The organism is Rhodococcus sp. IEGM 27, assembly GCF_033142305.1.
Taxonomy (GTDB): Bacteria; Actinomycetota; Actinomycetes; order Mycobacteriales; family Mycobacteriaceae; genus Rhodococcus_F; species Rhodococcus_F oxybenzonivorans.
In genome coordinates this window covers 688490-744957 of sequence record NZ_JAWLSG010000003.1, presented here as the reverse complement: position 1 = coordinate 744957, position 56468 = coordinate 688490, and the positions used below count along the sequence as shown (strand labels likewise).

The following is a 56468-nucleotide window of genomic DNA, read 5'->3' as shown; positions in this document are numbered from 1 at the left end:
CATGCGCATCGTGGTCGGGATGTCCGCCGAACAGACCGCACGGGTACTCGACACCACCCCCGGGGCCATTCGCGTCGCCCAGCACCGCGCGCTCGCCCACCTGCGGTCCCGGATCCACGCGTCGCATTCTCTCGCCAGCTGACCTGGCCATCGAGGTGCGATCGCACCATTGCCATTCGCCGGACCGAGTGGTCCGATGTAACGATGAGCGCAGCCGACACAGTTTTGCTCGCGATCGGAACCAAGAAGGGCCTCTGGCTGGCCACCAGCCGAAACCGCACCGCGTGGTCGTTTTCGGGCCCACATTTCTTGATGCACGAAATCCCCAGCATCGGCATCGACACCCGCGCGGGCCGCACCCGCATTCTCGTGGGGGTCCGGTCGGAGCACTGGGGACCGACCGTCGCGCACTCCGACGACCTGGGCGCCACATGGGTCGAACCCGACCACGGGGCGATCCGATTCGGTGACACCGACGACGCCGCGCTCGAGCGAATCTGGCAACTCCAACCGGACAGCGAAGACCGGCCCGGTGTCGTATGGGCGGGCTGTGAACCGATTTCGGTGTGGCGATCCCTGGACAACGGCGAGCACTTCGAACTCGAGCGCGCACTGTGGGACCACCCGCACCGGTCGCAGTGGGGTGCCGGGTTCGGCGGCGCTGCAGCTCATTCCGTGGTTCCGCATCCCCGCGACCCGGAGACGGTGCACGTCGCCATGAGCACGGGCGGCGTCTACCGCACCACTGACGGCGGCCGCACCTGGCAGCCGCGGAATGCGGGCATCTCGGCGGGCTTCCTGCCGGATCCGAATCCGGAGTTCGGGCAATGCGTCCACAAGATCGCCCGTGACGCGGTGTCCGAGAATCGGCTGTATGCGCAGAACCATCACGGCGTGTACCGATCCGACGACAACGGCGACACGTGGAAGTCGATTGCCGACGGGTTGCCGTCGGACTTCGGTTTCGTCATGCTCACCCACCCGTCTCGCGAGGGCACGGTGTGGGTGGTGCCGATCGAGGCGGACGCCGAACGGATCCCACCGGACGGCCGCCTCGCCGTGTACCGCAGCGAGGATGCCGGCAATACCTGGACCCGGCTCGACCGTGGCTTACCGGAACGCGAGTACAACGTGGTGCTGCGTGACGCCGCGTCCGTCGACACCGCCGACCCCGTGGGAGTGTATTTCGGTACGCGCGGCGGTGCCGTGTACGCGAGCGCCGATGAGGGCGCCACGTTCACCGAGGTGGTCGGACACCTGCCCGACGTCCTCTGTGTGCGCGCGGCGGTGGTGGCCGCGCCGTGACCGGGGCCGTGTCCGTTCGGGTTCCGCGCGCCCTCGCCTCGATCGTGGGCGGTGAACGCACCGTCGACGTGGCTCTCGACTCCGTGGCGACAGTGGCCGCCGTCCTCGACGTTCTCGCCGAGAGGTACCCGGTGCTCGGCAGGCGCATTCGCGACGAGACGGGCGCCCTGCGCCGGTACGTCAACGTCTACGTGGACGGCGAGGACGTTCGCCTACTGGGCGGCGTGAGCACCGAAGTGGCACCGGGCCAGGAAATACAGATTCTGCAGTCGGTCGCCGGAGGCTGAGACTCAGCGCGCGTGCACGTCGTTCTGGCCCGCCATCGACATCAGTACCCGAGGTCGAGCGCCACCGCACGGGTGGGGGCGCCGTCCGAGCCCTCGATGGTGATCGGCAACAGGCTGACGAGGGGGTCGGGGAAGTCGATGAGGTCGAGGCGGCACAGGTTCTCGCCGATCACTCCCCCGGCAGCGGCGATCAGGTGGTGCACCGGATATCCGTTGTCGGCCCCCTCGTCGGCGGGCGTCTCGTCGACACTCGGTGCGTCGACGCAGAATGTCCGCACCCCCCGATCGAGCAGTAGTTCGCAGGCATCGGGATCGAGATAGGGGTGCGTGTAATAGGCGTCGCTGCCGTAATAACGCGACCATCCGGTATGGAACAGGGCGATGTCGCCGGGCCGTACGCGTTCAGCCGCGGCTCGGATCGCATCAACGGTAATACGTTCGCGCGCACCGAGATCGCGGACGTCGAACAACACTCCGCGGCCGACGAACAGCTCGGGCGGCAGGGCGTCGACGGTGGCGCCGGTTGCGTCCATGTGGGCAGGCGCATCTACATGGGTGCCGGATTGGGAGCCGAAGCGGACCCCCAAGACGTTGTAGCCATCGCGTTCGATCGTGCGGTGCGGCGTCAGCATCGGCACCGGATCGCCGGGATAGACCGGCATTCCGGGACCGATCGTGTGGGAAAGGTCCACGATTCTCCGCACGTGTGGCATCGTTCGATTGTCCACGGTTCGCGGGCATGTGCACGCTGTGGCGGCGGCACGGCACTGCGCGCCACGATATGCTCGACGGCGAGCAAAGAGGTGGTTGCATGCCCGCGCGGTTGCTGACGCCACAACGTCAGGTCGAGGCCGACGATGGCCGAATTTGATCCGCTCGCGACTCAGCGTGGCGCTGCTCCCACGCTCGCAGCCGAACTCTCCGCAGTCGGGCTCGAGGATGCCGTAGAAATCGGCCGCGGCGGATTCGGAGTGGTCTACCGCTGCGTGCAACCCCAGCTCGACCGGACCGTCGCCGTGAAGGTGCTCACCGCGGAACTCGACGCAGAAAACCTCGAACGATTTTTGCGGGAACAACGCGCGATGGGCAGATTGAGCGGACACCCACACATCGTCAACATCATGCAGGTCGGCGCTACGGACAGCGGCAAACCATTCATCGTGATGCAATTTCATCCCCACGACTCGCTCGACATGCAGATCCGCAGAAGGGGTCCCGTGCCGTGGAGCGAGGCGCTCCGAATCGGCGTCAAACTCGCCGGCGCCCTGGAGACCGCCCACCGGGTGGGAATACTCCACCGCGACGTGAAACCCGGCAACATCCTCCTCACCGAATACGGCGAGCCGCAGCTCACCGACTTCGGCATCGCACGGATGTCCGGGGCATTCGAGACCTCGGCCGGCACAGTCACCGGATCACCGGCGTTCACCTCCCCCGAAGTGCTGTCGGGGCGGGCACCGACCGCGGCGTCCGACGTGTACAGCCTGGGCGCCACGCTGTTCAGCGCAATCACCGGTCATGCCGCGTTCGAGCGGCACCACGGCGAGGAGGTGATCGCCCAGTTCCTGCGGATCACCACCCAGCCCGTGCCCGATCTGCGCCAGGAAGGCTTTCCCGCCGACGTGAGCGATGTGATTCAACGGGCGATGTCCGGTAACCCGGAGGAGCGTCCGGCCTCCGCCGCCGCGTTCGGAGACGAACTTCGCGACATCGAACGCCGTCACGGACTGCCCGTCGACGAGATGGCGATGCCCGTCGACAAAGGCATCGTCGTCGTCCATCCCGCCGATGCCGCGCCGTCCGGCACCGGCACCGGTGACACCCCTCGTTCCACCACCGGCAGGCGACGGGACACCTCGACGCCTCCGCCGACGCCGGCTACCCGGTTCCGGCCGCCCGTGCCCACCCGGCGACTGGTGGAGCGTGCACGCCTCATCGACTTGTTGCGGGCCGGCCGTCGCCGGCTACTCACAGTCATCCACGGCCCGACCGGTTTCGGGAAGAGCACCCTGGCTGTGCAGTGGCGTGATGTCCTGACCGCGGACGGTGTGGCCGTCGCATGGTTGACCGTCGACAACGACGACGACAACGTGGTCTGGTTCGTCGCGCACCTCATCGAGGCGATCCGGCACGTGCGGCCGAGTTTGGCCGAGGAACTCGGTCAGGTTCTCGAGGAGCACGACAACGAGGCCGAGCGGTACGTACTCACCTCCCTCGTCAACCAGATCCACTCGAGCGGTGAACGCGTCGCGCTGATCATCGACGACTGGCAACGGGTGTCCGATCCGGCGACGATCGCCGCCCTGGAGTTCCTCCTCGACAACGGGTGTCACCACCTGCAGGTGATCGTCGCGAGCCGAACCCGGGCGGGCCTGCCGATGAGCCGAATGAGAGTCAAGGACGAACTGGTCGAAATCGATTATGCCGAGCTCCGTTTCGACAACGGTGAAGCGCGAGAGTTCCTCGTCGACCTCGGTGGCCTGCCCCTCGAGAACGACGACGTCACCGAACTCCGAGATTCCACCGACGGCTGGGTGGCGGCGCTGCAACTGGCCTCGTTGTCGTTGCGGGGCCGATCCGATCCCGGGGAACTCATCGCCGGGCTGTCGGGACGGCATCATGCGATCGGCGAATTTCTCGCCGAGAACGTCCTCGACACCCTCGAACCGGCGATGCTCGACTTTCTGCTCGCCACGTCGATCACCGACCGCATCTGTGGACGCCTCGCCTGCACCCTCGCGGACACGGCACGTGGGCAGGCCATGCTCGAGGAGGCGGAGGACCGGGATCTGTTCCTCCGTCACATCGACGACGAGCGGACTTGGTTTCGCTACCACACCCTCTTCGCCGAATTTCTCCGCAGGAGGCTCGAACGCGATCAGCCCGAACGTCTTCGGGAACTTCATCGGGCAGCGTCGGATTGGTTCTGCAACCACGGACTGCTCCGGGAGGCTGTCGAACATGCTCTCTCGGCCGGTGACGAACAACGGGCCGTGGAGTTGGTGGAGGCCGACGGGTTGTCGCTCTTCGAGCATTCGCAGACCGCGACGCTGCTCTCCCTCGTCGGCAAGCTCCCGCCGCGGTTGGTGCAGCGCAGCGCCCGACTGCAGATCACCGTGGCATGGGCAGACATGATGTTGAGCCGCATGGAACCGGCGCGGCGGGCGCTCGAACTGGCTGAGCGTGCCCTTGAACACAGCGCACTCGCCCCGGGGGACATCGCGGATCTCCGCGCCGAGATCGGTGCGGTTCGCGGGGTCGGGGAGCTGCGCGCCGACCGGATCGACGATATCGACGAACTCGTCGCCGAGAGCCTCGCCCAGCCGGAATCATTGCACCCCTGGGTGGTGTCGGCCGCTTCCAACGTCGCCACCTTCGCCGCAGTGTATCGATTCGACTTCGCCGAAGCGCGACGGCTCCAGGAACGAGCGCAACCCTATTACCAACGGAACAAGGGACCGCACAACATGGTTCACGGTGAGTGCTACGTGGGCATCTGCGCGCAGGAAGAACTCGACGTCGACGAGGCGGAGAAGCGCTTCCGCAAGGCAAGGGGTGGCGCGCGGAAAGCCGGCGGAGTGCACGCGCCCTCGGGCCGGCTCGCGGGTTCCCTTCTCGGCGAGCTCCTCTACGAGCGGGGCGAACTCGACGAGGCGGAGCAGCTACTCGACGACGGGTACCGCCTCGGCGCGGAAAGCGGCGGCGTGGACTTCAAGATCGCCCGGTACGTCACAGGGGCCCACATCAAGGCACTCCGCAACGACCGCGACGAAGCCGCCCGCCGGTTGCACGAAGGCTACGAAATCGCCACTGCGCATCGACTTCCGCGCCTGAAGGCCCGGGTGGAGAACGAACGCCGAAGATTGGGAATCTCCGCCCATCCCGCACTCGGAGCAGCCACACCGATCACCTATGCAGAGCGGCGCCGGCCGGTGCACGGGCTGAACTCGATCACAGCGCAGGTAGAAGAAGCCACCGCCATCCGTCTCCTCCTCGCCACCCGTTCCCGAGAGAACATCGAGCTGGCCTGCACATGGGCGCACGAGTGGACCGGCAGGCTGGAGGGCAGCGGACGCCGACGGGCGCTGCTCCTGGCCGATCGACTGCTGGTGGCGTGCCTTGCCGCGGCGGGCCGCGAAGACGAGGCCAAGAAAGTACTCGCTTCCGTGGCGTCCATCTGCGCCGTCCGGGGCCTTCGCCGCATTCTCCCCGACGGTGGACCGCTCGTCGTCGCCCTCTGCGCGGATCTGCGGGCAGATCAACTGGCCGGTGACTGGCAGCCGGAGTGGCCTGCCGTCCCACCCGAATTCCTCGAACAGATCCAGGCGTCGACTGCCCCGTACACCTTGTGACGATGGATTAGCGTGAGCGGATGACGAACCCCGGCACGCCCCTCCTTCTCGATGTCCTGCGCACCGAAGGGCAGCGCATCGCGTCGATGCCGGCCGACGCTCTAGCCGCGCCGGTACCGTCGTGCCCGGGTTGGACGCTCGAACACGTGGTCCGGCACACCGGCAAAGTCCACCTATGGGTGACCGCCGTGATGCAGGCAGGCCCCGGAGCCACCCTCGACCAGGCTCGACCGGCGCGGCAGATGCCGCGGGGACCGGAGTGTCTCGACGCGTACCGTTCGGCTCACGAGTCGATGATGACCGAGTTCGAGCAGCGAGACCTCGACGAGCCCGCACCCACCTTCGTCGGACCGGCAACCGCGCGGTGGTGGGTTCGCCGACAGGCCCACGAGGCGACGGTCCATCGTTTCGACGCCGCCGATGCCGTCCACACGGCCGGTGGGCCACTGCCCGAACCCGCAGACCCCACCGCAGCGGCCGACGGCGTCGACGAGTGGATCCAGGCCATGGCCTCACGATTCCTTGGTGCAGGGCAGGTGCCCGAAAGCCTGCTCGGCCGCACCGTACACCTGCACGGCACCGACACCGGTGACGCCGAGTGGCTGCTGGCCTTCACCGACGACGGCATGGCCGTCACCACCGAACACACGAAAGCCGACGTCGCGTTGCGCGGCTCCGCGCAACAGCTACTCCTCGCCGTGTGGCGGCGGCGGCCGCTCGACAGCCTCCAACTCTTCGGCGACGCAGCCGTTGCCGAAGCCCTCCTCGACACCGTGCAGGTCTGAGGCGTTTCACCCGGGCACGGGAGCGAGTCAGCTCGATCCCATGTCTGCCGATCGCCAGTGCTCGGGCCGGAGGTAGATCGCAACCTGCTCGCCGAGTTGAGCCTTGGCGAAGTGGAGGTAGGCGTCGACCTTCTCCGGCGCGAGATAACGCTGAGCCATCTCCCGCATCATGTCGTCCGTTCCCGGGGCGGTTCGCGTCACCGCGCCCTCGACGGAGACGTATCGGACGGTGGGTTCCACTCGTTCGACCATCAACGTGAATCGCCCGGCCGCCTCGATGAGGCGCGCCTTCTCCGACCCGGGACCGGTGAGCACCCATATTTCGCCACCGGGGTGGTACTGGTACCAGATCGGGACTGTCAGGGGTCCGCGGTGCTCGCCCGCGGACACCGACAGCGCCGCGATGTGCGGCTCGGCCAGGAACTGTTCGCGCTCGTGCGCAGAGAGTGGCATGTCGCCGACGGTAGACGCACCCACCGACATCGTGTTCCGTCAAGGATTGCGGTCCCGAGTCGACGGATTCAGCCGAGGGTGTTGAATGGGACCCGTCGGTCGGTGCAGCGTCGTTGTCGAGATGATCGGAGGCCGTGATGCCGGGTCCAGTGCCGAGATTGGCTGCGCAAGCCGTTCTCACACCACCTAGTGCGGCGTCGCTCTTCCTCGTCGTGGTGGCGGGTGAGTCGCGCGAGGACGCGCTGACGGTCCGCGACGTCGTCGCCGACCTCGAAAGTCTTCTCAAGGCCGTGGGTTTCCGGGAACTGGCGGGTTCGCTGTCGTGTGTGGTGGGCATCGGGTCCGAGTTCTGGGACCGAATGAGCCCCGCCGCCAAACCGGCTCTCCTGCACCGCTTCCTCCCCCTGTCCGGACCCGTCCACAGCGCCCCGTCCACTCCTGGTGACGTTCTGTTCCACATCAAGGCTGCCCGCGCCGACCTCTGTTTCGAGCTGGGCCGCTTGCTCGTCGCAGCGCTCGGGTCCGCTGCCACCGTTGTCGACGAGGTGTCCGGCTTCCGGTATTTCGACGCCCGCGATCTCCTAGGATTCGTCGACGGCACCGAAAACCCCACCGACGCCGAGGCCGACGAGGCCGCCCTCATCGGAGACGAGGATCCGGATTTCCGTGGTGGCAGCTACGTGATCGTGCAGAAGTATCTGCACGACATGAGCGCCTGGACGTCGCTCAGCGTCACCGAGCAGGAACGCGTCATCGGGCGTACCAAGCTCGAGAATGTCGAGTTGGACGAGGACGCACAGCCCGGCAACTCTCACGTCGCCCTCAACACGATCGTCGACGATGACGGTGTCGAACACCAGATCCTCCGCGACAACATGCCGTTCGGCAGCCTGGCGGCCGGTGAGTTCGGCACCTACTTCATCGGTTACGCCAGGGATCCGGGCGTCACCGAACTGATGCTGCGACGCATGTTCCTCGGCGAACCGCCCGGCAATTACGACCGCATCCTCGATTTTTCTACGGCCGTCACGGGCACGCTGTTCTTCGTTCCGAGCCGGGACGTTCTCGAGTCCCTCGCCGATGAGCCGGAGAGCGCCGAGGCGCCATCGAATGCCATCGGCGAAGCCGAGCAGCCGGACCCGTACGACCTGTCCTTGAACATCGGTGGTCTCAAAGGAGTATCGCAATGAGTGATTCGAGCAATCTGCACCGCAACCTCGCCCCGGTGACGGACGCAGCGTGGCAGCAGATCAGCGAGGAGGCGGCTCGTACGTTCAAGCGCCATGTCGCCGGGCGACGGGTCGTCGACGTCGCGGGGCCGTTCGGTTACTCCTACTCCGCCCACAACATCGGGCGGGTCACCCCGATCAGTACCTCCGACAGCCGAATTCGGGCACAATTGCGCCAGGTCCATCCCCTCGTCGAACTGCGTTTCCCGTTCACGCTCAGTCGCGCTGAGGTCGACGACGTGGCCCGGGGCTCTCTCGACTCCGACTGGCAGCCCGTCAAGGACGCCGCGAAGGCCATCGCGTTCGCCGAGGACCAGTCGATCTTCGACGGCTTCGAGCAGGCCGGGATTCGCGGCATCGGCGCGTCCAGCGACAATCCCGTCCTGAGCCTGCCCGAAGATCCGCTTCTCGTTCCCGACGCCGTGGCCTCGGCATTGTCGGCGTTGCGTCTCGCCGGTGTCGAGGGACCGTACTCGGTGGTGCTCGACGCCGACACGTACACGGCAGTCAGCGAGACCCGCGACGCCGGGCACCCGGTGTTCCACCACCTCGACGCCCTGGTCACCGGCGACATCATCTGGGCCCCGGCGATCCGCGGCGGGTACGTGCTCTCCAGCCGTGGCGGTGACAACCAACTGACCCTCGGCGCCGACCTGTCCATCGGCTACGACAGCCACACCGCGACCGACGTGACGCTGTACCTCGAAGAGACGTTCACGTTCTCCTCGCTCACCGCCGAGGCCGCCGTCGTTCTCCAACGCTGACACTCTCCACGCCGAGCGTGCGCTTCAGCCGCCGAACAGCAGGTACAGCCCACCGAAGGTGTACGTGACCATGGTGAGCAGCAGTGCCAGCTGTCCGGTGAGCTGATGCCCCCGCGGCAGGATCCGCACCGATGCGTCGTGTGCCGCAACCACGCCCAGGACGTGCCCGATCAGCACACAGAGCACCTTGATCGACGCGGTCGCGGACGGGTGTTCGGACAGTATGTACGCCACCTCGGCGTTGCCCAGTCCGAGCAGATTCCATCCGCGTCCCAGCGGATCGGCCAGCAGGATCACCGCCGCCTGACCCTTCTCCACCAGGTACGTCAGGTAATGGGCGAACACGTAGCCGATGATGATCGGGATCAGCGAGTGCGAGAGCAATCCGGGGAGGGCGGCGCGCTGCTCGCGACGTAGGCCGCCCGTCGCCCTGGTGGCCGCCCAGAACGACATACCCACGAAGCCGATGAAGACAAGCAGTCCGGCCGTGCGCGCCAGCGTCTCCGCTACTGGCCCGCCGGCTGCGTCGAGGGTTCGCTGCCACCATGGAAAGGCGGAGAAGCTGTCGAACGCCGTCGACCCCAGCAGGGTCGCCATCAATGCCACCGACCCGGCGCGCACGGGCATCGACCCCAGATGGTCGAGCGGATTGCGTAAGGCGATCCGGCCGTCACCGCGATTGCGGCTCAGCGGCGACAACCGGGATGCGAGGGTGCTGTAGACCTCGAAGGGATCACCTCGCTCGCACCAGCGCTCCCCCGCGACAACAGCGCCGGCCAACGTCACGACGAGGTAGGCCACACACCAGGTACGCACGGCGGCAACCGAACCCGGATCCGAATACGCGAGTTCGAGCCACACGAAAGCGAACAGGCCCACCACCGCCGGCCGATATCCCCAGGAGTCGCCGTACCGCCGGTTCCGTTCTCCGGGTGAGCGCCCGAGCGCTGCGCACACCAATCGGTGCACTGTCCGTACCGGGGACAGCACCCGCCAGATCGGGCCGAACGCCAGCGACACCGCGACCAGGCCCACCCACAGCAGCACGTAGAACACACCGGGCAACGCATTATCCGCGGACGTGGACGGTCCGAAGAACGCGGCCAGAGCCACCCACACGGTGAGGACGAGCGCTACACCCGCCAGGACGTTCCGGGTGATGGGCGAGTCCGCAAACCGCGTGACCCAGTCGGGGAGGGCGCGGCCGGGCCGGTCGGGATCGAGTTTCGGGGTCTTCCACGCGAAGGCCAGAACGACGAACGACACGGTCAGCGCCCAGCTCGCGCCGATCAGGGCAAAGGTGAAGGGAATCGGAAGATCGGTGGACCCACCGAGCCCGTGTGCGAGCACAGCGGTCATGGACGCACGAGCAGGGTGGCCACCGTCTTGCCGGTCTCGTGCAGCTCCAAGGCGACCTGGCCCGGAACCGCGACCGAGAACTGGGTCTGCTGGCCCGTCCCCGGGTGAATTTCGAACGAGTGCTCCGGCACCGCATGTACGTGCAGTTCATCGTCGGCATCGCTGTCGACGCGCACGGTCACGGTCTGTCCTACCGCGACGTCGATGCGCTCGTTGGTGGGCGTCACCGTGCCTTGGCTGATCCGGACGTCGATCACGATACTGTCCTCGGGAGTACCGCTGCCAGGGGCTTCGGTTTCGGTACCGCACCCGGAAGCTCCGACGAGAACACCCGCGGACACCGCCACCACGGCGGTCAACCGCCTGATCACCTAGACGTCCTCCTCTTTCCGCTTCGTTGATTCGTCATCGGTGTTCTCGGCATTCTCGGCTGCCTCGGCTTTACGGTCCCGGACCGCCAGATAGACGATCAGACCGACGACGAGGAATGCCGGAACGAAGGCGGGAATCGCCAACAACACCGAGTGGTCCGCGAGATACACGACATTCGGGTCGCTCGCCGGACTCATGTCACGTTCACGTCCTCGCGGGTGTCGGCGGTCGCCTGCCCCCGGGTGTACTTGCCGATCCGTCCGGCGCCCCAGGCCAGGGCGGAGACGAGTGCGAGCGTGCAGGCCAACACGACCAGGGAGGCGGCGGCGAACAACCAACTGGGATGATCGAAGTTGCGCTCCCGCTGCAAGATGGTGATTTCCGGGACGAACTCACGGGTGAACGACGATTCCGCGGGCAGTTCCTCGGCGCCGATCCCCGGGTCGCTCGGCAGGAAGATCGGCACCGCCGTCATGGTGCGCCCGTCCTGCACGCGCAGCAAAGTCTTCCACGTTCCGTGCACCGGCACGGGCTCGTTGGTCCGGTAGGTTCCGGGCCCGGTGCGTTCGAGGTTGTCCACGGTGAAACCGTTGTCGAGGTCCGGCCCGCCCTGCCAGGACAGGATGGACACCCAGGCCGGATCGTCGCTCGCCAGATCGGGCGGATCGATGGTGACCTCGGCATTGACCATTCGGCCGCCGTCGGGTGCCGCGTCGGTGAGGACCACTGTGGCGGTCGCGTTCTCCGGGACGGTGGCAATCAGGCCGTTGGCGGTTGCACCGCCGATCACCAGAACGGTGGCGACCACGATGGTCCGGCTGAGCGCGGGACGCGGCAAACCCTCGGACCGCAGCACCCGGCCGAGCAGCGCACCACAGGCTCCTGCTGCGATACCGACGGGCACGGCCATCGCCAGTGCCTCCGGCCACATACTGGTGGGCCAGGGGTAGAGGTACATGGCGTCGATCCACAACGATTCGAGCCAGAGTCCCACCGTGGCGACGAGGAATCCGCCCACGGCGCCGAACGCCACCCGATTCTTGATCAGCGGGGTGAGGGCGAGCAGTTCGATGACCACGGCCGCGCCGAGGCACAATTCGAAGACGTTGGTCGGGGCCCCGAGTACCGGGCCCACCATCAACGCGGTCGCAGCGCGTACCACTCCGGCGACGGCGACCGCGACGAGTGCCGCGAAGGGACCGAGGACGATGCGCGCGGCAACCAGTGCGAATGCGGCAGCACCGGCGATCATCATCGGCTGCAGGACCAACCGGAACTGTTCGACACCGAAGTCGTACTCGATCTGGAAGACGGACAAGCCGATGATCAGTCCACCGAAAGTGCCGCACCGGAGGAACCAGATGAGCCGACTGTCGGCGGCCGTCTCACCCGTCTTGGCGGCGCGACCCTCGAAGTCGAGGAGGAGAACGCCGATCAGGGACAGTCCCGCTCCGCCGATCAGCATGAGGTGAGTGGGGCCCCACAACGTGACATCCTGACCGAAGATGCGGTGCCAGACGTCGTCGAGCGGAAAACCGATGAGGGCGTACAAGCCTGCCCCGGCAACCAGTACCCCGCCGACCGGGACGTACCAGGTGCGGGTGATCTTCAGCGCGGCCGGACCTGGCTTCTCGTCACGGGGCAGGATCATCGCCAGCATGCCGGTGATGAACAGCAGGAAGAGACCCACGAGGATGAAGTAGTGCGCCGGGTTCGCCAGCGGGCCGTCGTCACGCCCGCGTCCGATGTGCAGACTCACATCCCAGATGAAGCCGAAGAACGCGGTGAGAATGGTGCCCACGAAGGTGAACAGCGGGAGCGCCACCCACGCGGGGCGGTCCAGCTTGCGACCCGCGGCATCGGCAATCGACTGTAGCCACGTGATCTTCCGCGTACGGTGCAGGTACGCGATCCACAGCAGGCCGATCGTGATGACCGCCGTCGCCACCGTGATCCCGATGATCTGGTCGAACGCTGCGCCGCCACCCTCTCCGCCAGACTGCGCGAAGATGAGTGAACTCGAAGTAACAGTAACTTGGCTCACGTGGTGATTATGTGCGTCCCGCGCCGAAAATGCCAGCCCCTCGTCGGGGAGGTCACCGTTCCGTAGACGAATCTATGCCTTTCTGCGATCAGACGTAGATCTGCGTAGAAGCCGCTATCGCAGTCTTTACCAGGACTAATCGCCAACGTCCGCAACTGCAGCCCGTGTAGGACACCACCCCTGTACTCGTCAGATGTCGCGATACTTCCCGCCAGGCGTGCTCGTGCCGTTCACTCATGGCTCCAGCGTGATGTAATGGCATTGTGCATCTCAACCCTTACGGAGAGTATGCGGTGGAACTCGCCGCTGATCTGGCGAATCGCCGACCCCGGACCATCGACGAGCTGGTGGCCCGATGCATCGAGGCCGGAGTCGTGGTCGATTTCCCGGTCTCCGAGGACGACCTCGGCGACGTGCTCGCCGTGCTCGACCGGTGGGTGGTCATCGTGGACGCCGGAAACGAGCAGGACCGCGCAGAGCAAGTCAATCTCCTCCTCGCACAGGCGTCCGCCTACCCACGTCTGACCAACCACGCCGGCGACGGCTGGCATCTGCACTATCGCGACGACCAGCGTTCCCTCGCCGGAGTGCTCGAGGCACTCATTGCCGTCGGAACCGCATTGCATCTCGTCGGCCGAGGGATGAGCCGGCTCGGCCGGTGCGCGGTGGAGGAATGCACAGTGATCTATGCAGACACCTCGCGGAACGGGCGGCAACGCTACTGCTCGCCTCGCTGCGCCAACCGGGACGCCGTCCGCCGTCACCGGTCGCGCTGCTGATTGTCCTGGGGCGAGCTGACTGCTCTGGGATGATCAGTGCGGGAAATCTTCGCCCGTGAACTCGCGCTTCTCGACCAGCACCAGCCAGTTCCCCGAATTGTCGCGCATCACCGCCTCGACCCCGTAGGGGCGTTCGGCCGGAGGCTGCGTGAACTCGACTCCCTTCGCGCGCAACTCCTCGTAGGTCTTGCGGCAGTCGGTGGTGGTCAATCCGAACCCGCCCATCGTCCCACTCGCCAGTGCGCGCCGGATCGCCTCTGCCATGTCGGCGTCGAGCGGCGGTCCCGGCTTCATGAGGGTGACCTCGAGCTCGGAGTGGTCCGGGTGCATGATCGTCACCCAGCGGAACCCGTCACCCATCGTGACGTCGGTGCCCTCGACGAAGCCGAGCGTGTCGACATAGAACTTCTTCGCCTCGTCCTGATCCGTGACGTACAGCGTCACGAGGGATACGCCTGTAATCATGTGCTGCCCCTGCCTGTGTGGTGTTCTGCACCGAACCTACGTCGGGGCCGCTTCGTCGTGCTTCTCCGAAATTGCGACGTTCAGCGGCGATCACTCAGGCCGTGCATGAAGACGTAGCAGCCCGGGATGCGCGGGGCACCGTTCTCGGCGAACTTGGCCTGATACATCGACGGTGAGGTCCCGACAAGCTGCCGGAACTTGGCGCTGAACGACCCGACGCTCGTGTAACCGACGAGATGACAGACCTCCGTCACGGTGAGGTTGGTGGCCCGCAAGAGGTCCTGGGCTCGTTCGATACGCCGCTCGGCGAGATAGACCCCGGGTGTCTTCCCGTACACGGCGGCGAAGCACCGCAGGAAGTGGTACTTCGACACGGCAGCCGATGCCGCCAACTCCCCCAGCTCCAGCGGCTCCGCGTAATTGCGGTCGACGAGATCGCGGGCGCGGCGCAGGTGCCGGAGAAGCTCCTCGGGAACTCGAGCAGCCGCCGTCATGCTCCCAGTCTGGCAGGACCTACCGACGAGAGGACAGGAACGCCGTCGAGCCCGACAGGTCGCCCGGGCGGTGGCTGCGTGGCTGGACGAGCCCGCGACGCTCGAGAATGGGCCGCACGCCCTCTCCGAAGCGGTACGACTCCTCGAGGTGGGGATAACCGGACAGCACGAAATGGTCGAGTCCGAGTGCCGCGTATTCGGCGATGCGGTCGGCGACCTCCTCGTGCGAGCCGACCAGCGCAGTGCCGGCGCCACCCCGCACCAGTCCGACACCTGCCCACAGGTTGGGCGCCACCTCGAGACTCCGCGCGTCACCCGCCTGTGAATACGCGCTACCTCCGCCGTGCAGCTCACGCATCCGCCGCTGCCCCTCCGAGCCCGAGCGGGCGAGGCTCTGTTGCGCCTGTTCGACCGTGGCCGGATCGAGCGCTGCCAACAGCCGGTCGGCTTCGGCCCAGGCCTCCTCGGAGGTGTCGCGGCTGATCACGTGCAGTCTGATGCCGTAGTCGAGCGTGCGTCCCTGCACCTCGGCGAGGTCCCGGATCCACGCGATCTTCCCGGCGACGGCACTGGGCGGCTCACCCCAGGTGAGGTAGGTGTCGGCGAACTGGGACGCGACGGTACCGGCCCCAGGTGACGACCCGCCGAAGAAGATCGGCGGCACAGGATCGGGAATCCGCTGCAGCGAAGCGTTCTCGACCCGGATGTACTCGCCGGCATAGTCGACCGGACCGTTGCCCGACCACAGACGCCGGATGACGTCGAGGAACTCTCCGCACCGTGCGTATCGCTGATTCTTGTCGAGGTAATCGCCGTACGTCCGCTGCTCGTGGTCTTCTCCACCGGTCACCACATTGAGCAGCAGACGCCCCTGCGACTGCCACTGGAATGTCGACGCCATCTGGGCGGCGAGCGTCGGGCTGAGCAAGCCTGGCCGCAGTGCCACCAGGAACTTCAATGTTTCAGTTGTCTCCACCATCATCGCCGTCGTGAGCCACGCGTCCTCGCACCAGGCGCCGGTGGGGGTGAGAACCGATTCGAAACCGCTCGCCTCCGCGGCTGCCCCGATCTGGTTGAGGTATTTCAGCGTTGCGGGACGATCCCCCGCCATCGAGCTTCCGTGGCCGCCTGCCATCAAGTTGCGGGAGTCACCGTAGGTGGGCAGGAACCAGTGGAAATGCAGAGACACGCGGGATCCTTGTCGACGAAGATGGTCAGCGCTGCCCAGTTCATCAACCTGGCGGCCCCGGCGGGAGGGTTTCATTCACCGTGATTCGGAGGGTGAAGGCCGGCGACGGACACCGATAACGTCACCGGCCCATGACCACGCTCTCCCAACCCGCCTCCTCGCCGTCGACCGAGTCCGACCTCGAGCGGCGCACGCGGTTACGCACCGTCGTGGCAGCCAGCCTCCTGGGCACGACAGTGGAGTGGTACGACTTCTTCCTCTACGCAACTGCCGCCAGCCTGGTCTTCAACCAACTCTTCTTCCCCGACCAGACGTCCTTCGTCGGCACCATGCTGGCTTTCGCGACATTCGCAGTCGGTTTCGTGGTCCGCCCGATCGGTGGAGTCGTGTTCGGCCACATCGGCGACCGCATCGGGCGCAAGAAGACGCTCGCGCTGACCATGTTCATCATGGGCATCGCCACCGCCCTGATGGGCGTGCTGCCGACCGCCGAGCAGGTCGGTGTTCTCGCCCCCGTGCTGTTGCTCCTGCTCCGGATTCTGCAGGGGTTCGCCCTGGGTGGCGAATGGGCGGGCGCCGTGCTTCTCGCCGTCGAGCACAGCCCTGCGCGGCGACGCGGGCTGTTCGGAAGCATCCCGCAGATCGGCCTCGCCCTGGGTCTCGCACTGGGGACCGGAGTCTTCGCGGCCCTGCAGGTGATCTTCGACGACGCCCAATTCCTGTCGTACGGGTGGCGAATCGCGTTCTTGCTCAGCCTGATCCTCGTCGTCATCGGCTTCGTCGTGCGACTGAAAGTCGAGGAGACCCCGGCATTCCGGGAAGTGCACGAACTGCAGACGCGTTCCTCCGCTCCGTTGAAGGACGTGTTTCGCGGCCCCATCCGCCGCAGCAGTGTGCTCGGATTGCTCTCGCGCTGGGGTGAAGGGGCCGCGTTCAACACCTGGGGCGTCTTCGCAATCACCTACGCGACGAAAAGTCTGGACTTTTCGAAAGTGCCCGTCCTGCTGGCCGTCACGATCGCGGCAGTCGTCATGGCGCCCCTGCTTCCGTTCTCCGGACTCTTGGTGGACCGCTACGGGGCCGCGAGGATCTACATCATCGGAATCGCCGCGTATGGCCTGGCGGTGTTCCCGACTTTCGGCCTGTTCGGCACCGAGAACATGCTCTGGTTCACCGTCGCGCTGGTGCTGGTATTCGGGATCATCCACGCTCTGTTCTACGGAGCACAGGGCACTCTCTATGCAAGTCTCTATCCCACCGAGATCCGCTACACCGGACTGTCGGTGGTGTATCAATTCTCCGGGATCTACGCCTCCGGTGTGACGCCGATGATCCTCACCGCCCTCATCGCAGTCGGCGGCGGCGCCCCGTGGCTCGCCTGCGGCTACCTCGTCGCCACCTCGATCGTCAGCGTCGCCGCCACATCTGCGATCCGCAAGCAAGACCTCTACCTCTGACCCGGACATCCGTCGGCCGTCACTCGGTACACCGACTTCGATACACCAGCGTATTCGATACGTTAGTGTATCGAGTGAGTCCACCGACCCCGGCGCCGAGGAGGGAACATGGCGACATCTTCGGCGCCTACCCCTCACCATGCCACCGACGCGCCGAGGAGGGTGACGAAACGGCGAGGCCAAACTCGGCGGCGCCTACTCGACGCAGCGGGCGAGGTGTTCTCGGAGAACGGGTTCGGGCGCTCGACGGTCGAACAGATCTGTGAGCGCGGCGGATACACGCGCGGCGCCTTCTACTCCAACTTCGCCTCCCTCGACGAGATGTTCTTCGCCATGTGGGAGCAGCGATCCACCGCCATGCTCGAGCACATTCGACTGGCAGCCGAGTCGTCGGACATCGACCTGACCGATCTCCCGCCGTCGGAGAAGGTGCGTGCCGGTACCGCCCTGATACTCGACGTCGTTCCCGTCGACGACCAGTGGTACCGGATCAACGCCGAATTCACCGCGCATGCGCTACGTAATCCCGCCTTGAAGAAGGCCCTCGCGGCGCGCGAACAAGCGATCCTCGACACGATCGTGCCGATCCTCGAGAGTGCCCTCGGCCGACTCGGCCGCACCATTGTCGGCGACCCGCAGACATTGGGCCGCGCCTTGGTCGCCGTACACGACGGCACCAGCGTCCAGTGCCTGATCGAGGACGCCAGCGCGTCCGCCCGGGAACTGCGCGTCGATCTGTTCACCCACGTCGTGACGGCATACAGCCGGCCCGACACCACCCCACCACGCACCGCCCGACAAGAGGAGTCTTCGTGACCGAACAGGCTGATGTCATCGTCGTCGGCGCCGGCTTGGCCGGTCTCGTCGCCACCTATGAAATGGTGAAGGCGGGCCGCAAAGTCCTGGTGGTCGAGCAGGAGAGTTCCTCGAACCTCGGCGGGCAGGCCTTCTGGTCACTCGGCGGTTTGTTTCTCGTCGACACGCCCGAGCAGCGGCGTCTCGGTATCAAGGACTCGTACGAGCTCGCGATCCAGGACTGGATGGGCACCGCCGCCTTCGACCGCGAACGAGAGGACCAGTGGCCCCGGCTGTGGGCGCAGGCGTACGTCGAGTTCGCCGCCGGCGAGAAGCGCCAATACCTGCACGACCTCGGCCTGCGTCTGATGCCCAATGTCGGGTGGGCCGAGCGCGGTCGGGGATCTGCTCTCGGGCAGGGCAACTCGGTGCCCCGCTTCCACATCACCTGGGGCACCGGACCGGGTGTCGTCGAAATCTTCCTCACCCGCGTCATCGCCGCCTCACAGCGCGGACTGGTCACGTTCAAGCATCGACATCAGGTCGACGAGATCGTCGTCACCAACGGCGCCGCCACCGGGGTGCGCGGCACCGTCCTCGAACCCTCCACCGAGCCGCGCGGGGTGAAGAGCTCGAGAACGGCGGTAGGTGACTTCGAATTCTCGGCGCAGGCGGTGGTCGTCACCTCCGGCGGCATCGGCGGAAACCCCGAACTGGTCGCGAAGAACTGGCCTGCCCGACTGGGCAAGGCGCCCGAGAACATGCTCGCCGGGGTCCCGGCGCACGTCGACGGCAGAATGCTGGAAATCACCGAAAACGCGGGCGGCAACATCGTCAACCGCGACCGCATGTGGCACTACACCGAGGGCATCCAGAACTGGGACCCCATCTGGCCCAATCACGGAATCCGGATCATTCCCGGCCCGTCGTCCATGTGGTTCGACGCCAACGGGAAACGGCTGCCCAGCCCCAACTTCCCCGGGTTCGACACCATGGGAACGCTGGAATACATCATGAACAGCGGCCACCACCACACGTGGTTCGTGCTCGACCAGAAGATCATCGAGAAGGAGTTCGCGCTGTCGGGCTCCGAACAGAACCCCGACATCACCGGGCGGGATTTCAAGCTCCTCGCCGCGCGCCTGAGAAAGGGTGCACCCGGACCAGTCGAAGCATTCAAACAGCACGGGGTCGATTTCGTGGTCCGCGACAACCTTCGCGACCTCGTCGACGGCATGAACGCGCTCACCGACCAGCCCCTGATCAAGTACGAGGACCTCGAACATGAAATCGTGGCCCGAGACCGCGAGGTGAAGAACAGCTACAGCAAAGACTTCCAGGTGATGGCTATCCACAATGCACGGAACCTTCTCGCCGACAAGATCACTCGCGTCGTCGCCCCACACGAGATACTCGCCCCCGAAAACGGCCCGCTGATCGCTGTCCGGCTGCACCTCCTCACCCGCAAGACCCTGGGTGGTCTCGAAACCAACCTCGACTCACAGGTCATCAAGCCGGACGGCACCCCGTTCGAGGGCCTCTACGCCGCGGGTGAGGTCGCCGGATTCGGCGGCGGCGGAGTGCACGGTTACAGCGCACTCGAGGGCACCTTCCTCGGCGGCTGCATCTTCTCCGGGCGCGCCGCCGGCCGGGCCCTCGCCCGGTAGGCGGCTCCGCCGCCCGTGAGTGGTTAACGAGTCTCTGGGCTCGCTAACCACTCACGGACACAAGCCTCTCCGCCGCCTCCAGTTCGCGGACGAGGGGCAGCACCTTGGCGCCGAAGTATTCGATCTCCTCCTGGAAGTGGAGGAAGCCGCCCAGAATGAGATCGACGCCGCGGCGACGGTATTCGACGATGCGCTCGGCGACTTGCTCAGGTGTGCCGATCAGCTGGGTACGGAACCCATCGTTGTACTGCACCAAATCTTCGAAGGTCGAATCCGCCCACATACCCGATTTGTCGGCGGTGGACGCACCCGCTTGCTGGACGGCCGACTTGAACCCTTCGACGGCCGGCTTGTTGGCCTTGTCGATGATTTCCCGGAGGGTATCGCGGGCTTCTTTTTCGGTGTCGCGGGCAATGATGAATCCATTGAGACCGAACTTCACTTCGCGGTTCGCCTCACGCGCATGCCGGCGGAGGTCCACGATCTGCTCGGTGACACCGTCGTAATCCTTGCCATTGGAGAAGTACCAATCCGCGTATCGTCCGCCGTTCACCCGGGCCGCTGAAGAGTTTCCGCCCTGGAACAGTTCCGGGTTGGGCCGTTCCGACGTGTTCAGCGGTTTCGGCTTCAGCGTGAAGTCGTGGATGCGGTAGAAGTCCCCTCGGAAATCGACCTCGTCTTCGGTCCAGATCTTGCGCAGCACTTGCAGGAACTCGGCGCTGCGCCGGTAGCGCTCGTCGTGTTCGAGCCAGGGCTCTCCGAGGTGGGTGAACTCATCTTTGAACCAGCCGCTCACCACGTTCACCGCGAACCTGCCGTTCGAGAGGTGGTCTGCTGTGGCCCCCAGCTTCGCCAGTACGGCGGGCTGCCACAATCCGGGGTGCACCGCCGCGATCACCTTCAGCCGCTCGGTGGCGAGCAGCAGCGCGAGGCTGAAACTGGTCGACTCGTGCTGGAACTCCGCGCCGTAGCTCGCCTCGTAGCGCACCTGGCTGAGTGCGTACTCGAAACCGTTGTTCTCCGCCGTCTGGGCGAGCTTCTTGTTGTATTCGTAGTCCCAGCTCGTGCGCTGTTCGATGTCGGACGTGACCAGTCCGCCACTGACGTTGGGCACCCAGTAGGCGAACTTGATCTGATCGGCGATGTGTTCCGTTGACATACCCAGGATCGAACCTGTTCACCACGGTTGCAGCCACCCTTCCGATCATGACGCGTGCAACCCTTCCTCCTTCCTGCGGAGGCGTGTGAGCTTCGCTGACATGACAGCCGTACAGGAGCGAAGAGCTGCTCCCCCGATCGCAAGCGAGACGGACTACAACACGCTCGCCAATACATTCCGCCCCATCTTCTCCGACATCGCCGAGGGGGTGGTGCAGCGCGAACGCGACCATGTTCTTCCCTACGAACAGATCGACGCCCTGAAGAGAGCTGGTTTCGGCGCAATCCGGGTACCCACGTCGCACGGCGGTTTCGGCGCGAGCATTCCGCAGCTGTTCCGGCTTCTCGTCGAACTCTCGGCCGCGGATTCCAATGTCACCCAGGCTCTGCGTGGCCATTTCGCATTCGTCGAGGACCGTCTGGTGGCGGCCGAAGGCGTGGACCGCGACCTCTGGCTGCAGCGTTTCGTCGACGGCCAACTCGTGGGAAACGCGTGGACGGAGATCGGAGACGTTGCCCTCGGGGAAGCCAACACCAAGGTATCGCCCTCACCCGACGGTGATCACTTCCTCGCGAACGGCGCCAAGTACTACAGCACGGGGTCCATCTTCGCCGACTGGATCGACCTGTATTCGCAGCGCACCGACACCGGTGCTTTCGTCATCGCCGCCGTCGGCGCACGCCAACCGGGTGTGACCCACAGCGACGACTGGAACGGTTTCGGGCAACAGACCACCGGTTCGGGCACATCGACCTACGAGAATGCAGTGGTCCGGCCGGAGAACATCTTCGACTTCTCCACGCGCTTCAAGTATCAGACCGCCTTCTACCAGTTGTTCCACCTGGCGACTCTGGCCGGGATCGCCCGAGCTGCGACGGACGCCATTGCCGCACGCGTCGCCGCCCGCACCCGCACGTTCAGTCATGGCAACGCACCCACCTACGCTCAGGACGCCCAGATCCAGCAGGTGGTGGGTGAGGTGTCCGCTGCCGCGCACGCAGCCGAGGCCATCGCGATTCATGCGGCGGAGCCGGCGCAATGGGCCTACGAGGCCGCATTCGGCAGCGACCCCGATGAGGAGAAGGCGGCCAACATCGCCGCCGAAATCGCCTCCTCGCAAGGACAGATCGCCTCGACGTCCCTCGTCGTCCCGGCCACGGCGAAGATTTTCGACGCACTCGGCGCCCCGGGTGTCGACCGCGGCTGGGGCCTCGACAGGTTCTGGAGAAATGCGCGCACCGTGGCGAGCCACAACCCGGTGGCGTTCAAGGCGAAGGTCGTCGGCGACTACGAAATCAACGGAACCGAGCCCATCTACGTCTGGGCCATCGGAACCGCACGGAACGACACAGGAGATCAGTCATGACAGTAACCACGGCAGATACAGTCTGGGCAGAGACCCCGACCACGAGCGCAGAGTGGATTGCCCGCGCAGAGAAGGTGAGCGACATCCTCGCCCGCGACGCCGTCGAACGCGACCGCGTCGGAGCCGCCCCCTACGCGGAAGTCCAGCTCCTCAAGGACAGCGGATTGGTCACACTCCTGGGCCCCACCGAGTTCGGTGGCGGCGGACAGCGCTGGGAGACGGCGTATCACGTGGTCCGGGTGATCGCCCGCGGCGACGGTTCGATCGGGCAGCTCCTCGGATACCACTACCTGTGGGCGTGGGCCGTGCGGCTCGTCGGCACCGAACCCCAGATCGGCGCGGTGGAGGAGCTGTACACCAGCAACAACTTCCTCTTCGGCGGTGCGGTCAACCCGCGGGACACCGACCTCACCATCGTCGACCGTGGCGAGACCTTGGTGTACAACGGCGTGAAATCGTTCTCCACCGGAGGGCGTGCCACCGACCTCACCGTGCTCGAGGGCATCATCGAGGGCACCGCCACCCATGTGTTCGCCATCGTTCCGACCGCTCAGGACCGTATCGTCTTCCGCGGTGACTGGGACAACCTGGGCCAACGCCTCACCGATTCCGGTTCGGTGGAGATCAATGACGTAGAGGTGGACTGGGCGGGGGCAGCGGGGTTCGTGGACAAGGAGTTCCAGCCCCTCGCCTACAACACGCTGAATTTCCCGGCACTCGAGATCGTGTTCGCCAACTTCTACGTCGGAATCGCCCGGGGCGCTCTCGACACCGCCGCCGAGTACACCCGAACGCGCACGCGCCCGTGGCCGTACGGGGGCGACAACAAGGAACTCGCCACCGACGAGTGGTACCTGCGTGAAGGCTACGGCGACCTGCAGGCGAAGCTGTGGGCAGCGGAGGCCTTGGTCGATCAGGTCAATCGCGAGTCCGACGCGGTCCTGCACGACGCGCGGGAAAACCTCACCGAGCAGGCTCGCGGCGATCTCGCCGTGCGGATTGCCGCAGCGAAACTACGGGCTGCCGACGTTGCACTCGAAATCGGAACGAGAGTCTTCGAGTTGACGGGTGCGCGCGCCACCTCCAACAGTGTCGGGCTGGACATCTTCTGGCGTAACGTCCGAACGCATACCTTGCACGATCCCGTGGCGTACAAGCGCCGCGAGGTGGGCGGCTACGTCCTGACCGGCGAGATTCCCGAACCTACCTGGTACACCTAGGATCTCGCCTATCTACGTTTCACTGATCGCCGAGTCCGGCTGCCACACCCGGTAGCCGGACTCGGCACGTCACGACCACTCGGAGGACCATGACCGCCGTCCAGAACGCTCACCGGATCACCGACGAGGCGCAGGCCCTGGCCGTCGCCGCCGATCTCGCCGCACAATTCGCCGTCGACGCCTCGGCCCGTGACGCGGAACGGACACTGCCGAACGACCAGATTCGGGCGCTGGCACAGTCTGGCCTTCTCGCACTGAGCGTCCCGCGCGAGCACGGCGGAATCGATGCCCGAACGGAGACGCTCACAGAGGTGTTTCGCCTTCTGGCAGAATCCGATCCGAGTATTGCGCAGATCCCGCACAGCCACTACACGTTCCTCGAGGTCTTGCGGCTTCAAGGAACTTTCGATCAACGCAAGTTCTTCTACAGCGAAGTTCTCGCCGGTGCGCAGTTCGCCAATGCGCAAAGCGAGCGCGGGACGACGACCATCGACGTCGACGCCACCACTCTGGCCGAGGAGGGCCCCGACTTCGTCGTCGACGGAACGAAGTTCTACAGCACCGGCGCCCTCTTCGCCGACTGGATCGCCGTACGGGCCACACTTACCGGGGCCACCACAACAACCGGAAAACCGGCCAAAGCTGTCGCTTACGTCCCGAGGACCGCGCCGGGACTCTCGATCGTCGACGACTGGGACGGCATGGGCCAGAGAACCACTGCGAGCGGCACCGTCACCTTCGACTCCGTGCGGGTGCCCACGGCCCATGTCGTGCCGTTCTCCCCGATCTTCGACGCACCCACCACGTACGGTGCCCAGGCACAGATACTGCACGCAGCCATCGACGCCGGCATCGCGTCCGCCGCGCTGAACGAGGCGGTACGGTCGGCACGTCGGGCGCGGCCGTACTTCGAAGCCGGTGTCAGCGACGCCGTCGACGACCCCCTGCTCATCCAATTGGCCGGTGAAGCATCGCTCGGGGTGCGGGCGGCCACCGCTCTGCTGCGAGAGGGGGCCCGGAGCATCGATACCGCACGCAGAGACCTGACCGAGTCGACGGCCGCCGTCGCCTCGATCGACGCGGCCGCTGCCAAGGTGGCGTCGGCAAGAGCGTCACTCGAGGCGTCGTCCGTGCTGTTCGAGCTCGGGGGCACGCGCAGTGCGTCGGAGTCGGGCAATCTCTCCCGTTTCTGGCGCGACGCGCGTACCCACACCCTGCACGACCCCACACGCTGGAAGATCCAGCACATCGGCCGGTGGACGTTGTCGGGGACCATTCCGCCCCGGCACGGGCTGCTGTAGGCCCTCCGGGCTCGTGAGTGGTTAAGGAGTCCCTGGACTCGTCAACCACTCACGGGCGCTAGCCGCCCAGCTTCGCCCTCATGAGGAACACGTTGTAGTCGGACCACGTCGACAGGGTGAAGTACAAATCCTCACCACTCGACCACGGGTGGATGAAACCGCCGTACAGCTCCGGATACTCCATGGCGCTGACCATCGGGGCACCGTCCGACCATTCACCCTGCGGCGAATCGGACTCCCGGAGAACGATGGCCGCCTTGGAGGTGTCGAGGTAGGACATCTGCCACTTGCCGGTGGCCTCCTCATACCGCACGGACAGTTCGCCGGCCGGCGCGTTCACGATGGGGGTGGCCTCGTTGAAACCACCGACCGGGGTCCAGTTTCCGTGCTGCCAGTACTGGTAGGCCGACTTGTTGAGCACCTGATCGGCGGGAACCCGCGCGAGGCCGATCGAACCCAGCCGGGTATTGGGAGTACCGAACATGTAGACGAAGTCGCCGACCGGAACCATCGAGGCCACCTGGAATTTGGTGACGCCGAAAATGTTGTCCCACTTGGCGTAGGGGTCCTTGGTCCACGTCGACCCGCCGTCGTCCGAATAGGCGATACCGCCATAGTTCGTCCACCACGTTGCGGGAATGCTGTTCCACGTCCGGATCGACATGTAACTCATGTACTGCCGGTTGCCGACCGCGAATCCCGACGTCGGAATGGTCGTGATCTCGACGTTGTCGAGTTTCCGGCTGTCCAGCAGTTCCGCCGCGTGACAACGGCTGTCCTGCACCATGCTGTCGAGGCTCATACCGTCTGCGAGGTTGCGGTCGGAACTGAAGCCGAGGACGTTGCTGCGCCAGTCGCCGCCCTGGCCACCGGGTGGCATGAAGCCCTTGCCGACGGTGTCACCGAAGGCGACTGCGACCTGGTCGGGCGCACTCTCCCACATGATGCCCAGGTCGGTGCCGTTGACTTGGTAGCGCTTGTCGGTCCGGCTGACGGAGCCGGCCCCGGTCACCTTGGCCACCCGGGTCACGTCACCGATCTTCGGGGTTGCCGGAGCAGGACTCCGGGGCGCTTCCTCGGTCGCGGGATGCACCAGCGGCGGCGGAGGCGGTAAGGCCACGTCTGCGCCGGGGACGGGAATGCCGAGGTGGAAGGGCGTGAATTTCACGCTGACATCCGGAATGTTCAACACACTCGACAGGTTTCCGGGATCGAGCTCGGTGTCGTCGGTGAGGTCGGGGCAGGGATCCAGGCACGGGTCCGCGGGCAGCGGCGGCGGAGCAATACGCGTAGGTTCCGTGGTGGGCGCCGGGTACGGAACGGTGGTGATCTTCGGGTACGGGATCGGAATTTCGAGCTTTTCCGGTATGAGCGAAGCGGTTTCGTTGGTGCTGTCGCTGGCGCACGAACCACTACCCGGCACCCCGTTGGACACCGTTTCGGGTTCGGCGCCGGCCGAGCTCTGATTCGAGTAGACGATCACGCCCGAACCGATAGCCACCGCCGCGAACGACGCGACCCATCTCTTCGACATCCCCGAACCCCTCCGCTGTCCACTCTTTCCGCGCACAGGTCCGTCTCGGCCACACCTGGCGAGGGCAACTTAGCATCGCCGGGTTACGTCCACCGATTCCCACACGCCATACCCGGGGGTAACATTCAGCGGCGCCGACTGTCGCTACACCTCGAGCCCCAGCACCCGGGCGAACAATGCCTTCACGCGTGCACTGAAGCCGGGGATCGCATCCGCGTTGACCCAGCCGCCGCGCAGTCATCGCGAGAAGCTACCCGACGCTGTACGCGCGGTGCTGACGACCCGAATGTCCCCGCGGAAGGTCACGGCGAGTCTCAGCCGCCCGTCCCGAACAGCATCCCCAGCGCGTAGGTCGCGGCCGCGGCGCCGTAACCGATTGCCAGCTGGCGTAGAGCCCGCTTGACGGGTGGGCCACCCGAAAGCAGCCCGACCACAACACCGGTTCCGAGCAGCGCCACGCCGACGAGCGCAGCAGCGACGAGGAGCGCTGCAGTGCCCTCCAGCCCGAACAGGTACGGCAGTACGGGAATGATGGCACCTGACGCGAAGAAACTGAAACTGGCTGCGGCAGCACCGATTCCGGTGCCGACGGCCTCGTGCTGGTCGACGCTCTCGGTGGCAGGTTCAGGGTGATACGTGGTCTGGAGCACCTCGTTCGCGCGGTTCTCGGCCTCCTCCACCGACATTCCGCGCGCCCGGTAGACGAGGGCAAGTTCGTTGGCATCGACGTCGAGGAGAGCCACCGCCTCACGGGCGGCACGTCCCGGCGTGGAGGCCTCGAGCAGCTCGCGCTGCGATCGGACCGACACGTACTCGCCTGCTCCCATCGAGAGTGCGCCGGCGAGCAGACCCGCAAGACCGGTCAAAAGAACGATCGAATTGGAGACGCCACTTCCGCTGATGCCGAGCACGAGCGCCAGATTGCTGACCAGACCGTCGTTGGCACCGAACACGGCGGCACGGAAGGTGCCGGAGAGCCGATTCCGTCCCCGCGCAGCCAGTGCGCGTACAACTTCTTCGTGGATTCGTTCGTCGGCACCCATGGCATCGGTGGCGTCGACGTCCGTCGGATAGGGCGACCGCGTCTCCGCGCGCTGCGCGAGGGCGAGCACGAACACCGAGCCGAATCTTCTCGCGAGGACACCCAGGATCCGAGTCCGGAGGTCACCGCGCACAGGCTTGCCGACGTGCTCCCCGAGAAGCGCCCGCCAGTGCGCTTCGTGACGACCCTCGGCATCGGCGAGCGCAAGGAGGATCGCGCGTTCCTCACCCGTCCGACGCTTCGCCAGGTCCCGGTAGACCGCCGCCTCCGCGCGCTCGTCGGCGAGATAGCGACGCCATTTCCGGATGTCCTGGGAACTGGGATCCGGTCTGGCACCGGAATCGGACACCATGCTCAGCCTCCGATCGTCGACTGTGAGAAGAATACCGAGGCGGCATGTGGCTCACGCCGGAAGTCAGTCCTGGCGTGCGAGGGCCTTCGCGAGTGCATCGTCCCGAGCGGACACCACCGCGGGGTCCCGGCCGGACAACAGGTCGAGCACGGCTTTGGGCCTGGACAGTGGTTCTCGAATGGCGTTCCTGGCCCTCGCGAACACACTGCAGTCGCAGCCCGCGTTGACGCCGTCGGCGTCGATGCCTGCGTCGCGGCACAGCGCGACGGCCCGCGGCACGTGGAATTCCTGGGTGACGATCAGAGCCTTCGTCACCCCATACGTATGTATGGCCCGCGCGCAGGTGTCGTAGGTGTCGAGCCCATAGGGGTCACCGACGATCACATCTCGGTCGATGCCCTTCTCCACCAGGTACTCCGTCATCGCCGCGACCTCGTCGCCGGACCTCCCGCCCGCGTCACCCGACACGAGGACGGCACGCGCGCGGCCGTCCCTCACGAGCTGGACGGCGACGTCGAGCCGGCCGGACAGGTACGCCATCGGCTTGCCGTCACGCACCTGCGCACCGAGGACGATGACCACGGGAGCTGCCGGAGCATCCTCGAGGTCATAGATGTGGCCGGTGGCCTGACGCGACACCCAGACCGTCGACGCGGCCACGACGATTCCGGCGAAGATCCCGGCCACCGCTCCCACCCCGAGCACGCGGCGGACCCACCGTCGTTTCCCCATGCGGGTATCCAACCACAGGCCGGCTCGCCGACCCGCGAATGTTGCTACTGCCCCGGCTCGCTCCCTCAGGGAACCGAGACGGCGTGCGTGTGGGACTGGACCGCCTGCCGAAGTTCCGACCGAGAAAGGGTGCGGGAACCGCACGCGCACCGAGCCGGAATCTGATCATCCTCGAATCTGGAGGCGTCGAGCATGTCGATGTAGTCGGTGCCGGGTCGATCGCCATGATGTCCGGTGCCCGCCCGATCACGTGATCCGTGGCCCCCGGGACCACCCCCGGCGACGACCACAGGGCCCTCGTCCGTCCGGTACACGGTGGCAACGCGGTGACTGGCCGGGCAGGTCACCCGCACGATGGCGTGATCACTGCGTTGCGTACCGAGCGACTCCACGGCTGTCCGCGCAATCCTTCGACGATCCGTCGGTAGAAGTTGTTCTGTGTCCATACAGACATTCCACACCCGATCGGCGCGTACTTGAAGGGTATTTCGCAGTTCTACGCACTCGGCCGGGACACGTGGTGATCATCCGTGCGACTGATGGCCACGGCCGACACGATCACGCCGATCACCACCCCGACCAGAGTGTCGATCACCCGACTGACCGCGATGCCGGGGGTGACTGCCGACCCCAGACCGGTGAGCAGCAAAGCCATCGGGGTGATCACGACGGACGCGAAGCCGTAATTCCTGATGACGACGAGTTCGGTCACCGTCTGCAGTACGACGATCACGACCACCGTCTGCCAGTACCCCAGAGCCGCGGCGATCAACGCTGCCGCGAGGACTGCGCCGGCTAGATTTCCGGTCAAACGCTGGATCCCGCGCTGCACCGTCTGACTGAAAGTCATGCCCTGCATGGCCGCCATCGCACCCATCGATGCCCACAACGGATGCTCCAACCCCACAGTGAGACAGAAGCATCCGGCGAGGAGCGCTGCCACCGCAATGCGGGCAGCACTGACCGCCGCGCCCCGTGACCGCAGCCGGCGCATGCCGTCCGGAAGGAAACGGCCGGCCGCCGGCAGATCTCGATCGGGACCCTCGACCCCGGGAAGCACACTGCGGCGCTTCACCTTGCGAAGTTCGCTCTCGTATTCGGCGAGGGTGTGCAGGGTGGCGCAGTCTCGATCCGACGTCCACCGCTCGACCACCGTTTCCGCGTCGGCGAGCAGGGCGGAGAGTTCACGGACGTGCGCGTCCTGGCGCCTGCCGGTGTGTGCCAGCACCTCCCACGCACGATCGACGGCCCGGCGAGCAGAGGTCAGCGATCCGCCGTCGCACTCACGACCCAGTTCCGACACCGCGGCGAGGGCCCTCGCCACCGCGAGCCGCGCAGGTCCGAGCGGAAGGAAGAAATATGGCGTCATGACGGCGAGCCACCCGACGACCACTCCTCCTGCGACAGCGGCCACAGCCGGTCCCACGTCGGAGAGATTCCTGGCATACCCGACTGCAGCGGTGGCGGCGAAGATCAGGATGACGGGACCAGGGCCGGCGATCCGGAAGGCGGCCAGCAGCCAGGCAGCGGCACCCGCGGCCACCGACATCAGGGCGATCTGCCACCACCCCGCCCAGCCGGCCGCACCGAGCAGTGCGCCGGCAGCGACGTAGACAACCAAGGCGATCCCCACGAAGCCGGCCTTGCGGGCGAGCTGCGGATACGGCTCGTACCGCCCGAACGCCGCCGTCAGCGCACCGAGCGCACCGAGTCCCGCCAGGTTGCCGTGCCCGAGCAGTCCGCCCAGCACCAGCACCAGCGCTGTAGCGGCACCCACGCGTATCGCCGGCGCGATGGTGGCATCGACCGGATGGACCTCGAGCGCTCGACGCCAGGTGGCGGGGGTCACCGAATGCTTCAGCGCAGTGCGGCAGTGTGCGAGTCGACTGCTGTCGGGCACGTATCGAGGGAGAACCTGCATTGTTCGAGCGTAGCTTATACTTCAGTAGTAAAATAGTTGTGAACTAGTGTGAGGTCGGTCGCTACCATGGCTGTCATGAGCAGCACTTCCCGTCCGGACGAGGACTTCACCGACCGCGTCCGACGCGAGTGGGCCGAAACCTATCCCGAGGTCGATACCTCACCGATCGAGGTGATCGGGCGGATCACCCGCATCGGGTCGCGCGCTTTGCAGCAGTTGGACCATTCGCTCGACGAACACGGCGTCTCCCGCCCCGAGTTCGACGTGCTGTGCGTGCTGGCCCGTAGCGGGCGGCCGTTGCGGGCCAGTGAAGTAACCGCCGTGACCATGCTCAGCGGCGCATCCACCACCAAACACGTCGACCGCCTCGGCAGGCTCGGCCTCGTCGAACGCCTGCCCTTCGAGCGCGACGGGCGGGTGGTCCTGATTCACCTGACCGACGCCGGGCGCGCGCTCGTCGACGCCGAGTTGCCGCGAAGAATCGAGCGCGACAGGCGGCTGCTCGACGGTCTGGACGAGGACGAACGCTCAGTTCTGGCCGGGCTGCTCCGCCGCATCGCCACCAACGTCGAGTCCGGAGTCCACCCTTAGCTGATTAGGGCATTTCGACGGTTTCGGCGCGGGCGATCTCGTCGAGCGCCCGCCGCAGGTAATCGGTAGCGGGCACTGCGGCCGTGGCCGACAGGTCGGCGATCACCAGAACTGCCGCCTCGAACACGCGTTCCGGTGATCGCGGATGCTCCTCCATCTCGGTCACCCCGAGTGCGCCCGTGAGCACGCTGACGAAGGCGTCGACCGGGACGGCGGGGAACCAGAGGGCGGCCGCGCGAGCGCAGCGCCCGAGCACGTCCTGTACATCTTCGCCGGTCAGGCCGTCGGGGTGGAGTGTCTCGAGCAGTTCCCGGACGACGGCTGCCAGCACTACCCGAACCTGTTCCGGCGGTGCCCCGGCCAGCTTCGCCGCTGCTTCGGTCAGCGCTGCCGCGTCCGACGAGCGAGCAGCGGCGAGTGCGGTGTCGACCGCTTCGGCAATGTCGCGGGCGACCGTCGGCCAGTGTGTAGGCCACATCGGGTGATCCTCTTTCTCCGGGAGAAGTGCGCCATCACCCTCTCACGGCGGCCCGACACCTCCATTCCCCCGCACGCGCTCGATCAGCCGGAGCGCATCGAACGGTGCATACCCCTTCATGTCGTTGTCGAAGTACACGAACACATCGAGCCCCTGCTCCATCCACCGCTCGATCTTGCGTGCCCACCCGTCCAGCGCTTCGTCGTCGTAACCGCTTGCGTAAAGTTCCTTGTCGCCGTGCAACCGGATGTAGACGAAGGTGCTGGTGGTCGCCTCCACCAACGGATACCGGCCCGCGGTGTCGGCCACCACAAAGGCGATGTCGTGGGCACGGAGCAGTTCGGTCGCCTCCGCCGTGTCGAAGCTGTGGTGGCGAACCTCGAGCGCGTGGCGTAGCGGGCGGTCGGCATCGGTCTCGAGCAGAACTCGATCGCCGGACAGCTTCTCGTCGTGGTGAGCCGCGAGCGCCGCCGCCTCCGCGGTAGTACGCGGAAGCTGGTCGAAGAAGGCGGCCAGGCTCGCCTCGTCGAAGGCGAGTGTCGGGGGGAGCTGCCACAGGAACGGCCCGAGCTTGGGGCCGAGCGCGAGCACACCCGAGGCAAAGAAGTTGGCCATCGCGCTCTCCGCGTTCACCAGCCGCTTCATGTGGGTGATGTAGCGGCCGCCCTTGACCGCGAACACGAAGTTCTCCGGTGTCTCGCTCCGCCACTTCGCGTAGCTGGTGGGTCGTTGCAACGAATAGAACGACCCGTTGATCTCGATGGACGTCAAACGCCCCGCCGCATAGGACAATTCCTTCCGGTGAGCCAGCCCCTCCGGATAGAAATCGCCACGCCAGCCCGGATACGTCCAACCGGAGATACCTATTCGGGCCTGCGCCATATCACGACACTAACGGCGTTGCCCCTTGCGCGCGATCGCTCCCGGGGAGAAGCATGGGACGGACCACAACCGAGGAGGCCCCATGCCGAAATACCTCTGGCAGGTCACGTACTCATCCGAAGGCGCGCAAGGCCTCCTCACCGAGGGTGGCACCGCCCGACGCGAGGCGATCACGCGGATGGTCGAAAGCATCGGCGGGACAGTAGAATCCTGCTACTTCGCGCTCGGCGGACGAGATCTGTTCGTCATCGGCGACGTACCCGACGAAGTCGCGGCCGCCGCTCTCGGCATCCGTACCGCCGCATCCGGTGCCGCACGGTCGGAGTCGGTCATGCTGTTGACGCCCGAACAGATCGACGACGCCGTACGCCGTGAGGCCGACTATCGCGCACCGGGAAGCTGACGGTCCGCCGAGTACGAGTCGCCGGAATGAAAGGCGAACAGGGGAGGTTGCACGCCACATGACAGAGACCACAGCGAATACCCCGCAGCTCGGACAGTTCGGCGTATGGCGACACGCGGGCGGTCTACAGCCCGAGGTGGGCGCTGCCATCGAGAAGGCAGGCTACGGCGCCATCTGGATCGGCGGGTCTCCGCCGGCCGACCTCGAGGTGGCGGAGCGCCTGCTCGACGCCACGTCCACGATCACCGTGGCCACCGGCATCACCAACATCTGGACTGCGCCCGCCGAAGAGGTCTCGGAATCGTTCCACCGCCTCGAAAAGCGTCACGCCGGGCGTTTCCTCCTGGGGATCGGCGTCGGCCATCCCGAACAGCCGGGACTGAACTACAGCAAGCCGTACTCCTCTCTGGTGAGCTACCTGGACGTCCTCGACGAAGCCGGAGTGCCGGCCGATCGCCGGATTCTGGCCGCCCTCGGCCCGAAGGTGCTGGAGCTGTCGGCGGCACGCAGCGCCGGCGCCCACCCGTATCTGACCACTCCTCAACACACCCGCGAGGCCCGCGAACTCCTCGGCACCGGTCCGATACTCGCGCCCGAGCAGAAGGTCGTTCTCGACACCGATACCGCGCGGGCCCGCCCGATCGGACGGGCCGCCGTCGACAACCCCTACCTGCACCTGCGCAACTACGTGAGCAACCTCGAACGGCTCGGGTACACCCAGGAGCAGATCGCCGACGGCGGCAGTGACGACCTGATCGACGCCCTGGTGGCTCACGGGGATACGGAAGCCATCGCCGGACGCCTGCGCGAACACCTCGATGCCGGTGCCGACCACGTCGCTATTCAGGTGCTGCCGGCCGGGGACGATCCGGTTCCCGCGCTTCGCGAACTCGCGGCCGCGCTGGGGATCTGACTTGCGCTAACGAAATAGTGTGACAGCACGTCCCGCATACCGGCAGAAGTCCGGCTCATCGGTCGGGGTAGGGTCCCTGCTGAACGGCAGCCAGGACTGAACGCAAGGTAGGAACTGTGCAAGAGCCAACGGCACGTCCAGTCGGCCCCTACGCCTCGGGACCGCCCGAAGCAGCCTTGACCGTCGACGCCGTCACCCTCGACCGGTTTCGCGGCGCGGAACTGTGGCGAGCGGTGGTCATCGGCGTTGTCGTCGTGGCCTACGTGCTGTTCTCCGTCGCCAGCTGGCCCTTCCATCGCCGCGGGCGCACCCTCGCGGACGCGGCGTCGGAAGGGTTGGTCGACGGTTTCGAGGTGCTCGGCCCCACCTTCGTGAAGGTCGGGCAATTGATGGCGTCGTCGTCCGGGGTGTTCCCCGCCCCGTTGGCCAACGCGTGCCTGCGATGTCTCGACGACGTCCCACCGGTACCCGCTGCCGAGGCACGCCGGGTCATCGAGCAAGACCTGGGACATCCGGTGGACGCACTGTTCGCCGCGTTCGAGGACATCCCCCTCGCCGCCGCCTCCGTTGCGCAGGTCCACGCCTGCGTTCTGCACGACGGCCGGGAAGCGGTCATCAAGGTACAGCGCCCTGACATCTTCCGCCGCATGGTGGTGGATCTGCGCACCGCGTACTGGGGAGCGCGAATCCTCGAGCGGCTCTTCGAGTTCTTCCGCATCGCCAACGCCACCGCCATCATCCGCGACCTGCACGCTGCCACGATGACGGAGCTCAACAGCGCAGTAGAGGCTGATCGCCAGGCCCGATTCCGTACCAACATCGGGGCGTTCGGGGACAACAAAGGGGTCACCACCCCTGAGGTGTACTGGGACTACTGCGGTCCCCACGTGATCTGCATGGAACGCATGTACGGACTGCCCCTCGACCGTTTCCCCGACCTCGCACACATGGACACCCGGATGCTGATCCGCCGGGGCGTGAAGGTCTGGCTCGAATCGGTCATCGTCCACGGGCCCTTCCACGGCGACGTGCACGCAGGAAATTTGTGGGTGCTCGACGACGGCCGTATCGCGATGCTCGACTTCGGCATCGTCGGGGAGCTCCCGGAGTCGTGGCGTCAGATTCTCCGCGACATGTTCTATGCGACGCTGATCGACGGCGACTTCTCCCGGATGGCCCGCGGTATCCGGAGCCTGGGATATGTGACGGACAACCCTGCGACCGACGAGGAGGTCGGACTGCAGGTAGCGGCCGCCCTCGCGCCCCTCCTCGGGCGTGACCTCGGCGAACTGCGCCTCAGCGAACTGATCATGGCGTTGGTCGGGATCGGCAAGAAGTGGGGTGTCGCGAGCCCCGAGGAGTTGGTGCTGTTCGGGAAGCAGCTGGGCTACTTCGAGCGCTACGCGACGGAACTCGCGCCCGGGTGGGTTCTCGGACAAGACCTGTTCTTGTTCCGCAACGTCTTCCCCGACGCGGTCGCCGCGAAGGCGCGCGATCTCGGGATCGAGCTACCGGACGAGTAAGGGTTACCGCCCGGTGAGCGAATCGAGCACCGATGCACGCTGCAGCGGATCAGCGGGAAGCCGGTCGGGCGTGAGGATCCACTGGTTGCCCGTCCACGGGTCGGACACGGTGAGAACCCCCAAAGACGGAACTTGTTGCGCGATTCGCTCGAGCACCGCGACACCGGGGTCCGTCTCCGCCGCACTGTCGTCGCCGACGATGATCAGGGACGTCCCCACTGCAGGACCGTGGTCGGCCAGACGGAGGATGCGCGCAGAATCCTCGGCTCCGTAGCCGTGCGGAAAATCGTTGAGGATAACGAGGCGCGAGGACGGCACTGTATCCGCGATTCCGTTGCGTGCGGCCATTTCTGCAAGGTCGACGCTGTCCGAGAGTGCGGCGAGCCGTGCCGAGATGTCGGCGGCGATAGTCACCACCGGGGCAGCCAGTAGCGCGGCGAGCGGCTCGGTGAGAGCGCGCAACGAACCGCTGAGGTCCACGACTTCGAGCGTGGGCGTTGCCGCGGCGGATGCCACCAGCATGCGTACCGCCAGTGCGGCGACGACCGGCGCGGCCTCCGCCGAGTCCCCGACGATCCACAGCGGGCGAGCCAGCGGATAGTGCACACAGAACGGCACCCGAAGGTCGCCGAGATCGGGTGCGGACAATTCGCCGAGCCGCAGACCGTCGGTCCTCGCACTGCTCGCGTCCCGGGCTGACCACGAGGTCGATTCGAAGGTGGCCAGCGAGCGCGGCAGCAGCGGGTCGATGACGCGGAGTTCCTCGGCCAACTGCGTTGTCTCACCCGCGAATTTCGACTGCGCCTCGGCGAGGAGCGCGTCGTGACGTTCCTGGGCTCGGGCCTGCAATCCCGCCGCGGCGGGGCTGTTTCTCGTGGACTGGTCGGCCACCGACGCCGACAGCTCGTCGTCCAGCCGTGCCTGGGCATAGTCGCGGGATGCCCCGAAGGAGGCGGCAGAGCGAGCTGCATCCTCGAAGATCATCCACGCCCGCTCGAACGAGTGGGCTGGGTCGAGAGGCACGGCGGCAGGTCCGGCAGGCGTGGGGGCAGGGACTGTCGGCTCGGGCTCGTCCACCTCGACCCCGTGCCGGGTGAGCAGCTCCGCCAGGCCACCGTCGTAGCCCTGCCCGACGGCCCGCACCTTCCACGCGTCGCCGCGGCGATAGAGCTCGAGGCAGATCGCCGCCGTCTCGCTGCCGACGAGCGGCACCTCGAAAGCGACCAGCGGAGCGCCGTACTCGTCGGAGAGTGTGGCCGACAATCCGCTACGAGGGAGGGGTGTTCCCTCGTCGGTCGCCGGGTCCACACTCACCACACAGAGCACCGCCGAAGCGGTGCCGTCCACCTCGCCTAGATCCAGCCGAATCACGTTGCCATCGTCGAGAGTCACGCCGGCCGCGGATCGAGCGTTGTAGAACACGAAGTGATCCGACGACAGCGCGCGCAGGTTCCCGTCGACCACGAGCACCGACACGTCGATCGGGCTCGCGTTCACCGCCTGGAAACGCACCGAATGCGAAGGCAGCACCGTGTTCTGGCCGGCCGCGAGGTGAATCGTCACCGCCCTGCCCTAGATGCCGAGGAAGCGGGTGAGTTGCGGAGCCGCTTCACCGGCGTGTTTGGCCTGGATGCCCTCACCGATTGCCTGGAGCTTCCATTCGCCGCCGACGCGGTACACCTTGGCCATCACCATTCCGGTGAACGGCATGCCACCCTGCAGGGTGAACCGGGCCAGCTCCGCCTGCGAGGTGCTGTCGACCAACCGGCAGAAAGCGTTCTTCACCTGTTCGAAGGTGTGCCCCCGGTAGGAGGTCACGATGAAGACGATGCTGGACACGTGCGGCGGAATACGGGTGAGATCCACCATGATCACCTCGTCATCGCCGGCGCCCTCCCCGGTGAGGTTGTCGCCCTGGTGCCGGATCGAACCGTCCTTGGAGGCCAACTGTCCGTAGTAGGCGACGTCGACGAGGTTGTTGTCGGCGAACAGCACTGCCGACGCGTCGAGATCGACGTCTGCGGAACGGCTGCCGAACATTCCACGCTTCTCGACGGGGTCCCAGCCGAGGCCCATCTGGATGTACGTGAGCGCGACGCCCCCCTCCTTGCGGAGAGTGACCTTCTGCCCCTTGGTGAGGCTGACCGGCCGCGACTTGGTGAGACTGACCTCGGCCGGGGCGGCCGGCGCAGCCGGAGGCGGAGTGGGAGCTGCCGGAGGCGGAGTGGGAGCTGCCGGTGTCGGTGCGGCCGGGGGCGGTGTGGGTGCAGGTGCGGGCGCGTCGTCGACGGAGACGCCGTGATCGGTGACGAGTGCCGCGAATCCGCCGGCGTATCCCTGGCCCACGGCCCGCACCTTCCAGGCACCCTGACGCCGATACAGTTCGAGAGCGATCACGATCGACTCGGAGTTCAGGCCCTCGATCTTGTACTCGTACAGCGGGTTACCTGCACCATCGGCCACCCGAGCGGTCGGCGGTGCGAATCGGCCGAAGTTACTGTTCGTGTCGTCGAGGGTGATCACCGCGCGCACCTGCTCGATGTCGGCGGGCACCGACCCGAGCGCCACCTTCAGCGAGGCCGCCTGACCGGCAGGTCCCGGAACCAGCTGGACACCCGGACCGCTCGGCTGGTTGAAGAAGACGAAGTCGGCGTCGGAGCGCACCTTTCCCGATTCGGTCACGAGAAGTGCGGACAGGTCTGCGGCGGCCGTCAGTTCGAGAGAGACGACGACCTCGTTGACGCTCAGTGGGCCGTTCTGACCCTTGGAAAGCGGAGTGGACACTGCGTGATTCCTTCACTGTGGGGAGCGTCGGGTTCGTCCCGTTCGACCGGTTTGCCTACCAACCTACAAAAGAGAGGTGACCGACGTCGCCGCCGCACCGTGGGCGACGCGCGCCGACATCCACCGGAGAATCTCCTCACCAGCGGCGATGCCGCTGCTCTCGGTGATCGACAGCGTCGGATGCTGCCAGTTCGCCAATTCGAGTTCACCGTGGCGTGGGCGGATCGCGGCGTCGGCGGCGCTGAGCATGTTGGCGTCGAGCGCACCGTCACCGGCTGCGAGAACCGGTGCGTCCGGCGGAAGCACGCCGTCGTCGATCAGCCGCGAACGAACCTCGGCGACCGCGAGGCTCTTACAGACCGCGTTCGGCATCGTGTAGATCTTGCGACCCTGCTGCGACGCACCCCATCCCCGAGCCGCACACCATTCGTCCCACTCCTCGACGAATCCCGACGGCATCGCTTCGGGATCGACCACCAGGTAGGAAAACAACTCGTCGGCGACGCGGAAAGTGCGGACCCAGCTGTCGTCGATCCGGCGACCCAGTTCGGCCCCGACCTCCTCGAGTGAGGCGCCATCGGCCGCGAGCGCGGTCTCGACACCGGTGCGCCATTGCTTGTCGGGTACCCCGTCGACCAGGATGTTCCCGCCGTTCGTGGTGATGGCATACCGCCAGGGCGCGCCGGGCAACTCGATCCGCTGGAACTGCACGATGGTTCTCGTCGTCGTGGGGACCACCACCGCCGAAGCGGTGAGCTTCCTCAGCATGGCCTCAGCGGCGGAGGTGACGTACGACAACGGTTTTCCGTCGTACACCTCGACGCACAACACGTCCTCGGCGTCCGGCGTGGACGCCACGTCGGACTCGGCCGTACCGAGCTCCATCGCGGTACGCGAATAAATCATGGTCCGGTCGAGGTCGGTGGCGATCAGCGCCGTCCTGCCCGAACTTTTCGTGTCCTGCCTGTTCATGTCACATCCTTGATGAGGCCCATGCACGAATACGCCAGGTCGGGCACTTCCTCGACCGGAACCGAGCGCGCCGCGGCGAGCAGTCGAATGTGCGCGTGCTCAGGCGCGTCGAGGTCGCGAACGAGTACACGCCACGGCACCCGTCGCAGCAGCACACGGGTGGTCTCGCCGACTCCCGGTTTGACGAAGTTGACGGTGGAGATTCCGTACTGCTTGCGGATTGCCTCGACGGACTTCCAGCCGTCCCAGGTCGGTGTCCTGTCACCGCGGAGCAGCTTCTCCACGTCACCGGGAACGTGTTCGCGCACATCGGCGAAAGCGGCGGAGACAGCGTCGAGGAGATGATTGGACACGTCCTCACCCGCGAGGTGGGCGTAGAACTTGGCGCCGTGGAAGTCGCCCGGCCCGATCAGGGTGTCGTTGAGGACCGTGCGCGACACCAGTCCGGAGACCGTCGAGTTGAGGCAGGCGGAGGCGATGAGGAAATCGTCGCGGGTGCCGAACGTGCGTACGCAGTGCCCGGGGTCGGCGAGGACGGCGAGGTCGTCGTCGAAAACGGCACCCCCGGCGTCGCGGTACTCGGTGAGCGCCTGCGACAGCTCGCGCGCGATGGCGCCCTTACCCGTCCAGCCGTCCACGAACACCACGTTGCGGGAATCATGATGCGCCGCAATATAGTCGAGGGCGGTCGCATCGATACCGCGGTCCCGGACGATCGAGACGGCGTAGTGGGGCAGCGTCGCTCCGGCAACCTCGCGCGCCCACCGCCGCATCAACACACCCACCGGGGTCCCGGCGCGCGCCAGCGATACGAGTGTGATGTCCCGGCCTCGTTCGGCCAGGACCAGTTCGGTCACGGTCCCCACCGCCCGGGCAAGTCGGATGGCACTGTCCTGCAGGACCTTCTCGAACAGCTCGCGGTACTCGGCGTCCGGCTGATACTCGATCGGCAGGGTTTCGGCGTAGTGGGCGTCACCCGCCTGGATACGCCGTTCCCGCTCGGCCACGTCCGCCTCGAGGTTCACGTGGGAGAGGTCTTTGAGGAGCCACGCCACCTCTTCGGCGGCGTACGACCCGAAATCGGGTCCGGTCAACGGGTCGGGTCCGATCGGGCCCGTCACGACGACGCACCCTCTCGTGCGGCCCGTAGCCGGGCGGGGTCGGCTCCCGACACCACTGCAAGCACCACGTCGGTGCCCGATGCGGTGAGCACGTCGAGCAGGCCGCCTTCGGAAGTCAGCCGGTCGGTGTCGGCCGGCGCGTCGACCATCACGACCACCACGGCATCTTCGTCCGGCCACTGGGCGTTGTACAGGAATCTGGGCTGTTCCTCACCGGATTCGGGTGCGGTGAAGCGGAATCCACGGCGCAGCGGATATCCGGCCTCGTTCAGCACGTACGCCGGCGACCGCGTCGTCGTCTGGAATCGCACCCGATGGCCGAACGTCGAGAGCGCTTCTGCAACCCTCAGCGGCAAGTACATCAACTCCTCGTGCCCGACGACGATCACGGGGCGCCGAGAATCGAGACGTTTACCGAGTGCGGCAGCCACGGATCCGACAGCGTGATCGAAGGCGGGAACGTCTTCGCTCAGGAATCCGTGACGCCCTCCGTCGGGAACCGTTGCAGGCCATGCCAGGTCGATGCGCTCGACCGTACCCGCCCGTTCGGCGACGCCATTGAGCACCGGGTCGGGAAGAGCGGCGACAGACGACACCAGCCCGTCCGGGAGCTCGGTGCGGCCCTGCGCCAAGCTGACACTGTCGATCCGCACACCCAGCTCCGCCGCGGCGACGTCCATGGCGTCGCGATGCTCCGAGGTACGCATGTCCACGAGCGACGCCACCACGTAGCGGCTTCGCGGGTTGTGCCGGTGCAGTGCGCGTATCGCGTCGACGGCGGTGGCCCCCGTGGAGATCTCGTCGTCGACGAGGACGAGTGGCAGGTCGTTGGCGAACAATTCGCCGCTGGTCGGTTGCAGCTGGTGGCTGGTGGCGTGGGAGTGCCCTTCCTCGAACCCGGCGAACGTCCCGACCTGCGGGACGTCACGACGAGTCGAGTGCAGGTAGCACCGGGCGTGCAGCCGGGCGGCGACACAGTGCCCGAGGCCGGTCGCGGTCTCGGCGAATCCGAGCACCACTGGATCGGCGTCCGAACCGAGTACCTCGGCAACCAGGTCACCGAGGGTGTTGCCCGCGGAGATCACCACCCCGGGTTCGGTGGGCAGGTGCTTGCCGAGGACCGTCGAGACGAGCAGGTGCGCACGGCGCGGGTTGCGGCGCAGCCCCGGCTCGATCAGCTCGGGAACGGTGAGCCCGACCGCCGAATCGACGTGGGCGAGCGTCAGCCCGAGATGCTCGGTGGCCCAGGGCACCTCACGTAACGCGGTCGGTGACGTCATCGGACGGCCAGAGCAGTCAACAGATCCACGAATGTGATCCCCTCATTTGTCACGCCGAACACTTTGGCTCGGACGAGCGTCTTCTCGGCCCAATTGCGATGAGGGCGCATCTCGTTCATCTTGTTGCGGTACCCCGAGGCGCGCACCCCGCCGACGCCGTCGGCGCCGAGGATGTCGAGAGCGTCGTGGTACTCCTCGTGCGTGACCGCGGACAGGGCGTGCACGGCGGCCACGTGGGTGGGATGGATCACCGTTTTGCCCTGGATACCGTTGGCCCGGTCGAGCGCGATTTCACGGAGTAGTCCGTCGAGATCACGGCTCACCAATTGCTGACGGAACCGCACCTCGTCGTGTTCCTCGAACGGAGTGGCGCGCAGCGTGGGCCGGAACATCCGCTCGTGATCGGCGAAGTACTCCCACACCGGTCCGGTGATGACGTGCCCGGTGTCGTCGCTGCGCCCGAGGTAGTTGACGATGGCGGCGATCGCGTCGGCCACCACCCGGACGTCGTAGATCGTCAGGTCGCGGTCACGTCTGATCCCGAAGGTGCCGCACATGTCGGTGGCCCCGACCCGCACCGCGAGGATCTGATAACGACGCTCGGCCAGCAACTCGCCGATACGCGCGAGTTCGTGGTCACGGGTCTCACGGTGTACCAGTTCCGGCGATTCGAGCACGGGCATCGCGTACAGGTGCTTGCCGAGACGATCGGACGCCGCGGCCAGCTCGTCGAGGAATTCACGGCCGGTGACGCTTCCGAACTTCGGTATCACGAACCCGGTGAGGACCTCCGCGCCCGTGGTCAGCAACTCGGCGATGCGCCGAAGATCCGCGGCCGCCCGCACCCGCACGAACAGCTGCAGCCGGGCACCACCCGAAGCGGCCAGCCGGTCGAGCGCGTCGACGGCATTGAGCAGCGCGAACTCCACTTGATCGTCGGCAACGGCGTCCTCGAGGTCGAGGACCATCGAGCACACGCCCTCCGCGGACCGGCGACGCACGATGTCCGCCAGGTCGGACCGCGTGGCCGGCACGTACAACGTCGCACCGAGGGCGACGGCCAGCACCACCCTGTCCTCGTCCGGCTCCAGCGACTGCGGTGCGTGCAGGAACAACCGTTCGTGGGTCTGTGAGTCGAGGTGGTGAAAGTGCCGTACCCGCGGCATCGTTGTACGTGGTGCCACGGCGCCTGCCGCGGTCTGTTCGCTAATACTCATCGTCCCCCCATGTCATCGCTGCGCTGTATGTCCTCTCATCTTCTGAACCACCTCGGCAATGAACGCCGACACCGCATCGAGCTGGGTGATGTACGCCCAGTAGTCGGGGTGCCTGCCAGTCAGTGTCCCTGCGATCCGGTCGATCCGCTCGAGCTGGGCGTCGAGGACCGACCCCCATTCCCGCACGAGCCCGCGATTGACAGCCAACATCTGGGCATCGCGCAGGCGAAATCTGATCTCGTTCTCTTTCGCACGCGGATTCTCGCGGACATGCCGCAGTAGTCGCAACCGGTCGGTGACACCGTCCACTTTCGCCTCGGCATCCGCCAGATGAGTCCGCGCCGCGCTCGTCAACTCGAGCGCGCCTTCCGGGTTGCCCGCGGTCAAGGCCTCACGCGCCTTCTGCAGATCGGCCTCGGCCTGTTCGATCTGCAGGCGACTGACCTGTTCGTTGTGGACGAGATCCGCCGAACTTCTCGCGTTGAACTCCCGCAGCAGTGCGGAGTAGGCAGGCGCGAGCCGCTCGGCACGGGTCTGCACGGCGGCGATCCGGGTGGTCACGGACGCCACGGCGTGTGAGGCGTCCCGCTCCTTGGACGGCGCCGCCGCCAGCGCACTGTCGAGGGCCGCCGCAGCATCTCGCACCCGACCCGCGGCTTCGCGCACCGGGTTGGCCCCCCGGGCTGTCTGCAAGGACGCGACCGCCTCGTCGAGCGCCGCAGCGGATGCCCGCACCGACGGATAGTCGCCGTACGCCTGGTGTCGCCGCAGTCCGTCCCGGGCGGCCTCGGCTGTCTGCAGGGCCTGCTGCGCCACCTGCGGAATCGCGGCCAGCATCGCCGTGGATTCTTCGAGATGACCGCGATGCGCGCGGTAGAACTCGTCCAGCGCCTGTGTCGCGGCCACCAATTGCGCTGTGGCCTGCTCGAATGCGGCGGTTGCCGCCGGCGACTGGACGCCGTCGAATTGATCTACCGCCGCGAGATACGCGGACGCCGCCTGATAGCACCCGTCCCGAACCGGCTCCCACAGCCGCTGGACTCCGCGTTCCGGGGTGAGCTGTTTCGAGGCGTCGACCGCCGCGGCGGCGATGCTCTGACGGTTGTCCATGTCGAGAAACGCTGCGACCATGGTGTCGTGGGCGCGACGAGTCGACTCGTCGCTCCGGGCTCTTCCTCGGAAGCGTCCCGACCATCCGCTCGTCACACCTGAAATCGTACTGGTCGGCGCAGTCGGCCCGAGCTGACCGGAATTGCCTGTGGACAAACCTGTGGACAGCTAACGGATGGGACAAGTCGGACAAATTCATTATCGTGGTGGTGCACGACGATCTCGAGACTTCGACAGCCGTCGAGGTCGAACACCTCCTCTCGAAAGGACCCCTGAATGGGCGTCAGCTTGACCAAGGGCGGCAACGTTTCACTCACGAAGGAGGCGCCGAACCTGACCGCGGTGGCTGTCGGACTCGGATGGGACGCTCGTTCGACCACCGGTACCGACTTCGACCTCGACGCCAGCGCCATCGGTGCGGGTGCCGACAAGAAGGTTGTCTCCGACCAGCACTTCGTCTTTTTCAACAACCTGCGCTCGCCGGACGGTTCCATCGAGCACGTCGGTGACAACACCACCGGCGCCGGCGAAGGCGACGACGAGGTGATCAACGTCAACCTGGCGGCGGTCCCCGCGAACATCGAGAGCATCATCTTCCCCGTCTCGATCTACGACGCCGAGACCCGCTCGCAGTCGTTCGGCCAGGTTCGCAACGCGTACATCCGCGTCGTCGACCAGGCGAACGGCAACGAGCTCGCTCGTTACGACTTGTCGGAGGATGCGTCCACCGAGACGGCCATGGTCTTCGGGGAGCTGTACCGGAACGGTGCAGAGTGGAAGTTCCGCGCTATCGGCCAGGGCTACGCGTCCGGGCTCGCCGGTATCGCCCGCGACTACGGCGTCAACGTCTGACGGTAGTTTCGCTACATCAGCCGGGTAGGGTTTCGCGTCGCTGACGTGGAACCCTCCTCGGCGTTCGTACTCCAGCAGTAGCCACCCGGCATTGCCCAACAAGAAAGGCCACGCTCAGTGGTTCTGCGAATATTCGGTCTCTCCTTCGCTGTCACGGTGGTGTCCATCATCATCGCGGCGCTCTACGGAGGCCCCCAAGCCGTCCTCCTCGTCGTCATCCTCTCGATCCTCGAGATCTCGCTGTCGTTCGACAACGCCGTCATCAACGCCACCGTACTGCGACGGATGAGCGAGTTCTGGCAGAAAATCTTCCTCACCGTCGGCATCGTCATCGCCGTGTTCGGCATGCGCCTGGTCTTCCCGCTGGTCATCGTGTGGCTCGCGTCCGGCCTCGGCCCGGTCGCCGCCCTCGACCTCGCACTCAACCCGCCCGCCGACGACGCCGCATACTTCCCCGACGGCAGCCCCAGCTACGAAACCCTGCTCACCGACGCCCACCCGCAGATCGCGGCGTTCGGCGGCATGTTCCTGCTGATGCTCTTCCTCGGATTCATTCTCGAAGAGCGCGAGATCACCTGGCTGTCCTGGCTGGAGAAGCCGCTCGCCCGCGCAGGCAAGCTCGACCAGCTCGCGGTGATCGTCGCCGGTGGCCTGCTTCTGCTGACCGCCTCGTACATCGCTCCCGAAGACACCGTTTCCACCGTGATGGTCGCCGGCGTCCTCGGCATGATCACCTACATCGCCGTCAACGGCCTCGGCGAACTGTTCAATACCCCGGAAGAGGATGAGAACGGCGAGGTCGTCGAGGGCTCCAGCGGCGGCCCCACCGAACTGGCCAAGGCCACCGGCAAGGCCGGCTTCTTCCTGTTCCTCTACCTCGAGGTCCTGGATGCGTCCTTCTCCTTCGACGGCGTGATCGGTGCCTTCGCGATCACCTCCGACCCGATCATCATCGCCCTCGGCCTCGGCTTCGTCGGTGCGATGTTCGTCCGCTCGATCACCGTGTTCCTCGTTCGCAAGGGAACCCTGTCCGACTACGTGTACCTCGAACACGGTGCGCACTGGGCCATCGGCGCCCTGGCCGTGATCCTGCTCGTCTCCATCGGCTACCACGTCAACGAGAACGTCACCGGACTCGTCGGCGTCGCCCTCATCGGAGCCGCGTTCATCTCCAGCATCTTGCGCAACCGCAAGGCGGCAGCAGCCGGCGGGAGCTCGGACAACGACGTAGACGAGCCGAAACCGGTCTCCATCAGCTAGGTTCTGCCTGTACTCACATCCCGCGGCAGTGTTCGTGACCCGGTCACGAACACTGCCGCTCGGCACTGGAAAGGGCACCTATGGCGCGGCTGCTCGAGAAGTCGAAGAAGGTGGTCGAAGCCCAACTGGCCGGAACCACCATCCGGGCAATACAGGGATCGATGATTGCCTACGAAGGCAATGTCAGCTTCAAATCGGCCGGTTTCGGTGGCGGCGACGGGGTACTGGCGGGGATGAAGAGGCGCGCCACCGGCGAGTCGCTGTCCTTGATGGAATGCTCCGGCAACGGTGTCGTCTACTTCGCGGTGGGCGGCCAGCACGTCACCGTCATCGACCTTGCGGGTGAAACGCTGCAGGTGGAGTCGCAGCAACTCCTGGCACTCAGCGGCAACCTGAACACCAACGTCACCTTCACCGGTCTCCGCGGCGGTGTCGGCGGCCAGGGCCTGTTCACCACGACGGTGTCGGGGCAGGGGCAGGTGGCCCTCCTCTCGGCCGGCGGCCCGCTCATCCACCTCGAGGTGTCGCCGCAGTATCCACTCGTAGTCGACCCCGACGCCTTCGTCTCGGCCCGCGGGCAGTTGACCCAATCCTTCGTCACCGATGTGTCGTGGCGGACCGCCGTCGGCCAGGGCAGCGGTGAAGCCTTCTCCCTCAAGTGGGACGGCCACGGCGTCGTGTCCATCCAGCCGGCGGAACGGTGATCAGCATGGTGTTCACACAGGTCAATTCGAAGGTCGTCAAGGTCGATGTCGGGGCAGCGGGCGGAGTCGTCGCGCGCACCGGGTCGATGCTGTTCTACACCGGTCAGGTCCAGTTCTCACCGCACCAGGTTCCCGGTTCGCAGTCCATGGCCGGGATGGGCGGGTTCACCCGCATGGCCGGACGGATGATGCAGGGCGAACACGAGCGCACGATGCTCGCGCAGGGACAGGGCGAGGTGCACTACGGTCACGCCGGTCTCGAGGTGCACGTGGTCGACATGTCGCAGGGTGGAACTCTGTGCGTCGAGGCCTCCCGACTGCTCGCCCACAACGCCGGACTGCAGAGCTCGGTGGTCTCGGTGATGAGTCAGGGCGGCGGCGGTGGTCGCGGAATGCTCGGTGCCCTCCGCGGCGCCGCTGCGGGTGCGTTGTCCGGGACAGGCATGTTCACGACGCAGCTGTCCGGGTACGGATCGGCGGTGCTGTTGGCGCACGGCGGTTTCCTGGAGATCCCGGTGGGCGGACCCAATCCCATCCTCGTCGACCCCGACGCGTTCGTCGGTACGTACGGAAACGTTCAGGTAGAACTGAAATCCGCGGTCGGCTGGCGGGATGCCGTGGGCCGGGGCGCCGGAGAAGCGATGCAATTGCAGTGCACCGGACAAGGAATCGTCTACGTTCAGGCTTCGGAGGAGAAACTGTGAGTACCGTGCTGAATCCGTCGACTCTGGGCGCCAGCGACAACATTCCGGACAACAGCTACGCCTACTGCATCGACCTCACGGCGCCCTGGTTCATCCGCAAGGGTGCGATGATCGCCTACTACGGGCAGATGCAGTTTCAGGCACTGACCCACGGATTGCACGGCGCCGCACTGCACATGGTGGCCAACCAGTTCTCGGCGCCGCTCTACATGGGTGAGTATGCGGTAGCCGAAGGCTTCGGCAAGCTGATCATCGGTGACCGCGGCTACGACATCAACTCGTATGATCTCGACGACGGCAACCTCACCATCCGGGCGTCCAATCTCCTTGCGTTCGAACCGGGTTTGTCGCTGAACCAGTCGATCGTCCCGGGGTTCCTGACCCTCATCGGAACCGGCAAGTTCCTTGCCTCCTCCAACGGCCCGGTGATGTTCGCCGAGCCGCCACTGCGGATCGACCCCGAAGCACTGGTCGGGTGGGCGGACTGCCCGTCGCCGAGCCACCACTACGACCAGGGGTGGATCAGCAACTTCCTCGCCGCCGGCGCCCACATGATGGGCATCAACTCGGGGGAGGAACGACAGTTCGACTTCACGGGCGCCGGAACGGTTTTGATTCAGTCCAGCGAGAAGGTCCTGAGCGACACACATGTCGTGCGCAGCATCGAGGGCCAGATCCACGGCCTCACCCCGAGCGGTCTGCAGCGGCTCAACGGTGTGATCGCCGCCAAGCTGGCCGAGCAGACTCGCTGACGTCGAGGCGAATGTACCTTTCGACGCTGCTACCGCGCCGAAAGGTACATTCACCCTGTCACCGGGCGGGATTGGGGCCCAGCCGGATGACGTCGGTCCGGGCATGCAGCCCGATTTCCGGCCACCCCACGGTCAGGGTGATGACCCCCGACTCCGGGTAGGCGGCGACCCAGTAGCGGGGCTCGGTGTGATACTCGGACGCCTCGCTCGTGGCCACCCTCGACGTGGACTGCAGGTGGCTCGGGTCGGCCTCACCGACCACGTCGTCCACCCGCACGTGCACCGCGAGATACGACCAGCGGGCGGACGGGTCGTCGGGATCGTCGAGGGGGCGGGTTTCGTGACGCGCCCTGTCGGCCGTGCGTCCGGTCGCGGTGAGCTCGATGCGCAGCTCGAGACCCGTCGGGTGGGCGACCACCTCGGCCAGCTGCAGCGTCAGATCACGGGTAGTCGCGAGTTCGACGGGGCCGTATACGACGACCCCTCCCGTGGCGGGCGGCGCGGCCGCCGGCCACCGCCTCCTGCGCATGCACCCCATGGTCCCACCGGGGGCGGCGGCCTGCCACAACTACGTTCCGGGCCGAATGCTCACGGCAGCTGGGCCATGCCGTACAGGTGTGTCGCGCGCACCCGGAGTACCTGCCGTCGCTCGGACACCATCGCGCGACGAAAGTCTTCCCAGTCGTCGTGTTCCCGACCTGCTGCATTGCGGAATACCTCGACGAGCTCGTCGGTGGCCGCGTCGTGGGGGTCACTGGCGACGGCACTCAGCTCGGCGTCACCTTCGACGACCGCGTAACTCCAGAAGTCGGGCGCGCTCACGTGCAGCGACACCCGGGGGTCCCGCGCGGCGTTGCGGGTCTTCGCCCGGTCCGCGGTCACCGAGATCCGGGCGGTGTTCGTGTCGGGGTCCCAGGTGTAGAGAACGTTGGACAGCTGCGGTCGGCCATCCCTTTTGATCGTCGTGAGGACGGCGTGCGAGTGTGTCGCGACGAGGTCGAGCAGGGGACGCTGCGCGTCGTTCACTTCCAGACTCATACCGACACCCAACCACGGTGCGGTCGGTGATGTTCCCGTTGCGCACACGTCGTCGACCTCAGCGCAGTCTCACCCGGACTCGCCCGGTGATCCTTCCGCATCGAGCAGGACGCGCGCCGAACCGGCGAACGATCGAACCTGCGCGTCGTCCCAGAGGTGTGCGGGCACACCACCACCCAGTAGTCGCCGAACCAGTGCGGGGTCGTCGCCGAGGGGCACGTCACTTCCGGCGATCACGATGTTGCCGTAGCGGCGGCCCTTGAGCATGGCCGGGTCCGCGATCACGGCGGTGTGCGGGAACACGCTGCCGATGGTGGCCGCTTCCCGCCGCGCCTTCACGAGGTCGCGGGTGTCACCGCAGTTGACGACGTAGATCCCGCCCGGTGCCAGGACCCTGCGAACATGGCCGGTGAATTCGACGGTGGTGAGTGACGGAGGCGTCGTGTTGCCGGCGAACACGTCACGAATGATCAGGTCGCGGCTCGACTCGGTGAGGGTTTCGGTGACAGCCCTGGCTTCACCGACGCGGAGTCGGAGCAGCGGTGCCCGCGGCAGATCGAACCATCGACGCACCAGTTCGGCCAGCTTGCCGTCCAGTTCGACCACTACCTGCCGGGCGTCCGGGTACACAGCCGACAGATAGCGGGCAAGTGAGCAGGCGCCGCCGCCGAGATGCAGTGCCCGCACGCGGTCCGCGCGCTGCCAGCGGGATCCGATCAGGTCGGCCATCCACCGCATGTACTCGAAATCGAGGTGTTCGGGATCCGTGAGGTCGATGTGTGAACTTTCGACGCCGTTCACTTTGAGGACCCAGCCGTGGGGATTGACGTTGTCCTCGGCGAGTTCGCAGGTTCCCGTGTCGATCGGATAAACCCCGGCGACGGGCCCACCTTCGGCTGCGTGCGCAGTTCGGCCGCCGCGCTGCCTGCCCATATACCGACTTCCCTACCGTTCGCATCGACTGCGCGTGTCTGCTGCGACAATCGTCATCCCACGATACCGGCACGACTGCGCGGTGACCTACCGTAGTGGCGCGCACGAGAGAGGGAGGCGATGGAACCTCAGGAAGTCGACTTCGCCCACACCGAAGGCGCGGCGCGCAAACGTCGCGAGAAGGCCGTGGGCCTCGCCAAGTACGTCTGGGATCGCGCTATCAGCGGGAAAGAACTGCTCGACCTCACCGACGGCACACTGCGGAAACTGGCCCGGGCAGCCGGATCCAACCCACCGAGCACCATGGAAACCTGGCTCACCGTGGCCGAACTGCTGGACCAGAAGTCGGCGTGGGCCGAGCGCCACCCGGATCATCCGTCTGCATCGCCCGCACACGCGGACGAGAAGATCATGTGGGTGAAGCCGCCCGTCGCGCCCTGGACCGACTGACCCCCGGGTCACATTCAGGCCGATGGCCGCACCGCGAGGATGCGGTCGTCGTTCTCTGCCGGCGACCCCCGACCGTCACGGTTGCTCGTGCTGAACCACAGCACCCCGTCCGGTGTGGCGACGACGGTGCGCAGCCGCCCGTACTCCCCTGCGAACAGCGACTGCGGTTCACCGAGCGAGCCGTCCCCGCCGACGGGTATCCGCCACAACCGTTCACCCCGCAATGCCGCCACCCACAGCGACCCGTCGAGGTAGGCGACGCCGGACGGTGACGCCTCGTCCGTGGGCCACTGCACCACCGGGTCCACGAATTCGGCCTCTTCCGCCTGCCCTTCGACGTCGGGCCATCCATAGTTGGCGCCCGGCCGGATCAGGTTCACTTCGTCCCACGTGTTCGCGCCGAACTCGGTGGCCCACAACCTGCCTGCGTCGTCCCAGGTGATGCCCTGCACGTTCCGGTGTCCCAGCGACCAGACCGGTGAGCCGGACAGCGGGTTGTCGGGCGGAATTGTTCCGTCCGGATTGATCCGCAGGATCTTGCCGCCGAGAGAGGAGGGATCCTGGGCGAGCGGCCGATCGCCGGCTTCACCGGTGGTGACGTAGAGCTTGCCGTCGGGTCCGAAGGCGATTCGGCCCCCGTCGTGGATCGACCCGGCCGGAATTCCTGTGAGGATCGGGACGGGCTCGCCGAGGCTGCGGCCGTCGTATCGCACGGCGACCACGCGGTTGTCCGCATCGGTGGTGAGGTAGGCGAAAATTGTCTGGTCCGACGTGTAGGTGGGCGACACGGCGAGCCCGAGCAGTCCCGACTCCCCCCGCGCTGCCACCTCCGGCACCTCTCCGACCTCGGTCACGTCACCGTTCGGTTGCAGACGACGGATGGTGCCGCTGTCCCGCTCGGCGATCACCGCGGCGCCGTCGGGCAGCAGCGCGATTCCCCAGGGCACCTCCAATTCGGTCGCGACCACGGTGGGAGTGGCCACGGGTGGTTGCGCCGCCGATGTCGCCGCCGACTCCCCCGTGCTCGAATCGGTCTGGCAACCGGTGGCGGCAAAGCCCACCAGCAACGCGGCAGCCGCAACACATCCCCGTTTCATGAGAGTCCTTCCGCCGCGCGCCGGTGTCCACCCATACAAGTGCGAAAGTACGCTCGCGCGCACGATGCCGCTCACCGGACGCGAACGACGCCTGATCACCCATTCGGGCGTGCTTACACTGAGGGTCATGGGAACTGCAGGCGATCTCGACCTCGAGCGGTACTTCGAACGGATCGGATACGACAGGGACCGATCCGCGACGACGGCAACACTGAACGCCATTGCCGCCCACCATGCCCGGTCGATTCCGTTCGAGAACCTCGATCCGTTCCTCGGCACACCGAATCGGCTGGACCTCGAGTCGCTGCAACGCAAACTGGTGGAATCGCGCCGAGGAGGTTACTGCTTCGAGCAGAACCTCTTGTTGCGCGCCGTCCTCCTCGAACTGGGCTTCGAAGTCACCGCCTTGGCGGCTCGGGTGCTGTGGGGGTCGACGTCGACCGACGTGATCAACCCACGCTCGCACATGCTGCTACTGGTCGATGTCGAAGGTGACCGGCGCATCATCGACGTCGGGTTTGGCGGCATGACCCTCGACACCACGTTGCGCCTCGAAACGAACACGGTGCAGGACACTCCGCTCGAGCCGTTCCGGCTGCTCGACTTGCGCGGCGACTACCTCTTGGAGGCCCTCGTCGGGGACGAGTGGCGTCCCATCTACCGCTTCGACCTCACCCCGCAGCACCCCGTCGACTACGAGGCGCCGAACTGGTACCTGTCCACCTGGCCCGGTTCCCATTTCGTCACCGGACTCCTCGCTGCCCGGGTCGCGGAAGGGCGCCGGTACGCACTCAACGGAACCCGGTTCACCGTCCACCCGCTCGGTGGTGAGTCCGTCCGGCTCGAGCTGACGAGCGCCGACGAGCTCCGGAAATGCCTCGAATCGGAGTTCCTCATCGACACCAGCGGGCTTCGCGGACTGGACGAGGCGTTCCACCGGTTGCCCTGACAGGGTGCTCGCCGGGCAACCGGCTCGACGCTCAACTCCAGCGTGCCTGGCCGCCGTCGAGCGGGATGGTGGCGCCGGTCAGGTAGCCGGCGTCGGGTCCGACGAGGAAGACGACGGCGCGTCCGATGTCCTGCTCACAGTCCCTGGACGGCGCGCCGACTAACTCGACACCACGTCGCCCAGCTGCGGATCGACCACGTCACCGAGAACGTCCCAGGGGACGGTGACGGTCACCAGCCCGACGGCGTGCGGCCCCACCTGATAGTCGTCGAAGTGAATTTCCATCCCGGCGGGGGTCGCGAGCCAGTTGACGAAGTTCTTTTCGACGGGCTCGATGCCGGTGCGGTCGAACTCGGGGCCGGCAGCCGTGGCCGGCAGCAGGGTTGCGCAGTGCTCGGACAACCTCCGTAGACCGGCATCGAGATCTGGGAAGAGATCGGCGAGCGTGATCGGCGCGGCGGTATCGGCATTCACCACCACCGTCGCGACGATCGGGGTGGGATGCGCACCGGGTGGATCGGCGTTCCACGACGTCACCAGCAACCCGCTGATCACGTGCTCGCCGATGTGCGCGACCCGGTGTTCCTGGCTGCTCAGCGTGAAGGCGTCGGTGCCCCAGCCGTCGATCTGGTCCTGGAGTGCGGCCCGCATCGATTCGTTGAACTCGGCGGTGACCGCCGAGTTTCCGCCCTCGATCTGCGGGATGAGGACGTCGTAGGTGACGCGGCCGGTGGAACCGTCGACCCGCAGCTCGGTCTCCGTGTACGGCAGGCTCTCGGGCGTCGTCGTCTCGGCGCCTGCCGTGTCCGAAACCGAGACAGTCGTCGTCGACGGCTCACTGACCGCCGTTCCTTCCTGGCCGGAGCAGGCGGCCAGGGCGAGGACGACCGCCGCGAGCGCTACTCCCCGACCAATTCTCCGGATGCCGCTCATGAGGTATCTCTATCACGCCGATTCCGTGAGGTCACCTACCAATCGGGTCGACGATGGTGTGCAGCGTGTCGACGAAATCCTGTGCGGTGGAGGCGTCGTAGAGGTCGGCGGAATACACGAGTTCGGCGTCGATCCCGGTGGGCTTTCCGTCGGCGTCGTGTCGCTCGGTGAAGTGGAAGTGCAGATCGCACTTGGCGATGTCGAGTGGCCGCGGAGTCACCTCGAAGTCGAGCCCGGAGACGTCGAAGGCCGCCGGAGCGAAGTTGTTCAGCGACAGCGCCACTTGGAAGAGCGGGTGCAGCGACCCCGATCGAGGTGGGTCGAGTACCTCGACGAGCCGTTCGAATTGCACATCCGCATTCGCCAGCGCACGTAGCTCCACGTCGCGGGATCGATCGACGATGTCGGACAGTGTCATGCTCGGGTCGACCCGGGTTCGCAGAACCAGTGTGTTGACGAACATTCCCACCACGTCGTCGAGCACCGGATCTCCCCGGCCCGCGATCGGGGTTCCGATCGCGACGTCGGGATCGCCGCTGAGCCGGGCGAGCAGTACCGCCACGGCCGACCTGAGCGCCGTGAAGAGGCTGGCGTGGTGTTCGTGCGCGGTGGCGAGCAGCCCCCGATGCGCATGCTCGTCGAGGGTGAACGGAAGTCGCCCCGCTCGATAGGTCCACCTGTGCGGCCGGGGTCGGTCGGTGGGCAGCGCGAGTTCTCCGCGAAGGCCCGACAGTTCCTTCGTCCAGTGGCCGATCTGTTTCGACGCGACACTGTCGGGGTCGTTCTCGTCCCCGAGCATCGTTCGACGCCACATGGTGTAGTCCGCGTAGTGCACGGCCGGAGGCTCCCACTGGGGTTCACCGCCCATCGCCCGGGAACGGTAGGAGTCGGCGAGGTCGCGCGCCAAGGGAGCCAGGGACCACCCGTCCGCGCAGATGTGATGGAGGACGCAGGACAAGAGGTGGTCGTGGTCGCCCAGACGGAAGAGCCGGGCGCGGAGCGGAGGGTCGCGGCGCACGTCGAATCCCGCCGTCAGCAGGTCCGAGGTCTGGTCCTCCGCAACCGATTCGCCGGCGGGCACCGGCGACAGGTCGGGCACGGCGTCGACCACGTCGAGCACGCGCTGGTACGGACCCGCCGGTGAGTCCGGATACACGGTTCTCAGCGAGCGATGCCGGTGGAGGACGTCTGCCATCGCCGACTGCAACGCTTCGGCATCGAACGGCCCACGTACTCGTACCGTGAAGGGGATGTTGTGGAGAGCGGGATCCACGAGCGTGCGGTCGATGAATTGTTGCGAGGGAGACAGCGGTACGAGTTCGGGCATCACTTGGCCGCCCTGAAATCCTGCGGCGCCCAATCTCGGTGCCCCCCGCGCCTGCGCTCTCGACGGGTGTTCACACGCGTCCGCAATCGACAGTGCGAGTGCTGCGACCGTCGGTGCATCGAACAGTTCTCGCACACCCAGCGTTGTGCCCAGCTCGGCGTTGAGCGTCCCGACCACCCGGATGGCCGACAACGAGTCGCCGCTCAGGTCGAAGAAGGAATCGTCGGCGCCCACCGAATCCACCCCGAGTACTCGGGAGAAGACCCGGGCGACGCGGTGCTCGGCGAGTGTCTCCGGGTCGCGATGAGGCACCGAATCCGAGCCGAACTCCGGAACGGGTAGCGCCGACCGGTCGAGCTTTCCCGTCGGTGTCAACGGAATCGAATGCACGAGCATGAACGATTTCGGAATCATGTAGTCCGGCAGGAATCGCGCCGCGTGCGCTTTCAACGCTTCCCGACCGATCGGCGCGTCTCCCTCGACCATGAGGTAGGACACGAGGTTCGGATCACCAACCGAGTTCCTGTGCACCATCGTCGTGGCATAGGTGACGCCCGGATAGGTGTTCAGCGTGGCGTTGATCTCGCCGAGCTCGACCCGAAACCCACGGATCTTGATCTGGTCGTCGGCCCTGTCGAGAAACTCGAGAGTCCCCGTCACCGTCCAGCGCACCACATCGCCGGTGCGAAACATGCGGGATCCGCTGTCGCCGAACGGATCGGCCACGAATCGTGCGGCGGTCAGGCCGCAACGTCGATGGTATCCCCGGGCGAGGCCTGCCGTGGTGAGGTAGAGCTCACCGGCCGCGCCCGGCGGCAGCGGACGCAGACGATGATCGAGCACCACCGCATCCACACCGCGCATGAGACCGCCGATCGTCACTCTTCCGTCCGGCGACATCGGCTCGGTCAGAGTGACGCTGCACGTCGTCTCCGTCGGCCCGTATGCGTTACGCATTTCTCGGCCATCGGCCCAGCGCTGCACCAACTCCGGAGAAAGCACTTCTCCGCCGACCAGCACCAACTCCAGCTCGTTTTTCGCGGTGGAGTCGATTGCCGCCAGGGCGGAGGGCGTCGTCAACAGGTGGGTGACGTGTTCCTCGCGCAGCAACCGCGACAGCTCGTCGCCGCCGAAGTGCCCGGGCGGGGTCACGACGAGCGTTGCGCCTCCGATACACGCCGCGAGCACTTCGACGAGCGCGGTGTCGAAACTCGGTGAGGCGAAATGCAGAACACGAGAACGCGTGGAGACCGCATACTTGTCCCGGATCTCCTGCGCCAGATTGGCGAGACCGCGATGAGTGACGACGACGCCCTTCGGCGCCCCGGTCGACCCGGACGTGTAGATCAGATAGGCGGGGTGGTCCAGACGCAGGGGGCTCACTCGTTCCACATCGTCCGTCGTCCCGGAACGCGTTCCCAGACACGCTTCTTCGACATTGTCGATATCGATCGTCAGCCAATCGACCGTGTCGGGTAGACGATCGAGCTCCGAACGAACGGTCAACCCGAGCGTCGCGCCGCAGTCGGCCAGGCAGTAGGCGACGCGGGCGCTCGGGTGTGCCGGGTCGATCGGAACATAGGCCGCGCCGGCCTTCGCGACAGCCCACAACGCCAGCACCGATTCGAGAGACCGGGGGACGGAGACTGCGACGAAGCTCTCGGGACCGATACCCCTGACGATCAGCTCCCGGGCGAGGCGGTCGGTGACGCGGTCCAGGTCACCGTAGGACAGCGCACGCCCCCGGTCGCGTATCGCGACAGCCTCGGGTT

At 66.3% G+C, this 56468-nt stretch carries 55 protein-coding genes and 1 pseudogene (2 of these 56 running past the window's edge); 25 read left to right on the top strand and 31 right to left on the bottom strand.

Annotated elements, in window-relative coordinates:
• The 3 genes from shbA to R4P95_RS14375 form a co-directional block, all read left to right on the top strand.
• A protein-coding gene (shbA, locus tag R4P95_RS14385; protein WP_317744069.1) for an RNA polymerase sigma factor ShbA crosses the window boundary here: on the top strand, positions 1 to 142 show its 3' portion. It extends 449 nt beyond the left edge of the window; 142 of the gene's 591 nt are visible here — the last part of the coding sequence; its start codon lies beyond the left edge, outside the window; its stop codon occupies positions 140 to 142.
• A gap of 62 nt (positions 143 to 204) precedes the next feature.
• The gene (locus tag R4P95_RS14380; RefSeq protein ID WP_317744070.1) at positions 205 to 1305 is read left to right on the top strand and encodes an exo-alpha-sialidase; all 1101 of its coding nucleotides are present in this window, start codon (positions 205 to 207) and stop codon (positions 1303 to 1305) included.
• Positions 1302 to 1592, top strand: coding sequence for a ubiquitin-like small modifier protein 1 (locus tag R4P95_RS14375; RefSeq protein ID WP_159923587.1), 291 nt, complete (start codon positions 1302 to 1304; stop codon positions 1590 to 1592). The genes R4P95_RS14380 and R4P95_RS14375 overlap by 4 nt, the downstream gene beginning before the upstream one ends.
• A gap of 41 nt (positions 1593 to 1633) precedes the next feature.
• Here R4P95_RS14375 and R4P95_RS14370 read toward each other — a convergent pair whose 3' ends face one another.
• Positions 1634 to 2305, bottom strand: coding sequence for a cyclase family protein (locus R4P95_RS14370; RefSeq protein WP_317744074.1), 672 nt, complete (start codon positions 2303 to 2305; stop codon positions 1634 to 1636).
• Positions 2306 to 2449: 144 nt separating this feature from the next.
• Here R4P95_RS14370 and R4P95_RS14365 point away from each other — a divergent pair, with 144 nt between their 5' ends.
• Together R4P95_RS14365 and R4P95_RS14360 are read left to right on the top strand one after the other, a co-directional pair.
• Positions 2450 to 5944, top strand: a complete 3495-nt coding sequence (locus R4P95_RS14365) for a protein kinase domain-containing protein (RefSeq protein ID WP_317744076.1) — start codon at positions 2450 to 2452, stop codon at positions 5942 to 5944.
• 20 nt (positions 5945 to 5964) lie between these two features.
• Positions 5965 to 6729, top strand: a complete 765-nt coding sequence (locus R4P95_RS14360; RefSeq protein WP_213576172.1) for a maleylpyruvate isomerase family mycothiol-dependent enzyme — start codon at positions 5965 to 5967, stop codon at positions 6727 to 6729.
• 27 nt (positions 6730 to 6756) lie between these two features.
• Here the strand turns inward: R4P95_RS14360 and R4P95_RS14355 are convergent, their stop codons facing one another.
• The gene (locus R4P95_RS14355; RefSeq protein ID WP_317744077.1) at positions 6757 to 7182 is read right to left on the bottom strand and encodes a pyridoxamine 5'-phosphate oxidase family protein; all 426 of its coding nucleotides are present in this window, start codon (positions 7180 to 7182) and stop codon (positions 6757 to 6759) included.
• Positions 7183 to 7319: 137 nt separating this feature from the next.
• On the opposite strand from R4P95_RS14355, the gene R4P95_RS14350 reads away from it, so the two are divergent.
• Positions 7320 to 8372, top strand: a complete 1053-nt coding sequence (locus R4P95_RS14350) for a Dyp-type peroxidase (protein WP_317744079.1) — start codon at positions 7320 to 7322, stop codon at positions 8370 to 8372.
• Complete coding sequence (locus tag R4P95_RS14345) at positions 8369 to 9175, top strand: family 1 encapsulin nanocompartment shell protein (RefSeq protein WP_317744080.1); 807 nt, start codon at positions 8369 to 8371, stop codon at positions 9173 to 9175. The genes R4P95_RS14350 and R4P95_RS14345 overlap by 4 nt, the downstream gene beginning before the upstream one ends.
• Before the next feature lie 24 nt (positions 9176 to 9199).
• Here R4P95_RS14345 and R4P95_RS14340 read toward each other — a convergent pair whose 3' ends face one another.
• Genes R4P95_RS14340 through R4P95_RS14325 form a run of 4 tightly spaced genes read right to left on the bottom strand, consistent with a single transcriptional unit; the run spans position 9200 to position 12950 of the window.
• A complete protein-coding gene (locus R4P95_RS14340; protein WP_317744082.1) occupies positions 9200 to 10534 on the bottom strand; it encodes a hypothetical protein in 1335 nt (444 codons plus the stop codon).
• Positions 10531 to 10905 (bottom strand): hypothetical protein, encoded by a 375-nt coding sequence (locus R4P95_RS14335; protein WP_317744083.1) that lies wholly within the window; start codon positions 10903 to 10905, stop codon positions 10531 to 10533. Before R4P95_RS14335 ends, R4P95_RS14340 begins: the two co-directional genes overlap by 4 nt.
• The gene (locus tag R4P95_RS14330; protein ID WP_213576166.1) at positions 10906 to 11103 is read right to left on the bottom strand and encodes a hypothetical protein; all 198 of its coding nucleotides are present in this window, start codon (positions 11101 to 11103) and stop codon (positions 10906 to 10908) included. It abuts the gene before it with no gap.
• Complete coding sequence (locus R4P95_RS14325) at positions 11100 to 12950, bottom strand: hypothetical protein (protein WP_213576165.1); 1851 nt, start codon at positions 12948 to 12950, stop codon at positions 11100 to 11102. The genes R4P95_RS14330 and R4P95_RS14325 overlap by 4 nt, the downstream gene beginning before the upstream one ends.
• A 263-nt stretch (positions 12951 to 13213) precedes the next feature.
• On the opposite strand from R4P95_RS14325, the gene R4P95_RS14320 reads away from it, so the two are divergent.
• Complete coding sequence (locus R4P95_RS14320) at positions 13214 to 13729, top strand: CGNR zinc finger domain-containing protein (protein WP_317744084.1); 516 nt, start codon at positions 13214 to 13216, stop codon at positions 13727 to 13729.
• Between the two features lie 33 nt (positions 13730 to 13762).
• Here R4P95_RS14320 and R4P95_RS14315 read toward each other — a convergent pair whose 3' ends face one another.
• The 3 genes from R4P95_RS14315 to R4P95_RS14305 all read right to left on the bottom strand — a co-directional run bounded on the left by R4P95_RS14315 (position 13763) and on the right by R4P95_RS14305 (position 15877).
• On the bottom strand, positions 13763 to 14194 hold the full coding sequence (locus R4P95_RS14315) for a VOC family protein (RefSeq protein WP_213576163.1): 432 nt from the start codon (positions 14192 to 14194) through the stop codon (positions 13763 to 13765).
• Between the two features lie 80 nt (positions 14195 to 14274).
• Complete coding sequence (locus tag R4P95_RS14310) at positions 14275 to 14688, bottom strand: AraC family transcriptional regulator (RefSeq protein WP_317744086.1); 414 nt, start codon at positions 14686 to 14688, stop codon at positions 14275 to 14277.
• Positions 14689 to 14707: 19 nt separating this feature from the next.
• The gene (locus R4P95_RS14305; RefSeq protein WP_317744088.1) at positions 14708 to 15877 is read right to left on the bottom strand and encodes an LLM class flavin-dependent oxidoreductase; all 1170 of its coding nucleotides are present in this window, start codon (positions 15875 to 15877) and stop codon (positions 14708 to 14710) included.
• Between the two features lie 131 nt (positions 15878 to 16008).
• Here R4P95_RS14305 and R4P95_RS14300 point away from each other — a divergent pair, with 131 nt between their 5' ends.
• The 3 genes from R4P95_RS14300 to R4P95_RS14290 all read left to right on the top strand — a co-directional run bounded on the left by R4P95_RS14300 (position 16009) and on the right by R4P95_RS14290 (position 19796).
• On the top strand, positions 16009 to 17334 hold the full coding sequence (locus tag R4P95_RS14300) for an MFS transporter (RefSeq protein ID WP_317744089.1): 1326 nt from the start codon (positions 16009 to 16011) through the stop codon (positions 17332 to 17334).
• Between the two features lie 108 nt (positions 17335 to 17442).
• On the top strand, positions 17443 to 18150 hold the full coding sequence (locus R4P95_RS14295) for a TetR/AcrR family transcriptional regulator (RefSeq protein WP_213576160.1): 708 nt from the start codon (positions 17443 to 17445) through the stop codon (positions 18148 to 18150).
• Positions 18147 to 19796 (top strand): FAD-binding dehydrogenase, encoded by a 1650-nt coding sequence (locus R4P95_RS14290; RefSeq protein WP_317744090.1) that lies wholly within the window; start codon positions 18147 to 18149, stop codon positions 19794 to 19796. The genes R4P95_RS14295 and R4P95_RS14290 overlap by 4 nt, the downstream gene beginning before the upstream one ends.
• A 43-nt stretch (positions 19797 to 19839) precedes the next feature.
• Here R4P95_RS14290 and sfnG read toward each other — a convergent pair whose 3' ends face one another.
• On the bottom strand, positions 19840 to 20955 hold the full coding sequence (gene sfnG, locus R4P95_RS14285; RefSeq protein ID WP_317744093.1) for a dimethylsulfone monooxygenase SfnG: 1116 nt from the start codon (positions 20953 to 20955) through the stop codon (positions 19840 to 19842).
• A 100-nt stretch (positions 20956 to 21055) separates the two neighbouring features.
• Here sfnG and R4P95_RS14280 point away from each other — a divergent pair, with 100 nt between their 5' ends.
• The 3 genes from R4P95_RS14280 (at position 21056) to R4P95_RS14270 (ending at position 24842) form a co-directional block, all read left to right on the top strand.
• Complete coding sequence (locus tag R4P95_RS14280; RefSeq protein ID WP_317756786.1) at positions 21056 to 22321, top strand: acyl-CoA dehydrogenase family protein; 1266 nt, start codon at positions 21056 to 21058, stop codon at positions 22319 to 22321.
• The gene (locus R4P95_RS14275) at positions 22318 to 23541 is read left to right on the top strand and encodes an acyl-CoA dehydrogenase family protein (protein WP_317744098.1); all 1224 of its coding nucleotides are present in this window, start codon (positions 22318 to 22320) and stop codon (positions 23539 to 23541) included. The genes R4P95_RS14280 and R4P95_RS14275 overlap by 4 nt, the downstream gene beginning before the upstream one ends.
• Positions 23542 to 23630: 89 nt before the next feature.
• A complete protein-coding gene (locus R4P95_RS14270) occupies positions 23631 to 24842 on the top strand; it encodes an SfnB family sulfur acquisition oxidoreductase (protein WP_317744099.1) in 1212 nt (403 codons plus the stop codon).
• Between the two features lie 58 nt (positions 24843 to 24900).
• Here the strand turns inward: R4P95_RS14270 and R4P95_RS14265 are convergent, their stop codons facing one another.
• The 5 genes from R4P95_RS14265 to R4P95_RS14245 form a co-directional block, all read right to left on the bottom strand.
• On the bottom strand, positions 24901 to 26376 hold the full coding sequence (locus R4P95_RS14265; protein WP_317744102.1) for a DUF4185 domain-containing protein: 1476 nt from the start codon (positions 26374 to 26376) through the stop codon (positions 24901 to 24903).
• A gap of 314 nt (positions 26377 to 26690) precedes the next feature.
• The gene (locus tag R4P95_RS14260) at positions 26691 to 27770 is read right to left on the bottom strand and encodes a VIT1/CCC1 transporter family protein (RefSeq protein WP_213576152.1); all 1080 of its coding nucleotides are present in this window, start codon (positions 27768 to 27770) and stop codon (positions 26691 to 26693) included.
• 63 nt (positions 27771 to 27833) lie between these two features.
• Complete coding sequence (locus tag R4P95_RS14255) at positions 27834 to 28502, bottom strand: vancomycin high temperature exclusion protein (RefSeq protein WP_317744103.1); 669 nt, start codon at positions 28500 to 28502, stop codon at positions 27834 to 27836.
• 65 nt (positions 28503 to 28567) lie between these two features.
• Positions 28568 to 28948: a hypothetical protein gene (locus R4P95_RS14250; protein ID WP_317744104.1), complete on the bottom strand. Its 381-nt coding sequence runs from the start codon at positions 28946 to 28948 to the stop codon at positions 28568 to 28570.
• A gap of 50 nt (positions 28949 to 28998) precedes the next feature.
• Complete coding sequence (locus R4P95_RS14245) at positions 28999 to 30423, bottom strand: FUSC family protein (protein ID WP_317744106.1); 1425 nt, start codon at positions 30421 to 30423, stop codon at positions 28999 to 29001.
• 75 nt (positions 30424 to 30498) lie between these two features.
• On the opposite strand from R4P95_RS14245, the gene R4P95_RS14240 reads away from it, so the two are divergent.
• Positions 30499 to 31014, top strand: a complete 516-nt coding sequence (locus R4P95_RS14240; RefSeq protein ID WP_374432977.1) for a MarR family winged helix-turn-helix transcriptional regulator — start codon at positions 30499 to 30501, stop codon at positions 31012 to 31014.
• 4 nt (positions 31015 to 31018) lie between these two features.
• On the opposite strand, the gene R4P95_RS14235 is transcribed toward R4P95_RS14240, so the two are convergent.
• Both R4P95_RS14235 and R4P95_RS14230 read right to left on the bottom strand, forming a co-directional pair.
• Positions 31019 to 31492, bottom strand: coding sequence for a hypothetical protein (locus tag R4P95_RS14235; protein WP_317744107.1), 474 nt, complete (start codon positions 31490 to 31492; stop codon positions 31019 to 31021).
• Between the two features lie 42 nt (positions 31493 to 31534).
• Positions 31535 to 32374 (bottom strand): DUF72 domain-containing protein, encoded by an 840-nt coding sequence (locus tag R4P95_RS14230; protein WP_317744109.1) that lies wholly within the window; start codon positions 32372 to 32374, stop codon positions 31535 to 31537.
• Between the two features lie 82 nt (positions 32375 to 32456).
• Here R4P95_RS14230 and R4P95_RS14225 point away from each other — a divergent pair, with 82 nt between their 5' ends.
• The 3 genes from R4P95_RS14225 to R4P95_RS14215 all read left to right on the top strand — a co-directional run bounded on the left by R4P95_RS14225 (position 32457) and on the right by R4P95_RS14215 (position 35213).
• Complete coding sequence (locus R4P95_RS14225; RefSeq protein ID WP_109333912.1) at positions 32457 to 32777, top strand: GYD domain-containing protein; 321 nt, start codon at positions 32457 to 32459, stop codon at positions 32775 to 32777.
• A 58-nt stretch (positions 32778 to 32835) separates the two neighbouring features.
• Entirely contained in the window at positions 32836 to 33690 is an 855-nt protein-coding gene (locus R4P95_RS14220) for an LLM class F420-dependent oxidoreductase (RefSeq protein WP_317744110.1), read from the top strand.
• A gap of 116 nt (positions 33691 to 33806) precedes the next feature.
• Positions 33807 to 35213, top strand: coding sequence for an ABC1 kinase family protein (locus R4P95_RS14215; protein ID WP_317744111.1), 1407 nt, complete (start codon positions 33807 to 33809; stop codon positions 35211 to 35213).
• A 3-nt stretch (positions 35214 to 35216) separates the two neighbouring features.
• On the opposite strand, the gene R4P95_RS14210 is transcribed toward R4P95_RS14215, so the two are convergent.
• From R4P95_RS14210 to R4P95_RS14180, 7 genes are all read right to left on the bottom strand, one after another.
• A complete protein-coding gene (locus tag R4P95_RS14210; protein ID WP_317744112.1) occupies positions 35217 to 36776 on the bottom strand; it encodes a TerD family protein in 1560 nt (519 codons plus the stop codon).
• A 9-nt stretch (positions 36777 to 36785) separates the two neighbouring features.
• The gene (locus R4P95_RS14205) at positions 36786 to 37997 is read right to left on the bottom strand and encodes a TerD family protein (protein WP_317744113.1); all 1212 of its coding nucleotides are present in this window, start codon (positions 37995 to 37997) and stop codon (positions 36786 to 36788) included.
• A gap of 63 nt (positions 37998 to 38060) precedes the next feature.
• A complete protein-coding gene (locus R4P95_RS14200; RefSeq protein WP_213576143.1) occupies positions 38061 to 38969 on the bottom strand; it encodes an HAD family hydrolase in 909 nt (302 codons plus the stop codon).
• Positions 38966 to 40090: a cysteine protease StiP family protein gene (locus R4P95_RS14195; RefSeq protein ID WP_317744114.1), complete on the bottom strand. Its 1125-nt coding sequence runs from the start codon at positions 40088 to 40090 to the stop codon at positions 38966 to 38968. The genes R4P95_RS14200 and R4P95_RS14195 overlap by 4 nt, the downstream gene beginning before the upstream one ends.
• Complete coding sequence (locus R4P95_RS14190; protein ID WP_317744116.1) at positions 40087 to 41370, bottom strand: phosphoribosyltransferase family protein; 1284 nt, start codon at positions 41368 to 41370, stop codon at positions 40087 to 40089. The genes R4P95_RS14195 and R4P95_RS14190 overlap by 4 nt, the downstream gene beginning before the upstream one ends.
• The gene (locus R4P95_RS14185) at positions 41367 to 42587 is read right to left on the bottom strand and encodes an HpcH/HpaI aldolase/citrate lyase family protein (RefSeq protein WP_397517677.1); all 1221 of its coding nucleotides are present in this window, start codon (positions 42585 to 42587) and stop codon (positions 41367 to 41369) included. The genes R4P95_RS14190 and R4P95_RS14185 overlap by 4 nt, the downstream gene beginning before the upstream one ends.
• A 12-nt stretch (positions 42588 to 42599) precedes the next feature.
• Positions 42600 to 43718, bottom strand: a complete 1119-nt coding sequence (locus R4P95_RS14180; RefSeq protein WP_317744607.1) for a hypothetical protein — start codon at positions 43716 to 43718, stop codon at positions 42600 to 42602.
• A 255-nt stretch (positions 43719 to 43973) separates the two neighbouring features.
• Between R4P95_RS14180 and R4P95_RS14175 the strand changes: the two genes are divergently transcribed.
• The 5 genes from R4P95_RS14175 to R4P95_RS14155 all read left to right on the top strand — a co-directional run bounded on the left by R4P95_RS14175 (position 43974) and on the right by R4P95_RS14155 (position 47969).
• A complete protein-coding gene (locus R4P95_RS14175; RefSeq protein ID WP_109333930.1) occupies positions 43974 to 44549 on the top strand; it encodes a TerD family protein in 576 nt (191 codons plus the stop codon).
• A 117-nt stretch (positions 44550 to 44666) separates the two neighbouring features.
• The gene (locus R4P95_RS14170) at positions 44667 to 45809 is read left to right on the top strand and encodes a DUF475 domain-containing protein (protein ID WP_317744117.1); all 1143 of its coding nucleotides are present in this window, start codon (positions 44667 to 44669) and stop codon (positions 45807 to 45809) included.
• An 80-nt stretch (positions 45810 to 45889) separates the two neighbouring features.
• Complete coding sequence (locus R4P95_RS14165) at positions 45890 to 46513, top strand: AIM24 family protein (protein WP_317744121.1); 624 nt, start codon at positions 45890 to 45892, stop codon at positions 46511 to 46513.
• Between the two features lie 5 nt (positions 46514 to 46518).
• Positions 46519 to 47217 (top strand): AIM24 family protein, encoded by a 699-nt coding sequence (locus R4P95_RS14160; protein WP_159923369.1) that lies wholly within the window; start codon positions 46519 to 46521, stop codon positions 47215 to 47217.
• The gene (locus R4P95_RS14155; RefSeq protein ID WP_317744122.1) at positions 47214 to 47969 is read left to right on the top strand and encodes an AIM24 family protein; all 756 of its coding nucleotides are present in this window, start codon (positions 47214 to 47216) and stop codon (positions 47967 to 47969) included. Before R4P95_RS14160 ends, R4P95_RS14155 begins: the two co-directional genes overlap by 4 nt.
• 58 nt (positions 47970 to 48027) lie before the next feature.
• Here the strand turns inward: R4P95_RS14155 and R4P95_RS14150 are convergent, their stop codons facing one another.
• The 3 genes from R4P95_RS14150 to R4P95_RS14140 all read right to left on the bottom strand — a co-directional run bounded on the left by R4P95_RS14150 (position 48028) and on the right by R4P95_RS14140 (position 49940).
• On the bottom strand, positions 48028 to 48498 hold the full coding sequence (locus R4P95_RS14150; RefSeq protein WP_317744124.1) for a hypothetical protein: 471 nt from the start codon (positions 48496 to 48498) through the stop codon (positions 48028 to 48030).
• A 59-nt stretch (positions 48499 to 48557) separates the two neighbouring features.
• A complete protein-coding gene (locus R4P95_RS14145) occupies positions 48558 to 49007 on the bottom strand; it encodes a PPOX class F420-dependent oxidoreductase (RefSeq protein WP_109333938.1) in 450 nt (149 codons plus the stop codon).
• Between the two features lie 69 nt (positions 49008 to 49076).
• Positions 49077 to 49940: a spermidine synthase gene (locus R4P95_RS14140; protein WP_213576136.1), complete on the bottom strand. Its 864-nt coding sequence runs from the start codon at positions 49938 to 49940 to the stop codon at positions 49077 to 49079.
• Between the two features lie 120 nt (positions 49941 to 50060).
• On the opposite strand from R4P95_RS14140, the gene R4P95_RS14135 reads away from it, so the two are divergent.
• A complete protein-coding gene (locus tag R4P95_RS14135) occupies positions 50061 to 50390 on the top strand; it encodes a hypothetical protein (RefSeq protein ID WP_213576135.1) in 330 nt (109 codons plus the stop codon).
• Between the two features lie 14 nt (positions 50391 to 50404).
• Here R4P95_RS14135 and R4P95_RS14130 read toward each other — a convergent pair whose 3' ends face one another.
• Entirely contained in the window at positions 50405 to 51487 is a 1083-nt protein-coding gene (locus tag R4P95_RS14130) for a PQQ-dependent sugar dehydrogenase (RefSeq protein WP_317744125.1), read from the bottom strand.
• Between the two features lie 127 nt (positions 51488 to 51614).
• On the opposite strand from R4P95_RS14130, the gene R4P95_RS14125 reads away from it, so the two are divergent.
• On the top strand, positions 51615 to 52436 hold the full coding sequence (locus R4P95_RS14125) for an arylamine N-acetyltransferase (protein ID WP_317744126.1): 822 nt from the start codon (positions 51615 to 51617) through the stop codon (positions 52434 to 52436).
• A 31-nt stretch (positions 52437 to 52467) separates the two neighbouring features.
• Here R4P95_RS14125 and R4P95_RS14120 read toward each other — a convergent pair.
• The 3 genes and pseudogenes from R4P95_RS14120 to R4P95_RS14110 all read right to left on the bottom strand — a co-directional run.
• Positions 52468 to 52578, bottom strand: a pseudogene (locus R4P95_RS14120) (3-oxoacyl-ACP reductase); the annotation flags it as partial.
• 17 nt (positions 52579 to 52595) lie between these two features.
• Positions 52596 to 53369, bottom strand: coding sequence for an RsiV family protein (locus R4P95_RS14115; protein ID WP_317744127.1), 774 nt, complete (start codon positions 53367 to 53369; stop codon positions 52596 to 52598).
• A gap of 31 nt (positions 53370 to 53400) precedes the next feature.
• A protein-coding gene (locus R4P95_RS14110; protein WP_317744128.1) for an amino acid adenylation domain-containing protein crosses the window boundary here: on the bottom strand, positions 53401 to 56468 show its 3' portion. The gene runs 1363 nt beyond the window's last position; the window shows 3068 of its 4431 coding nt (coding positions 1364-4431); its start codon lies beyond the right edge, outside the window; its stop codon occupies positions 53401 to 53403.

Bases quoted from the DNA above. Each gene is read 5' to 3' on its own strand.
- R4P95_RS14380 (WP_317744070.1), top strand. From the start codon at position 205: ATGAGCGCAGCCGACACAGTTTTGCTCGCGATCGGAACCAAGAAGGGC.
- R4P95_RS14370 (WP_317744074.1), bottom strand. From the start codon at position 2,305: ATGCCACACGTGCGGAGAATCGTGGACCTTTCCCACACGATCGGTCCC.
- R4P95_RS14365 (WP_317744076.1), top strand. From the start codon at position 2,450: ATGGCCGAATTTGATCCGCTCGCGACTCAGCGTGGCGCTGCTCCCACG.
- R4P95_RS14360 (WP_213576172.1), top strand. From the start codon at position 5,965: ATGACGAACCCCGGCACGCCCCTCCTTCTCGATGTCCTGCGCACCGAA.
- R4P95_RS14355 (WP_317744077.1), bottom strand. From the start codon at position 7,182: ATGCCACTCTCTGCGCACGAGCGCGAACAGTTCCTGGCCGAGCCGCAC.
- R4P95_RS14350 (WP_317744079.1), top strand. From the start codon at position 7,320: ATGCCGGGTCCAGTGCCGAGATTGGCTGCGCAAGCCGTTCTCACACCA.
- R4P95_RS14345 (WP_317744080.1), top strand. From the start codon at position 8,369: ATGAGTGATTCGAGCAATCTGCACCGCAACCTCGCCCCGGTGACGGAC.
- R4P95_RS14340 (WP_317744082.1), bottom strand. From the start codon at position 10,534: ATGACCGCTGTGCTCGCACACGGGCTCGGTGGGTCCACCGATCTTCCG.
- R4P95_RS14330 (WP_213576166.1), bottom strand. From the start codon at position 11,103: ATGAGTCCGGCGAGCGACCCGAATGTCGTGTATCTCGCGGACCACTCG.
- R4P95_RS14315 (WP_213576163.1), bottom strand. From the start codon at position 14,194: ATGATTACAGGCGTATCCCTCGTGACGCTGTACGTCACGGATCAGGAC.
- R4P95_RS14310 (WP_317744086.1), bottom strand. From the start codon at position 14,688: ATGACGGCGGCTGCTCGAGTTCCCGAGGAGCTTCTCCGGCACCTGCGC.
- R4P95_RS14300 (WP_317744089.1), top strand. From the start codon at position 16,009: ATGACCACGCTCTCCCAACCCGCCTCCTCGCCGTCGACCGAGTCCGAC.
- R4P95_RS14295 (WP_213576160.1), top strand. From the start codon at position 17,443: ATGGCGACATCTTCGGCGCCTACCCCTCACCATGCCACCGACGCGCCG.
- sfnG (WP_317744093.1), bottom strand. From the start codon at position 20,955: ATGTCAACGGAACACATCGCCGATCAGATCAAGTTCGCCTACTGGGTG.
- R4P95_RS14280 (WP_317756786.1), top strand. From the start codon at position 21,056: ATGACAGCCGTACAGGAGCGAAGAGCTGCTCCCCCGATCGCAAGCGAG.
- R4P95_RS14275 (WP_317744098.1), top strand. From the start codon at position 22,318: ATGACAGTAACCACGGCAGATACAGTCTGGGCAGAGACCCCGACCACG.
- R4P95_RS14270 (WP_317744099.1), top strand. From the start codon at position 23,631: ATGACCGCCGTCCAGAACGCTCACCGGATCACCGACGAGGCGCAGGCC.
- R4P95_RS14265 (WP_317744102.1), bottom strand. From the start codon at position 26,376: ATGTCGAAGAGATGGGTCGCGTCGTTCGCGGCGGTGGCTATCGGTTCG.
- R4P95_RS14260 (WP_213576152.1), bottom strand. From the start codon at position 27,770: ATGGTGTCCGATTCCGGTGCCAGACCGGATCCCAGTTCCCAGGACATC.
- R4P95_RS14255 (WP_317744103.1), bottom strand. From the start codon at position 28,502: ATGGGGAAACGACGGTGGGTCCGCCGCGTGCTCGGGGTGGGAGCGGTG.
- R4P95_RS14250 (WP_317744104.1), bottom strand. From the start codon at position 28,948: ATGGACACAGAACAACTTCTACCGACGGATCGTCGAAGGATTGCGCGG.
- R4P95_RS14245 (WP_317744106.1), bottom strand. From the start codon at position 30,423: ATGCAGGTTCTCCCTCGATACGTGCCCGACAGCAGTCGACTCGCACAC.
- R4P95_RS14240 (WP_374432977.1), top strand. From the start codon at position 30,499: ATGAGCAGCACTTCCCGTCCGGACGAGGACTTCACCGACCGCGTCCGA.
- R4P95_RS14235 (WP_317744107.1), bottom strand. From the start codon at position 31,492: ATGTGGCCTACACACTGGCCGACGGTCGCCCGCGACATTGCCGAAGCG.
- R4P95_RS14230 (WP_317744109.1), bottom strand. From the start codon at position 32,374: ATGGCGCAGGCCCGAATAGGTATCTCCGGTTGGACGTATCCGGGCTGG.
- R4P95_RS14225 (WP_109333912.1), top strand. From the start codon at position 32,457: ATGCCGAAATACCTCTGGCAGGTCACGTACTCATCCGAAGGCGCGCAA.
- R4P95_RS14220 (WP_317744110.1), top strand. From the start codon at position 32,836: ATGACAGAGACCACAGCGAATACCCCGCAGCTCGGACAGTTCGGCGTA.
- R4P95_RS14200 (WP_213576143.1), bottom strand. From the start codon at position 38,969: ATGAACAGGCAGGACACGAAAAGTTCGGGCAGGACGGCGCTGATCGCC.
- R4P95_RS14190 (WP_317744116.1), bottom strand. From the start codon at position 41,370: ATGACGTCACCGACCGCGTTACGTGAGGTGCCCTGGGCCACCGAGCAT.
- R4P95_RS14185 (WP_397517677.1), bottom strand. From the start codon at position 42,587: ATGAGTATTAGCGAACAGACCGCGGCAGGCGCCGTGGCACCACGTACA.
- R4P95_RS14180 (WP_317744607.1), bottom strand. From the start codon at position 43,718: ATGGTCGCAGCGTTTCTCGACATGGACAACCGTCAGAGCATCGCCGCC.
- R4P95_RS14175 (WP_109333930.1), top strand. From the start codon at position 43,974: ATGGGCGTCAGCTTGACCAAGGGCGGCAACGTTTCACTCACGAAGGAG.
- R4P95_RS14165 (WP_317744121.1), top strand. From the start codon at position 45,890: ATGGCGCGGCTGCTCGAGAAGTCGAAGAAGGTGGTCGAAGCCCAACTG.
- R4P95_RS14160 (WP_159923369.1), top strand. From the start codon at position 46,519: ATGGTGTTCACACAGGTCAATTCGAAGGTCGTCAAGGTCGATGTCGGG.
- R4P95_RS14150 (WP_317744124.1), bottom strand. From the start codon at position 48,498: ATGCGCAGGAGGCGGTGGCCGGCGGCCGCGCCGCCCGCCACGGGAGGG.
- R4P95_RS14145 (WP_109333938.1), bottom strand. From the start codon at position 49,007: ATGAGTCTGGAAGTGAACGACGCGCAGCGTCCCCTGCTCGACCTCGTC.
- R4P95_RS14140 (WP_213576136.1), bottom strand. From the start codon at position 49,940: ATGGGCAGGCAGCGCGGCGGCCGAACTGCGCACGCAGCCGAAGGTGGG.
- R4P95_RS14135 (WP_213576135.1), top strand. From the start codon at position 50,061: ATGGAACCTCAGGAAGTCGACTTCGCCCACACCGAAGGCGCGGCGCGC.
- R4P95_RS14130 (WP_317744125.1), bottom strand. From the start codon at position 51,487: ATGAAACGGGGATGTGTTGCGGCTGCCGCGTTGCTGGTGGGCTTTGCC.
- R4P95_RS14125 (WP_317744126.1), top strand. From the start codon at position 51,615: ATGGGAACTGCAGGCGATCTCGACCTCGAGCGGTACTTCGAACGGATC.
- R4P95_RS14115 (WP_317744127.1), bottom strand. From the start codon at position 53,369: ATGAGCGGCATCCGGAGAATTGGTCGGGGAGTAGCGCTCGCGGCGGTC.